Below are 43,140 nucleotides of genomic sequence, written 5' to 3' on the forward strand. Positions count from 1 at the left end.
GGCAAAGGCGGGTCTGGCGGCGGCGGACGTCGTTACAGTAACGAACGCAAAGGTTCTGGCGGCGGAAACAAAGGCGGCAGCGCTAAATAATAAGTAAACCAAAAGCTCCGAATTAGTTGTATAGACTGATTCGGAGCTTTTTTATTGTTTCAAACTCATGCATTGTCCGGCTGGCCATCCAGCGAATCATTTCTGGGTCAGCGTGAGAGAAGAATTGGCTTTCTCCCTCGTTTAACATTGTGATTTCCTTCTTATCCTCATCCGTTAATTCAAAATCAAACACATCAAGGTTTTCCTGCATTCGTCCAAGTTGCACGGACTTCGCCAATACGATGACCTCTTGCTCCACCAACCAGCGAGTAATCACTTGTGCGACAGATTTGTTGTATTTCCCTCCGATTTTGACGAGGGTTGGGTTGTGGAAGATATCATTTTTACCTTCCGCGAATGGTGCCCAAGCTTCTGGCATAATGCCTTCTGCTTTTAGCGCGGCGATGTTTGCTGTTTGTTGTTGGAATGGATTGATTTCAATTTGATTGACTTGCGGTGTAACTGTGTTGAATACAGCTAAGTCCACAGCCCTATCCACTGCGAAATTGGATATACCGATCGCTCGGATTTTTCCTTGCTCTTGCAACGCTTCCATAGCACGCCAAGCACCGTAAATATCGCCGTACGGTTGGTGAATCAATAGTAAATCAACATAGTCTAGGTCAAGGCGTTTCAGTGAACGTTCAAATGACGCTAACACACCATCGTAGCTAGCATTTTCGACCCAAATTTTCGTCGTGATAAATAACTCTTTGCGTGCGACACCAGATTTGGCTAGGCCACGGCCGACCGCTTCTTCGTTCATGTAGCTCTGTGCGGTGTCAATATGGCGATAACCAGCTTTGATCGCCTCCTGCACAGCTGTTTCTGCTTGCTCTGGATCCGTGATTTGAAACGTCCCAAATCCTAAAATCGGTATTTCGACGCCATTGTTTAATGTGACAGTTTTCATGTATATATCCTCCTAGATTTTATTGATATTCTCAATTCTAACTATAAACCTTGAAGTTGGCTCCATAGCAAGTCATTCAATCATGTTTTCGTTCCCAGAGTTTTTCGACGTTTTCCGCGTTCATTTTACCCGTCTTAAATTTTGCGATGTGTTCGTCGTATGTTTCGATTTTATAGACTAGTAAATTACGTACTTGGTTCATTTCTGCTAGTTTATCGTCGAGTTCTTTCAGCTGATCTCGCAAAACTTGTTTTTGTGCCTCCTCGAAATTTTGTGTTTCTCGCAGTTGAGCGAGCGTCGCAAACTCGATGAGAGATTCCACGGAAAGGCCAGCTTTGCGTAAATTTTTCACAAGGTAAATCCAGTTTAAATCGCCTGTTGCATAATCCCGGTAGCCACTCGAATTGCGATGAACGGGTGGAATAACACCAACTCTTTCGTAATAACGCAACGTATCAACGGTTAGCTCAAACATGTCCGCCGCTTGTTTGATATTCATCTTTGTTCACCTCCATATTGTGTTGTCACTTCATTATAAACATTGGAGTTAGCACTAAGGCAAGAAAAAACACCATATGCAAAAAAATACCGCGAAATCTAGAGCTTTGGATAGCCAGATTTTCGCGGTATTTCGAGTTATACGGTTTGTTCTTGTAATGTGGTCACTGGAAATCGTTTGTTTTTTCTAATGGAGAGTGTCAGGATGAGTAGGGCGTTGAAGAGAATGATCAAGCCTACTAGAATCCATGCGCTGACAACGAAAAGGTGATTTCCCAGTCCTGATGAAATCGCTTGACGGAAGCCGTAAACGGTGTGTGTCATCGGTAGATATGGATTAATCGCATTGAAGAATCCGTCTGTAAGCGGCATTGGGAAGGTACCACCGCTTGCGCCGAGTTGTAATACGAGAATAACCATGGCGACGAAACGGCCGGGATTTCCGAATGCTGTGGCAAGGAGCATCACGAGGAACATAAAGGTGAGTGATGTCAAAATGGAGATTAGGAAAAAGTCTCCCATATGCGCGACATCAAGACCTAATGCCAGCATGACGAAATCAAGGATTAAGGCTTGCAAGACTGCTGCAACGAAGCCAATCGAGAATTTACTTAACCACCATGAGACGCCAGATGTTGGTGTCATCGATGGACGGCGGATTGGGAAGATAAAGTTGAATACCAATGCGCCGACATAAAGACCAAGGGATAGGACATATGGTGCTAAACCGTGACCGTAGTTTGGTACGTTGCTTAGTTTTTTCTCGGTTAAATCGGTTGGTTGCGCGATCATGTCGTAGGTTTTAGATGTTGGGTCAATTTTGCCAACTTCTGTAGCGCCATCTTTTAGTTTCGTTGCGAGTTCGCCTGTGCCATCACTTAGAGTGGCAAGACCTGTTCCGAGTTTGGTTGATCCTGCTGCGAGTTTGCCAGTGCCATCTATGAGTCCTGGAACTTGTGCTGCCAGCTGATTTGTACCATTTGCGAGTGCGCTAGAACCGTCTAGTAGAGCTGGGCTGTTTTGTGCTAATTTGCTTGCACCAGCAGATGCTTGGCTAATACCGTTATGCACGTCGCCAACGCCATTTGTGTATGTTGTGATACCGTTATTTAAGTCTGTGGAACCATCTGCGAGTTGGGAAACGCCACCAACGAGTGCTGGAATACTATTCGTTAGCTGCGAAGTACCTGCGGCAAGTTGATTGCTACCAGTTGTTAATTGTGTGATACCCGCCGTTAATTGATTGGAACCAGCTAACAGGCGATCTGTACCCGTTTGGATAGCTGAAAAACCATTGACCGCTGTCTTCGTTGCTGGTAAAAGTTTCGCCGCGTTCGTGTGGAGGGTATTGATCGCTGTTTTTAAGTCGCCCATCTGAGCGGCAATGGGTTTTAAATCTTCTTGTAAAGTCGTTGCGGTGCTTGTCAAACTAGCGCCCAGCTGCGTTGCGATTTGTGCTTGTTTGGTCGCTTGTTGTGTTAATTCTGTGTTCAGTGCGTCTGCCATTTCTTTTTGTTCGGCGGATGTTAGGTTTTTAAAGGCGTTCGTATTTGTGATTGCGGTTGTTGTGCCTTTGCCATTTGTTTGAATTGTTGCGCCTAGGTCTTTTAGCGCGGTGGACATGGTTGTCATTTGTTTGGTGATATTTGTAAGCATTGCGTTCGTGTCTGCACTGTTATTTAGTTGGCTGTTGATTTGTGCGATTCCGGATTGCATCGCCGTTAATCCGCTGGAAAGTTGCTTCACTTGGTCGTCGGATGGAAGCCCATTATTTAATGTTTTTAAGCCAGCGTTTAGTTTGTTGCTACCGACTTGTAGTTGTTTTAAGCCATTGTTTAATTGTTGTTGGCCGTTGTTTAGTTCGGGTACTTTCGCGGCGAGTGTAGCTGTTTTGCCGTTTAGTGTGTTTAATCCGTCTGCGAGTTTATTGCTTCCTGCGACAAGTGCGGGTGAGTTTTGAGCAAGTTGTGATGTACCGCTTTCGATTTTTGTTAGCCCAGATTGCAAGCCAGAAGCGCCTGTTGTATATTGTTCCAAACCGACGTTTAGTTTCACGGCACCATTATCAAGCTTTGTGACACCGTCTGCGAGTTTCGGTGTGCTTGATGCTAGTTCGTTAAGCTTTGATGTCAATGTTTTGCTACCATCTTTTAATTGAATCGTGCCGTCGTCGAGTTTCTTAGAACCGTCTGCAGCTGTTTGGAAACCATCACCAACTTTAGAAATCTGTGAAAAAATGGCTTTCGCATAGCTTTCCGTTACTTTTTTGGAGATTTTGGCGTTGACTGCGGAAGCGCCTTGGCCAGTCACGACTTCTCCGATATAATTTTGTGCGGGATTGATTTCATAAGAAAGGTTCATTTTTTTTGGTGTCGTATCAAGAACGGTTGAAGCATTTTTGGAAAAGTCTTTGGGAATCGTGATGACCATGTAGTACTTGCCGTCTTTTAGTCCTTGTTCAGCCGCCTTTGAATCTGTGAAATTCCAACCAAGGTCATTGTTTTTCTTCAGTTCACCGACGAGTTCGTTACCGACATCAAGCGTTTGGCCTTCATAGTCGGCCGCCTGATCTTGATTGACAACAGCGACGGGGAGCTGGCTGGTTTTACCGTACGGATCCCACACGGATTTAAGGAAAACACCGCCGTATAAAATAGGGATAAATAAAATCACGATGGACGCGATCAGCAGTATTTTGTTGTTTAAAAGTCGTTTCCATTCTTGTTTTAACATATTCATAAAACTCACTCTTTCTCATTTTGATTGCTTAGATTTGTGATATTCCAATTAAGTACCGGTATTTCGGACTGCTCCATGGTACGTTTCAGTAAGTCTGCGGCTGTTTGCTTCGATAAGTAGTCTCGGATAAGCTCGTTTGCGCCATTAAAAACGTCATGTAACACTGCTTCCCCTTTAGAAGTGTGTGCGCCATCGCGGAAAACTTTGTTGATTAAGCCTGTATCTGGATAGATCGATATTTCGCCTTCCATCGATTCTACGACTTCTAGCAAGGTGATTTTTTCAGGACTTTTCGCAAGTGAAAAACCACCGTTATTGCCAGGCACAGAGCGAATGATGTTCTGGACGACAAGTTTGCGCATAATCTTCTTTAAATAAGAAGGGGATACTTGCAAATGCTCACTGATCGTATCCGATGCTAGCGGATTGTGGGTGTCTTGTGTGGAGAGTAGCACGATAATGCAGATCGCCTGCTCCACGCCTTTTGTCAGTTGCATCAAATTTCACCTCGATTTCATTGTAGATATTTATTATCCCTGATAAAATTAAAAAAAGAACCTTTATCATCGTGGATAAATAAAGTCTATAATTGAATTTACACCCATTTGCGAAAAAAAGCAAGTATTTTTTATAAGAAACCGTTTACTTTGCAAAAAAGAGGATTTAAATGAAATAGTACTTGATGTAGCAAGGCTTTTGGGGTAACATGAAGAAGAAAACGTAGTTCGAAACCATCCTACGTAAAAAAACTAAGGGAGTAAATTAAGAAATGAAAATAAAAACGTTAACGATAAATGCGATCGTTGCGGCGCTTTATGTTGTCGTGACTATGGTTGTGGCACCTTTCGGATTCACGAATATTCAATTTCGGCTGTCCGAGATGTTCAACCATTTAATCGTATTTGATAAAAAGTACTTTTTTGGAATTGTGATCGGTGTCTTCATTGCTAACTTCTTCTCACCGCTCGGGTGGTATGATTTGGTATTTGGCGTGGGGCAGTCGGTGATTTCGCTTGGGATACTTATTTTTTTGAATCGCTTTGTGACTAATGTGAAAATCAGAATGGTACTCACTACCATTGTTTTCTCAATTACATCATTTTTGGTGGCATGGGAATTAATGCTAGTATTAGATTTTCCGTTTCTGTACACATGGCTAACAGTTGCCATCAGCGAATTCATCGTGTTGGCAGTTGGTGCGCCGATTATGTACTACATCAATAAGCGAGTGGATTTCAAGAAAATGATTAATTAAGCCACAAAAAAGCATGATGACAAGTCGATTTTACGCGACTGTTATCATGCTTTTTTTATGATCCGCCTAGTTTTTCGACAAACCAATCTTTTTGTCCGTCGAGTAGGCTCGTCAACGGATCCGTTACATCTTCTACAGTGGTTGCTTCTATATAATTGGTTTTTAGTTTACTGGCCGCATCTTTTACTTCTGGTTGTGTGAGCAAAATGCTAATTCCAAGTGCGACTAGGAAGCATACGGCGCCGAATGCAATTTTCTTTTTCAAGGTGAGAATCCCTCCAGTAGTTGTTACTAACCATACTACAGGGGAAATGTGAAGTGAAAATGAAAATAGCGGGAGATTTCTCTAAGAATCGATTCTTCTTGAGGAACTGAGCGATGTTTCCGCGATTTTCGGTAAAACTTGATGCTTTGGTTTTGGCTCTGTTTTCACCGTTATGGGATAGGAAGTGCTGACGCCAGCTTCGGTTGTGACGGTTAAAATCAGCTGGTTCGATTCTTTTAGTCGGTTTAGCGTCAACTCTTGATCCATAGTGTAATCGGTCGTTTTCACGTAAATGGCGCTACCACGGATGCTTACTTTGGCATTTTCGTCAGTGGAAAACATCACGGTTGCGGTATTTCCGGAAACTAAAATATATGGGTTTGCTGCTGTATAATTGGCTATTTCGAACATTTCCACGAAGTCATCGGCTGTTTCAGTTGAAGTAGTAGGACTCGTTGTTGCCGCGCTGGCAGGGATATGTAGGCTTGTTGAAAAGAGAAGTGTCATTAATAAAAATCCATAAAATCGTTTTTTCATGTTTACTACCACCTTCCTGACTTCATTATAAAAGCTAAAAATGAACAAACTATGAACGAAAAACGACAAGAGTAAGAAGTTTTATGAAGGACTAAAGTATACACGAAACAACGAAGTAAGGGTATAATTTTGCTTGATCACTGTGTAAAAAAGCAGGGGATAAAGCTTTATTTTTCAGGCTGTTTCAAGTATCATTAAAAGAAAAGGGAGGGCGTTTCATGGAGCTTGAGAATTTAGCGCAGAAATTACCAGAGGAAATCAAAACGGTGTGGAGGCAGGAGAATTTAATTGCTGCGATTTTATTCTTATTGGTATCAATTGGATTAACTATCTTATTTTACGCAATGGATGTTTCTTTGTGGTGGAGTGCGATTGGTTTTGGTGTTACGCTTTTATATTTTATTATCATGCTATTCGTCGTTGTCCCATTCCGTTGGGCTAGGTGGAGTTATCAGATTAGACATGACGAAATTGAGATTCAGCACGGCATCATTTTCAAAAGTCGTGTATTGATTCCGATGATTCGTGTACAACATGTGGAGACGGATCAAGGACCGCTTCTTAGACGAAAGAAACTGGTGAGTGTGTCGATTTCCACTGCGGCAACTGTGCACAAAATTGAGGCCGTTCGTGCAGCGGAATCCGATGCGTTGAGGCACCACATCTTAGAACTTGTAAAGGTGGCGAAGGAAGATGTATGAGGATAGACGCCTGCATCCGATTGCGCTGATTAAAGAATTGATTGTTAGCATTAGACAGAGTATTATCCCAATTGCCGTCGTTATTTTCACACTCTTTCGGAATTTAAGTGGGAAAGGGATGTTGTCTTGGTGGATGTATCCGCTTCTCGTGATTGCTTTAATTGTACTGCTTTTAGCGCCGGCTTTGATTAAGTATTTTACATATCGCTACCGCATGGATGATAAAGGCATTCGCGTGAAATACGGCTTGTTCTTCAAGAAGAATATTTTTATTCCGTATGAGCGGATTCAGACGGTGCAACAGAAGCAATGGTTTTTCTACATGCCATTTCATGTGGTTCAAATTTTGATTGAGACAGCGGGCGGTGGGAAGGCGGAGGCTGATTTAAGCGCTGTGCCTGCAAGCGTTGCGCAAGAATTAAAAAGATCTGCGCGCGGGCAAAATCGCTGAACTCGTGGAAGATCCTGTCGAACCGTTGGATACGGAGCAGATTCCCATAGAGGTTGAGAAAAACGAAAAGCCCTTATTAACATTTCAGTTAGAGGTGAAGGAATTATTGCTGATGGCTGTGACGTCGGGTGGCGTATTCGGGATTTTCTTAATTATATTGGCGTTTGGACAGCAATTTCGTGATGTGATTCCAACAGACTTCGTGGAGGAGCAATTCAATACGATTGTGCATTACGGAGTTTTGATTATCGTGATCGTGATTTTGATTGTGCTACTGATTTTGTGGGGAATTGCGATTGTAACGACGCTATTCCAGTATTTCCAATTCAAGTTGATGAAGTTTGATGATCACATTGAAATCGAGAAGGGACTGCTACAACGTGAGCATACATCGATATCTTTCGAACGTATCCAATCGGTTAAACTGATTGAATCCCCACTGCGTCAGATGCTGAAATTGGCTTCCGTTCGGGTTGTGACGGCGGGAAATTCTGGGGATAAAGAACATTCTGGAGATATTTTGATCTTACCAATCGTGAAGAAAGCGAAGGCATTGGAAATTTTACCGCAGTTTTTAGCAGATTACGATTTCTCAGTGGAGCAGCTAGAACGAGCACCGAAAACGAGTTTGAGACGATTTTTCTTTATTCATTTGATTTGGACGTTGCCGATCATACTTATTGTGAGCATTCTTTTCTTCCCATGGGGGCTTTTTAGTTTAGTGCTCGTGCCGATTTTTGCGGGGATTGCTTATGGGGCTTATCGTGCGACCGGTTTTTATACGACGGAAACGGAACTTGTGATGCAGGGGCGTGCGTTTATTTCGAAGCAGACCAATTTTATGTTGAAGCGCCGTATTCAATCTGTGGCGCATTCCCAGAGTATCTGGATGGAGAAGGGGAATGTTGTGCATTTCTCGGTACTGCTAAAATCAGGACAAACTCATTTGAACGCGAATGTCCGCTATATTGCTAGGCAAGATGCGACCAAATTATATCGTTGGTATCAACCATCCAATAAGTAACATTAAAACAGAGAGAAGGATTCTAATGAAAAAGATCGTAATTATCGGTGGCGGATTGACTGGATTGACTGCTGCCTATCACGTTAATAAGCAGGTAAAAGAAGAGGCCGTGGATTGGCAGCTTTTTGAAGCGGATGATCATTTCGGTGGTAAATTCAATACGGTTCATCGTGACGGTTTTATTATTGAGAAAGGTCCGGATTCTTTTTTGGCGCGTAAACCGGCGGGGATGGCGCTTGTTGAGGAGTTAGGACTCAGTGATCAGCTCATTACGAATGCGACGGGAAAATCTTATATTTATCACGAAGGAGCGCTTCATCCAATTCCAGAAGGTTCTGTGATGGGCATTCCGACAGATATTCGAGCGCTCCTAGAAAGTGACTTACTAACCTCAGATGGGAAAATTCGAGCGCTAGAAGAGCTGATGCTAGAAGCTAGCGTGACGGAGGAAGATCAGTCGATTGGCGACTTCTTTGAATTCAGGTTCGGAAAAGAGATGGTTGTGCGCTTGATTGAGCCATTACTTGCAGGAATCTATGCGGGAAATATTTATGAGATGAGTTTGCGCGCGACTTTTCCGCAGTTTGAGAAGACGGCGAAAGAGCATCGGAGCTTAATGTACGGCCTGAAGCGTCACCGACCAGAAACGATAAGTACGACAGGAACAGCGAAGACAATGGGAGCTTTTCGTACGCTTGCGGGAGGTTTGTCAACATTAACAGATGCGCTGGTTGCCACCTTGCCAAAAGAGCGACTGCACGCGAGTACAAAAGTGAAGGCGATCGAGAATACAACGGTTGTCCTAGATAATGGAGAAAGAATTGTGGCAGACGCGATTGTGATTGCCGCAACGCATGATGTTGTATTGTCGTTATTAGATGCCCCTGCGATCAAGCCACTGTTGGCGCAACCGATGACGAGCCTAGCTACAATCTCACTTGCGTTTGATAAGGAAGCTGTGCCGGAAATCCCAGAAGGCACGGGATTTTTAGTGGCGAGAACAGGGGAATACAATATAACGGCTTGTACGTGGGTACACGAGAAATGGCCACATATGGTACCTGCAGGTAAAATTTTGCTTCGTGGATTCCTTGGAAAAGCCGGACAAGTTGGGCTACTTGAGCAATCGGACGAAGAAATGGCGAAGAAGGTTCAGGCGGATTTGAAGGAAATGATCGGATTGCAAGGTGATCCGCTATTTTATGAAGTAAGCCGGATGAAAGAGGCGATGCCACAATATACGGTTGGGCATCAAGAACGTTTGGAGCTAGTTGAGAAGGATCTGGAGCAAAGCCATCCGACTATTTTTCTTGCGGGAATGTCTTATCGTGGTGTGGGGATTCCTGATTGTATTCAAGCTGGGAAGGACGCAGCGCTTGGGGCGTGTAAACTTTTGGAGCAGGTGAGGTAATGATAAAAGGTGTTGGGTTAGATATGATTGATCTGGACCGGGTGCAGAAGGTGTTGGAGCAGAATCCGCGTTTCGTCGAGCGTATTTTGACGGAAGAGGAGCAGGCGTTACTTGCCAAATACAGCGGTTCGCGCAAAGTCGAATTTTTGGCGGGGCGGTTTTCTGCAAAAGAAGCGTATGCTAAAGCGAATGGTACGGGATTCGGCAAGGAACTCAGCTTTACGGATGTAGAGATTTTGACATTGCCGAATGGGCGGCCTATTTTAACGAAACCGAAACGATTGGATGAGCGGGTTTTTGTGAGTATTACGCATACTGGGCGGAGTGCGGCGGCTCAGGTCATTATTGAAGAAGTGGATCGGGGGCGGAAGGAATGGCAGTAACAGGGTGGCATCGCCCGACATGGGTGGAGATTGACAGATCGGCAATTACGTCAAATATTAAGCAAGAACAGAGCCATTTACCAGATCATGTTGCTTTACTTGCTGTAGTGAAGGCTGATGCTTATGGACACGGGATGTTGGAAGTTGCTAAAATTGCGAAAGAGGCTGGTGCCCAAGGTTTTTGTGTGGCGATTCTTGATGAGGCGCTGGCACTTCGAGAGGCAGGGTTCGAGGATTTTATTTTAGTGATGGGCGCCGTCCCGGTGGAATTTGCAGCGCTAGCCGCACAGAATAACATTGCGCTTACGCTGTTTGATGTAGAATGGCTCACGGAGCTTTCCACAATGAAAACCGCAGAACTTCCGTTACACGTGCATTTGAAAGTGGATACGGGTATGGGAAGGCTCGGCTTGCGTTCGATGGAAGCTGTGAAGGAAATAGAAGCGGCCATTGCAAAACGTGATGATGTCGTGATGGAAGGTATTTTTACACATTTTGCGACGGCGGATCAACAAGAAACGTCTTATTTCGAGCAACAATTAGCTTGTTTTCGTGAGGTGGTGGACTCACTCCAGGAACGCCCAGCGATGGTACATTGTGCAAATAGTGCCACCGCATTGCTACATGAGCAGGGAGATTTTGATGCGGTCCGATTTGGCATTTCGATGTATGGATTGACGCCTTCACCAGAAATTTTGCCGATTTTGCCGTTTAAATTGCAGCCAGCGCTTGCTTTTTACACGGAAATGGTGCAGGTGAAGGAGTTGCAGCCTGGTGATCATGTCAGTTATGGCGCGACTTACGAAGCGACGGCGCAGGAATGGGTGGCGACATTGCCGGTTGGTTATGCGGATGGCTTTATTCGAGCGTATTCGGGATTCCATGTATCGGTGGATGGTATTTTAATGCCGGTCATCGGTCGGGTTTGCATGGATCAGTGCATCATTCAGTTACCACAAAAATATCCGGTCGGTACAAAAGTGACACTGATTGGCGGACCAAACTCGGCAGATGAGGCGGCGCAACATGTAGGAACGATAAATTATGAAATTACGTGCCTTCTTTCTGAAAGGGTTCCAAAAAAATACATCCATTGAGGTTTTTTACGTGCATAGTTTCTAATTAGGAATTATAATGAGAAAGTACACAACATATTTCCTAACTATTAGGTATTCAGTCTAGCTCAATAAGTAGGAAATCGGGTCTAATAGCGTATTTTTGTAGGAAATCACTCCGAAAAGCCTTTCAATCCCGCGTCTATAGTGTTACGATATACATGTTATGGAGTAATACACAGCTGGGGGTGTGACGCGTGATAGAAAAACCAGAAACGACCGAAATCTGGATAGAAATGACGCAGCAGGTACTGGAAGATTTAGATAAGGCTCGGGCAAAAGAAAAAATGGGGCGGAGTGAAATGATTATGGAGGCAACTCAACAGTTTTTACGTCAAAGAAAAGCGCGCGATTTGCGTGACGAAATGGAACGTGGTTACACGGAAATGGCTTCTATTAATTTCTCGATTGCGTGTGAATGTACGCATGTAGAATCGGAAGCTGAGGATAAAAATTTACAAGTTTTAGGAGGATGAATGAGCCAATGGTGAAGCGTGGGGATGTTTACTACGCGGACTTGTCTCCTGTTGTTGGAAGTGAACAAGGGGGAATACGGCCTGTTCTCATCATTCAAAACGATATTGGCAATCGATTTAGTCCTACTGTCATCGTGGCGGCAATTACGGCGAAGATTTCTAAAGCTAAATTGCCGACTCACGTTGAGGCAGCTAGAAAACATGGTTTTGACCGCGACTCCGTTATTTTGTTGGAGCAGGTTAGAACGATTGATAAACAACGTCTGACGGACAAGATTACACATTTGGATGACAATTTGATGCATAAAGTGAATCAGGCGCTGGAAATTAGTATGGGCTTAGTAGATTTCTAAAATTGCGAATATTTATTAGTAGAGCTGACGTATCATTTACATAATTGATTATAAGAGGAGCTTTACTTTTCTGATGATGAGTAGCAAGGCTGTGAAAGTTTCGCGGGAAGTGTTAAGACGAACAAAAAGGATTACATATTAATATGATACTTGAGTTTAGAATAGTAATGTCTGGCTTGAAAGTACCCGACATAAGAGAAGCTTCTTAGGCTGTGGCAAACCCCATTTGCTCCCCCCCTTGCTTTTCTTGTGTCTCTTTTTTTTAGAAAGAATGGCTGTGTTTCAATCGACAAGAAAGGTTGGAAAGATAAACATGTATAGAGATTTTGCGAATTTTATCCATATGAACAAAGATATTTTGCTGGGCAAATGGATGGAACAGATGAAAGAGCAGGCAGATCCAGCTATTCTCCAAGTGACGAGCGATATTTTATACGAGGATACAAGTCGCGAATTTGTCGATTTAATTGTCGCGAATGTGTTAGGAACGCCAGACGGTTCATTTAGTGAGAAGCTTGATGATTTTGCGCAAAAAGTGGTACATCTTGGTTGGTCCGTTCATTTTGTGACGAGGGGCTTGCGAACATTTGGGTTGCTCGTGTACAGCGAGATGAAGCGTCAAAACTTATTTATTGCATCGAAGGAAAAAGCGGATGAGGATATTTACTATCATTTTGAAAATTGGTTGTCATCGATGTATGGTGTAGTCGTGAATGCGTATGCTGATTCCTGGGAGAGGACAGTATCGGTTCAAAAAACAGCGCTACAAGAACTATCGGCTCCGTTATTGCCCATTTTTGATGGTATTTCGGTGATGCCGCTAATTGGAACGATTGACACGGAGCGGGCTAAACTGATTATGGAAAATTTGCTGATCGGTGTAGTGAGGAACCGCTCGGACGTTGTGTTAATTGATATTACTGGTGTTCCAATTGTCGACACGATGGTAGCGCATCACATTATTCAAGCATCGGATGCAGTCAGGTTAGTCGGTTGTCAGGCGATGCTCGTTGGAATAAGGCCGGAAATTGCACAGACCATTGTCAACTTAGGAATTGAATTAGATCAAGTCATCACCACAAGCACGATGAAAAAAGGCATGGAGAAAGCACTCGAGATGACGAATAGAGAGATCGTAGAAAAAGAGGAGTGAAAGCATGGGAATTCCGATTCTGAAATTGGGAGAATGTTTATTAATTTCGATCCAGAGTGAACTCGATGACCATACGGCAGTAGAATTTCAGGAAGATCTACTTGCTAAAATTCATGCAACATCGGCAAGAGGTGTCGTGATCGATATTACATCGATTGATTTTATCGACTCCTTCATCGCTAAAATATTGGGTGATGTTGTCAGCATGTCCAGATTGATGGGAGCAAAGGTTGTTGTGACGGGAATCCAACCGGCAGTTGCTATTACATTAATTGAACTTGGTATTACATTTGAGGGTGTCCTTTCCGCGATGGATCTAGAAAGCGGTTTGGACAAATTAAAACAGGAATTGGGGGAATAGAGATGGAATTCCAATCCTGTGTCAAGATTATCAATGAGTGGGACATAGTCGCCGCTCGCCAGTTAGGAAGAAAAGTATCGAAGGAAATCGGCTTTGGAACCGTGGACCAAGCAAGAATCACGACAGCAATAAGTGAGCTTGCACGAAATATTTTTCTCTATGCGGGAACTGGAGAGATATGTATTGAGAAGTTAGTAGAAGCAGGAAGAGATGGACTGAAAATTATCGCAAAAGATAAAGGTCCAGGAATACAAGATGCCAGGCAGGTTATGCAAGATGGATACACGACATCAGGAGGACTTGGAGCAGGTTTACCTGGCGTCAAAAGGTTGATGGATAGCTTTGAGTTAGTATCCAGCGTAGAAGAAGGTGCGCAAGGAACCATTATTACCACACAAAAATGGGTCCGCTAGGGGAGGGACGCGAAGAGTGGAGTCGAGAGAGATCAGGGAGTTTAAGGAACGTTACCGAAATATCATCTTGAAATACTTGGAACAACAGGATGAGGAGATACTTTATTCCTGTGAAAGACTGACGCGTGAAGCGATGGAGAAACAGGTTTCGCCGGAAGAAGTGGTGAATTTACATCGGGCTATTTTAGAAGAATATGATGCGGATTTACCGGAATACGTTTCTTCGTCGTTTGATGTGTTGCTAGAAATGATGGTTGGCTACGGGCTCGCGCACATGGAGCATATTAGTTTGCGAACTGAACAGCAGGCGCTAAGGCGTGAGATTGCCCAAGCGGAAGATATGCAAAAAACGATGATGAAATCAGATATTCCGAATGTTGTAGGGATTGAGGTTGGTGCGGTAAGCGTGCCGATGCGTCAAATGAGCGGTGATTTTTACAGTTTTACAAATGAAGGGGACAATAAAATCAGCGTGACGTTGGCGGATGTGATCGGTAAAGGCATCCCGGCGGCATTTAGTATGTCGATGCTGAAATATGCGTCAGATAACTACGGCCGGGGCGCATTGGCGCCGAGTGAGATGTTGCGCAATTTGAATGAGGTTGCTGAGGCGAACATCGATGATAACATGTTTATCACTATGTTTTACGGCTTGTATGATACGTCCAATCACCTGTTTGAATATGCGTCGGCGGGTCATGAGGTAGGTCTTTATTTTAGCGCGAAGACGCAGCAGTTTTCCGATTTGTATGCACGTGGTTTACCGCTTGGCATCGATCGCAACGCCACATATCGGGCTTTTGAGAAGGAAGTAGAGCCGGATGATATGATTTTTATTATGTCCGATGGTGTGACAGAAACGAGGACAGCGGATGGTTTTATGGAGCGTGAGCATTTAATCGCCGTTTTCCAAGAGCGAATCCACCTTCCGCCACAAAAGTTGGTGAAGGATGTGTATGATCATTTGTGTAAAGTGCAGGATTATGAATTGCGCGACGATTTCACGTTAATTTGTTTAAAACGAGTTTAAGGAAATGATACTCAGGGAATACACTCTGGGTATACAAAAATGGGCGAGGTGAAATGATGAATATCAAAGTAGAGACCAGAGAAACTGATAGTAATCATGCGAAAGTAGTTGTGGGTGGCGAAATAGATGCCTATACGGCGCCGAAATTAAAAGAGAGCTTGAGCCAGTTTATGGATCAAGAAAATGTTAAGTTACAGATCGATTTGACGGATGTGAGTTATATGGATAGCACTGGCTTGGGCGTTTTTGTAGGTCTTTTTAAGAACTTGCGCGTTCGGAACAGCGAATTAGAATTAGTTGGTTTATCAGACCGTATTTTCCGTCTATTCGAAATTACCGGTTTGACAGATATTATTGAAATCAAAAATGTAGAGGGTGAAATGAATGGCAACAATGTATGACAAAATTGAGCTTAAAATTCCGGCGAAACCTGAATTTGTAAGCTTAGGGCGTTTAACGGTTTCAGGCATTGCGAGCCGAAGTGGTTTTTCTTTTGAAGCAATTGAGGATTTAAAAATTGCGATCAGTGAAGCGATTACGAACTCGGTGAAACACGCATTTAGTGAAGATGATAGTGGTGAAATTCAGATCACTTTCTGCGTTTATGAAGATAAGTTAGAAGTACGTGTAGCAGACGAAGGCAAGAGTTTTGATGCGGAGAAGCGCAAGGCAGAAATCGGACCTTACGAAGAAGATACGGATGCAGACATGTTACGCGTTGGAGGGTTAGGTTTATTTTTAATAGAGGCATTGATGGATGATGTAGAACTGCAGTATGACGACGGAGTTTCGGTAGTCATGACTAAATATATAGAGGAAAAGCAGGTGGAGGGGAATGCCAAAATTATCTCGACCTGAGGAACTAGCGGCAAGAGAAGAAGCCCGTGAAAAAGCCAAAGAAAAAGTCTATAAATGGATTAGTGATTACCAAGAAACCGGCGATGAGGAAGCGCAATATGAGCTTGTTGTTCACTATAAAAATCTGGTGGAATCCATTGCCCGCAAGTATTCTCAAGGAAAATCATTTCATGAAGATTTAGTGCAAGTCGGAAATATTGGCTTATTAGGAGCGATTCGCAGATATGATGCGACGTTCGGCAAGAGTTTTGAAGCATTTGCGGTACCGACAATTGTCGGCGAAATCAAGCGTTTTTTGCGTGATAAAACGTGGAGTGTTCACGTGCCACGCCGGATTAAAGAGCTCGGACCGAAGATTAAGAATGCTGTAGAGGAATTGACGCGAGAACTGCAACGCTCTCCGCAGATCAGTGATATCGCTGAATTTATCGGTGCCACTGAAGAAGAAATTTTAGAAGCGATGGAGATGGGAAAAAGTTACCAAGCTTTATCGGTGGATCACTCGATCGAGGCCGATTCGGATGGAAGTACCATTACGTTGCTGGATGTGGTTGGCGGTGATGATGGCGGTTTTGAACGCGTGAATCAACGGATGCTACTAGAAAAAGTCTTGCCGGTGCTTGACGAGCGGGAGCAGAAAATTTTGCAATATACCTTCATTGAAAACCGTAGCCAAAAGGAGACGGGCGATTTGTTGGATATTTCGCAGATGCATGTTTCGCGAATTCAGCGACAAGCGATTAAAAAATTGCGCGCGGCACTCCAAGATGAGGATATGGAATAGATGGATGTAATGGGGCAATCGGATGTCAGTATTGAATTATATCTTTTCCAGCGTGCAAAGCATTTGCAGTACCATTGTGGCGATCAAGTTTTTTTGAAGGAAGATGAGACTGGTTTTTTATGTGCCATCGTGGATGGTTTAGGCAGTGGCAAAGAGGCAGAAAAAGCGGCCAAGGCAGTTGTCGAGGCTATTGCGGCTAACAGTGCGCTTCCAAATATAGGCGATATCGTAGCACGCGCGAACGAGGCTTTGATCGGTTTGCGCGGGGCTGCGATTGCCATATGGCGGGGCGATTGGAATGAGCAAAGCATCACCTATTGCGGGATTGGAAATATCCGATTTTATTTACTCGGTACGGACGATGCGCTTGTTTTTCCGATCTCTTCTACAGGATTTCTTTCTGGAAGAAGACAAAAAATTCGGACACAAAAATTTCAGTACAAGCCAGGTTCCAAGTTTTTGATGCATTCAGACGGATTAACACTCGCTGGCGTGAAACGCTATTTATTCACGACCAATTCTGTAGAATCGACAGGTCATTGTATTGAAGGCAACGTTATGGATATTCCTGAGGACGATGTAACCTTCCTTGTGGGAGAATTTAAATGAAAAGCAAGAGTAGTCGCTAAAAAAGCCGCTCTTGCTTTTTTTATGGGCACAAAACGTCATTTTTTATACTTTATCTTACAGAAAGTCCATCGGTAACGCTTGTCTTACAAAAAATCAGATCATTTCTTTAAACTTTACTTAAACTTTCTTAGCCTAGCATTTAATATCCTCCTCTATACTTAAGCTATATCAAAGGAGGAGTCTAAAAATGAAAATTACTAAACTATGTGTTATCGTGCTGTTTACATTGACAGCGGGCACGTCCCTTTCGGCATGTACAGATAACGAAACGGTAACCCCGATGAAAGAGAACGCTACACTACCAGCCCCAGAAAAAACGGTGAAAGAAAAGCCAGCTCCTGTCCCTTCACCTGATCTCGGTATTTCAGCGGAATCAGCAGCCCTGTACGACATTACCAAAAAAACACCATTATACGAAAAAAGCTCACAAATCGTAACACCAATCGCAAGTGTCACCAAGCTGATGACGACGTATTTAGTTTTACAGGCCATACATAATAAAACGTTGTCTTGGGATGAAAAACTATCATTAGAGCCACTGGACGATAAAGCTGCAATATCGCTTTACATGACTACGAGCAAAAAGGAATGGACCGTCAAAGATCTCTACGCAGCGATGATTGTTATGTCTGCCAATGACGCCGCAGAAGCTCTTGGAAAGCGCCTAGACGGCAGTGATTTTCCCGCAAAAATGAACAAGACAGCAAAAAAATTAGGGCTCTCCGATCAGAGTAATTTTGTCAGTGCCAGTGGTTTAGACAAGGATGGAAAGGAAAATGTATCGACGAGTAAAGACTTATTTCTGCTTGCATCTGGGCTTATCAATAAATTTCCCGAAGTGCTCGATATGACCTCAAAAGCCAAGCATGTGACGAGTAATGACTACACACTGAAATCCACGGATGCGCTTTTAGCAAATCAAGAAATCGACGGTTTAGATGGTTTGAAAACTGGATTCACAGATGGTGCAGGTTACTGTTTTGTTGGGACTGCGAAGCAAAATGGGAAGCGTCTCATCTCGATTGTACTAAAAGCGCACACAACGGATATTCGTTTCCAAGATACGAAAAAATTGATGCAATACGGGTTCGCGAAATAAACAGAATGAAGGAGGAGAAACGATGAAAAGACAAATTGCTGTTTTCTTCGGTGGGGAATCACCAGAGTATGAGGTATCCATGCAATCAGCGACGGCTGTTATTCAAGCGATCGATGTAAACAAAAATGACATTATTTTAATCGGCATCACGAAACAAGGCAAATGGTGCCTGTATGAAGGTTCGATTGAAGGCATTATCAAAAATAACTGGGAGCAACACCCCTCATGCACCGTTGTTTCTCCCATTATGGATAAATCTGAGAGTGGTGTTTATATTCATCGAGCGCTTTCTGTAGAAACATGCAAAATCGATGTCGCAATTCCTGTATTGCACGGCAAAAATGGAGAAGATGGTACGATTCAAGGTGTTTTCGAGTTAGCAGGCATCAACTATGTTGGGTGCGGTGTTTTTACTTCTGCCTTATGCACGGATAAAGTACAGGTTCAAAAACTTGTTCACAACTTAGATATCCCAATTACGCCATCCATTCACTTTGAAAGGGATCAAATTCCGCATCAACTTATCCGAGAATTTATAGCTACTAACGGTTTTCCACTGTTTATTAAGCCAGTTCGAGCAGGTTCATCGATCGGTATCTCTATGGTGTCGAGTAAAGAGGCTCTTATACCAGCGATTAAATATGCCGCGCAATTTGATACCGAAATCACGATGGAAAAAGCTATCCAAGGTGTGGAAGTGGGGTGCGGGATTATTGGAAATGAGGCTCCGATTATCGGTGGTGTAGATGAAATAGAGCTTGACAGCGGTTTTTTCAGCTTCATTGAAAAATACGAACTGATTTCCTCTCAAATCCATATGCCAGCGCGTATTTCTAAAAAAGCGAAGTTACAGATTCAACAAGCAGCGAGGAAAATTTACAAAGCTGTTCATTGTGAAGGCTTATCACGTATTGATTTTTTCTTGCAGGAGGATGGGCAACTCGTATTTAATGAGGTGAACACGATGCCAGGATTCACAGAACATTCCCGTTTTCCAGCGCTGATGCGGGAGGCTGGCTATTCGTATGAGAAGTTGATTCAAATGCTGATCGAACTTGCGGAAGAAAAACGAGGAGCGGCGGACTATGAGACAACTAAAAAATAACTTATTGTTGATCAATAGTAGTCATCCCATCAGCAAAAAATACGTGCCGAGTTCGCTTGTAGCCATTAATAAGGAAGTGTATTTAGCAAAGTCTGCTACAGAGAATATCAGAAAACTTTTGCGAACTATCCAAGTAAAGGATGAAATTATCCCAGTGAGCGGTTACCGAAGTTACGAGGAGCAGGAGCAGATCTATCAAGAAAGCCTTCTGACCAATGGCGAAGAATATACGCAAAAATACGTGGCGAAGCCTGGTTGTAGTGAGCATCAGGCAGGCCTCGCGATAGACGTTGCCTTAAAGAAGGAGAATATCGACTTTATTTGCCCGGATTTTGCGGGCAGTCCTATTTGCGAATCTTTTCGAGAAAACATGGCCGCGTATGGTTTTATATTGCGCTACCCAACGGATAAAACACAGCTAACAGGTATCGCGTATGAACCTTGGCATTTTCGATATGTTGGCTTCCCTCATAGTGAAATAATGAAAGAAAGAGAATATGTTTTAGAAGAATACATTGACTATCTGAAAAATTTCACTTCATTTCATGAGCCATTTCATTGGCAAGATGGGAATCGTTGTTACTATATCGTCACTGTCAAGATGGATGAGTGGTTTTTAGGCATTGTGGAGATGCCGTGTAAGGTTGTTATTTGTGAAATGAGTTTTAGTAATTGCGAGGAATTAATCATCACCTATCGAACAGATTAACAAAAATGGAGGTGTGTTCCATACATGATGAAAACACGACCATATCAGGCTTTAGGTAGCCTTTCTAAGTTTTATCGTTGCTGCTCCCAGCCACTAAAATGGTATAAAAAGCCACGGCGTGCTTGGAAGGAATGTTCCAAAGAGGCGTTGCTTCATAATGTCACAACAATTCAGTCACAACTTTCTAGTAAAACAGCAATGATGGCAGTTGTAAAAGCAGATGCATACGGTCATGGAGCGACGTATTGCAGTAGATTATTGGAGAAAAATGGCGTAACGATCTTTGCTGTGGCGACGTTGGACGAAGGGATAGAATTACGAAAAGCAGGAATTCGCGGTGATATCTTGATTTTTGGGTACACGGCACCGGAGGACGTAGACAAGATTCAGCATTTTGATCTCATCCAAACAATAATTAGTGAACAATATGGCTTGGCTTTAGAACAAACGGGAATAAGGATTCGCTGCCATTTAAAAATAGATACAGGGATGCACCGAGTCGGTATTCCCCAAAAAAAGCTTGGCACGATGATTCATTTTTATAGGTCCGCCATTTTGGTAGTGGAAGGAATTTATAGTCATCTTGGTTCAGCGGACAGCCTAGATGAGTTTGCGATTGAAAGAACGGAAGCGCAAATCACAGCTTATAATGAGGTACTGGCGCAACTAAGAAAGGCCGGCATCGATCCTTTGAGAACGCATTTACAGAGTAGCTATGGTTTGCAGAATTATAAAGAGTTGCAATATGATTACGTTCGGATTGGCATCTCGCTTTACGGTTGTCAAAGTGAGGTTTCGGATATGCCATTACCATTACGACCTGTTTTGTCATTAAAAAGTCGAATTGCTTTGATAGAATACGTGGCCGAAGATGATTTTATTGGATATGGCAATGATGTGATGGCGCCACATAAAATGAAAATCGCGATGATTCCAATCGGTTATGCGGATGGGATTCCCCGAGACCTATCTTCTGCGGATCTACAGGTGAGCATATCTGGTGTGGCGGTTCCTGCGGTTGGCCGAATTTGCATGGATATGATGATGCTTGACGTGACCAACTTACCGAACACAAAAGTAGGGACAGAGGTTACGCTTATCGATCGGATGGATGCTTCTTTCTCAGCTGAAATTTTGGCGAGTAAGGCGGGCACGATTACTAACGAAGTGCTCAGTAGATTAGGAAAAAGGTTGCCAGTCATCTATAAGTAAGCTACTTTATTCAGGGCGGGACTCATGAGTAGAGTAGCTTATTCATTTTGGTTTTACGCCTTATTCTATGGTACACTAGTCCAAGAGATGAATTATTTGGAGGCAGAAAACATGGAAGAAATTTTGAAGTTAGTACATAAATCATTACCTTATCGACCGAATCAAATTAATGCGGTGATTGAATTGCTGAATGGAGGCAATACAGTGCCGTTTATCGCGCGTTACCGGAAGGAAATGACGGGTAGTCTGGATGAAGTCGAAATCCGCCATATCGAAGAACGCTATGCTTACGTGGAAAAATTAGAACAGCGAAAAGAAGAGATTTTGCGGTTGATTGAGGAACAAGGAAAATTGACGGAGGAGCTCCGGATTGCGATTACGAAATCAGAGAAGCATCAGGCGCTGGAGGATTTATACCGTCCTTATAAACAAAAGAAACGCACGAAAGCAACGATTGCCAAGGAAAAAGGATTGGAGCCGTTCGCGACATGGTTACTTGGCCTCCCGGAAAATGGTGATGTGCATGCAGAAGCTACCAACTACGTTTCAGCAGAGCTAGAGGTAGCGACAATCGAGGAAGTACTCCTAGGTGCGCATGAAATTATCGCGGAAGTTATTTCAGATGAACCTGCTTATCGTAAGTGGATTCGCGAATTTACTCGAAAGTTCGGCATGATGCAGTCCGTCGGTAAAAAGATTGAGCTAGACGAGAAATCGGTGTATGAAATGTACTACGATTACCAAGAACTCATTGGAAAAGTAGCGAGTCACCGTGTATTAGCCTTTAATCGTGGCGAGAAAGAGGATATTTTGCGTGTGGCAGTGGTTGTCGACGCTACGAAGATTAGGGAGTATTTACGCAAACAGGTGATTAAAAAGTCTGGATCGATCGCAGAAAGCTATGTTGTTGCGGCCATTGACGACGCCTATAAACGCTTCATTGGACCGGCGATTGAACGGGAAATCCGCGCAGAATTAACGGAAGCTGCCGAAGAACAAGCGATTCATATTTTTGCGGAAAACTTGCGGAAGTTACTCTTGCAACCACCATTAAAGGGCAAGATCATTCTCGGCCTCGATCCAGCTTACCGAACAGGCTGCAAACTAGCGCTACTCGATAAAACTGGAAAAGTGCTAACGATTGATGTGATCTATCCACATCCACCGCAAAATAAGAAAGCGGATGCTAAGCAAAAGGTTTTAAAATTAATGCAGGAATATGGTGTAGAAGTGGTAGCGATTGGAAATGGAACAGCATCACGTGAGTCCGAACAATTCATCGCGGAACTGATTAAAGAAGAGAATCTGAATGCCTATTATTGTATCGTTAATGAGGCTGGCGCTAGTGTTTATTCGGCCAGTGACATCGCTCGTGAAGAGTTTCCAGATTATCAAGTCGAGCAACGAAGTGCCGTTTCGATTGGACGCCGCCTGCAAGATCCACTTGCCGAACTGGTGAAAATTGATCCGAAATCCGTCGGTGTTGGGCAATACCAACATGATGTTGCACAAAAACAGCTCAATGACACGCTAACATTTGTCGTTGAAACTGCCGTAAACCAAGTCGGTGTGAATGTAAACACAGCTTCTGCGTCCCTTCTGCAATATGTCGCTGGTTTAAACAAAACCGTTGCCGGCAACATTCGCAAATATCGCGAGGAAAACGGACCATTCGCATCGCGCAAAGAATTGAAAAAAGTACCGCGTCTCGGCGCTAAATCATACGAACAAAGCATCGGCTTCTTGCGTATTTTGGAAGGAAAGCACCCACTCGATCAGACCGCGATCCACCCAGAAAGCTATGCAACAGCAGAGAAAATCGTGGTTTCTGCAGGGTTCCAATTAACCGATCTCGGGACGCCCGAGCTAAAACAAGCCTTGCAACAGTTCAATTTGACCGATATGGCAGGGGAACTTGAAGTCGGAAAAGAAACATTGCAAGATATAGTGGATTCACTCGTGGCACCAGGACGCGACTTGCGTGACGAGCTAGATGCGCCGCTTCTAAAACAAGACGTCATCTCCATGGAAGACTTAAAAAGTGGAATGGAGCTACAAGGAACGGTCCGTAACGTCGTTGATTTCGGAGCATTTGTAGATATTGGCGTGAAGCAGGATGGCCTCGTGCATATTTCGAAGCTGAGCAATTCCTTCGTCAAGAAACCAATGGACGTTGTGTCTGTAGGTGATATCGTTACCGTTTGGGTAGATGACGTCGATCAGAAAAAAGGGCGAATTTCGCTAACGATGCGCAGCCCAGCACAAGGGAAGTAAGACAATGATGACTGAACAGGAACTGCAACGGCATATGGAAAGCGTGTCGTTGCAATTTTTTCATAAGCCGTTTTTACATCGGGCTACGTTCAACACGCGTTTACGGACGACAGGAGGGCGCTATTTGCTACGAAGCCATGATATTGAGATGAATCCACGCTACCTCGATAACTTCGGTCTCGCGTACTTCATCGGCATTATGAAGCATGAACTGTGCCACTATCATCTACACTTGGAAGGAAAAGGATATCAACACCGTGACGCTGATTTTCGCGCATTGCTCACCAAAGTAGGTGCCCCGCGATTTTGCCAAGCCATTCCGGCCACCCAAAAAATGCATCGTTATACATGTATCACATGCGACACAACCTTCCTTCGCAAACGCCGTTTTGACGTAAAAAAATACCGTTGCGGGCGATGTAACGGACAGATAAAATATATACAAGAAGAAGTTCTAGAAACCTAAGTAGCTATTTTCAGAAAATAACCAGATAAAGCTTGATTTTTTCTAGATACCTGCTTATAATGTAAAGAGTCAGCAGAAATAAATGATGCTATTCCACAGTAGCTCAGTTGGTAGAGCAATCGGCTGTTAACCGATCGGTCGCAAGTTCGAGTCTTGCCTGTGGAGTTCTTTTACGCTCATTTCTGGCAGGTTTAAACAAATATGGGGAAGTACTCAAGTGGCTGAAGAGGTGCCCCTGCTAAGGGTATAGGTCGTTAACGCGGCGCGAGGGTTCAAATCCCTCCTTCTCCGCCATATTTTAAATCCAAAACGATGATTGAGGTTGTCGTTTTTTCGTGCTTTGAAACAAGGAAGCACAACATATCGATAGTAAATAAACTGTACTCAAGGGTTTCGTATCCATGAGTACAGTTTATTTTTTAGATTACTCCACAAGAAACTCAAACTTTGTCCAAGGCTCCATGAAATCTAGTAAGAAAATTTCTTCCTCTAGAATTCGACCGACGACATTCGTTTTTCCGCGGTTCTCCATATCTTTCAAAGCGATTTGTAGTTCACCTTTATACTGACCGTACAGTTCATTTTCAATCAAAATATCGCCGCGTTTAATATTTGGGGTGAATGTTGGTTTGAACGATTCTTCGCGATACTTAACCCGGGACTGGGTTGAACGAATAAAATAATCGGAAACGTCGCCACGGTAAAAATGAGGTTCTTCCGTGACAATTTTGCGTTCAAGTGGTGTGATTGTGTCATGTAGCTTGATTTTGAAGCCAAATTTTTCTGCTTGAAGTACAGCACTAAGTTGTGCGAGTTCCTCTTCGGAAGCATAGACATTCGCTACGATAATATCATCGATGAGTTTCGTCGCCAGGAGATGCTTTGCTTGTGTGTCAATCGATAGGCCGCGATGCATCTCAAGTGTGCATAAACCTTCTGTCACTGGCCATGGTCCGTATGTTGCTGCGTTAGAATGGACAAAAGCTGCGGTGCGAATTTGAAAACGGCGAAAGCGTTCGCTACATGTCACGAAATAATCATAAGAAAGACCAGCGTAACGATGTGGGTAAAAATTATGTGAACCAATTAAATTCTCGCGATTCGGCTGGAAATCAATGATGTTATTCAAATAATTCGTGTCATTACTCATATTAATCTCGATTTTTAGCCCGTACGGATTAAAGGTCATTGCGGCTTCTTCACTACCTGTAAAGCCCATATCTAAGCGAATTCCATATGCACCAAGCTCGTGGAAAAAGGACAAATCATCATAAGAAATATCAAGTGATTTGAAAATACGTGGGGAAATATCAACGAGCACTTCCATACCGAGCGCGTTCGCATGGCTAATGGTCTCTTTAAATTCGCGTAAAATCAATTCTTTGTCACCACTCACGGATAATAAACAGGTGAAAACGCGTGTAAAACCGTATTTGTGAGCCAAACTAATGTATGTTTTGTCTTTTTCAGGCGTTGCGTGTTCGGGGTAAATCGAAATGCCAAGTTTATGCATGCGTCGTACCTTCTTCCTTATATTTTAATGGTGGATACGTAACGTTTCCGAGAATGACATGATCGCGTGCTCCAGTTGCTGCAGGGACATTTGATGGTCTACCATGTAATGTTTCATACGCAAGTAGCCCAAATGCGACTGCTTCTTTGGCATCTGAGGAGTAGCCGATATCTTCTTGTGTTAAGACCTCACAGTGGCCTTTCAAAAGCTCGGCCAAATAGCGCAATAGCGTTTTATTGTAGCTACCGCCACCACTGATGATAATTTCGTCGATAGCTAATTTTGGAAATACGAATTGTTCATAGTTAGAAACGATGGTTTTAGCCGTGAACATCGTCAACGTCGCCACTAAATCTGCTGGCGCCAAATGCCCGTATGTAGTAAGTAATTTATCTGTATACTCTGTTCCAAAAAGCTCGCGTCCCGTCGACTTTGGAATCGGAGCGGTTATAAAAGAATTGTCCATGCAGTAAGCTAACAAATCTTCGTTAACGTGACCATGTGCTGCTATGTCGCCACCATCATCATAATCACGACTAAACAAACGCTGCATCAAATCATCAATAATCATATTTCCTGGACCTGTATCAAATGCAAAAACATGATCAAGTGTCGCATTTTTGGGTAGTACAGTCACGTTCCCAATACCGCCAATGTTTTGCAATAAACGGTTTTTATGCGAGTCACGGTAGAGCAGTAACTCTGTGAATGGTACGAGCGGTGCGCCTTGACCACCAGCAGCCATGTCCATCGTTCGAAAATTTGAGACAACTGTTGCACCAGTTTCATACGCAATCACCGCGGGCTCCCCGATTTGCAATGTCGAAGCAGCAAAACTATCCACTTGTTCTGGCTGATGAAAGATCGTCTGCCCATGTGAGCCTATGACACCAAGCTCTGACGCGGCAATCCCGTTTTTACTACAAATCATTTTTACGCTTTCTGCAAAAAGCACACCCAATTTGAAATTTAAACTACAAATCAGCTGTGAATCTGATTGGTCGATACGCAAACTTTTGCGAATCTCGTTTATGATTCCTGTTTGGAACGGTACGGTTTTGAAATCGATCAATTTTGTAGACAAGTGTCCCTCGATTTCTTGGACATCAAGCAAGGCTACGTCGATACCATCAAGCGATGTACCAGACATTAATCCAACAATATGCATGTTATTTACCTCCTCATCTTAGCTAAGATACATTAAAAAGTAAGAACTTGCCGTACAGACAAGCGTCACGACCATTGTAAAAATGGATGCCTGCTTTTTAGACTTATAAAAGCCGTGTTTTGCAAGCAGAATATAGGAGAGCCCCGCGCTACTTCCAAGGCTCGTAAGTACAAACAAACCAAATGGCCGAGACATGCCTAAGTTCGTGAGTACAGGAAGGAAAATAAGATTGACTAAAATCGTGATTGCAAAAAAAAGAATGGCACTTTTATAATTAAATTTGATCCATTTACTATTCGTTTCCATGCAGATAAAACCTCCTTTTTAATAGAGAGGGGCAAAAGGATACCCCTCCATGTGTTCTGTTAAGCTAAATTAGGCTCGTTATTATGCGTTTCTTTATTTTCTTCTGCTTGTGCTTGTTCCTCATTCAATAACTTTTGATCATACATTTTAAAGAACGGAATGTAGATTAAGAACGATATCGTGATGTTTACGAAGACGAGAACGACGGCTCGCCAATCACCACCTGTGGCTAAATATGCGCCAATCGGAGCGGGTAAAGTCCACGGGGCCATAATATAGGTTGGTGTGATAAAGCCGAGTGTTGTCGCAAAATAAGCAATGGTCGTTGTAATAAGTGGAATCGTGATGAAGGGAATGATCAACATTGGATTCAGGACAATTGGAACACCGAAAATAACGGGTTCATTGATGTTGAAAATACTCGGAATCAGCGTGGTTTTGCCGAGCGCTTTTGTATAGCTTGATTTTGCAAAGAATAACATCGCTAACACAAGTCCGAGTGTCGCGCCAGACCCACCAATCCAGACAAACCATTGGAAGAAGGTCTCTGGTGCGATGTGCGGCATAGGAGCGCCAGATGCCACAGCTTCAGCATTCGATGTTAGATAAACTTCCCAAACAGGGCGAGCCACGGCACCAATGACGGAAATACCATGTATACCAAATGACCAGAAGAATGTAACCAAAAATACTGGTAATAGGACGCCAAATAAACTATCTCCTGCTTTTATAATTGGTGCAACGGCCTTATCCACAAGGGAATGAACATCGATTCCTAAAATAACGGTGATGAGTGTCATGAACAGAATGACAAAAGCAACTGGGATAAGTGCCTCAAACGATCGTGCAACGCTAGGAGGAACTTGTTCCGGCATCTTGATAGTAATATTGCGCTTTTTACAAAACCGCATGACTTCCACAGAAAAGATCGAGACAATCATGGCCATGAATAATCCATGACCGCCAAGATTAGCCATTGGTAACACAAAGCCGACTTTATCAAGCGCTATCGGTGTCAAGGTTAGTAAGAATGAAGCAACTGCGATTTGAGCACCAGAAAGCGGGTCTAACTTATAACTTTTTGCTAAATTGTAACCGATTCCAAAAGTAATGTATAAAGACATAATAAACATGGTCATGCGATAAGGAATCAAAATTTCAAATAAATGTTCTTGGGACCATTTGTAAAGGGCGGTACTCTCAGGAACAGGCGGAAAAGCGACAATCAAAAACATACTACCAACAATAATAAACGGTAACGAAGAAACAACACCATCACGAATTGCGCGCAAATGCCGTTGCTCGGATAATTTTGCCATCGGAATAGACAAATATTTCTCTAGAAAATTCATAAATCTTTGCATCATTATTCTCCCTTATTTTTAAGATGATATGTATTGTCTAGCTGTGACAAAATACGTCTGAAAAACAAACCTCCTTTATTAAAATAGTTTACAATTTGATTCTAGTTCATTTGAAATAAAATGTCAACGCTTTCAGTTTTTCGTTAAAAATTTATTTCATTTTTTCTAAAAAAAGGAAAACGGTTGGGAGAGAATGGATTTGATGGGAATAAAAGCATGTAAAATTATCTATTATAATTAATTTTTCAAAAATATTAGTTGAAAACGTTATCTAATGATGATATATTGAACCCGTAATCGCCAAATGGAAAAAATTATACAATATGGCGATATAAAAAGGGGGATAAAGATGAAAAAATGGGCAGCAATGTTATGTATACTTGTACTAAGTTTATCAGCTTTTGCGATAGTAGGACAGGCAGAAGAGGCAACGGAGGGGTTAAATAAGTTCATTAAAAAGGCAGATGGCACATATGGTTACGAGGCTAACACACCAGTTTATTATTATAATGGCTCCACCGAACAAGTCCAAATTCCAGCGAGTTATACCCAGCCAAAAGAGCAATTCAAAAGCTCATGGGTAGCAACCATTGCGAATTTGAACTTTGCTAAAGTCGCTTCTGAAGCAGCATTCAAAGCGCAGTATAAAACCGTATTGGACGACTTTGAATCATGGAATATGAACGCGGTTATTTTCCAAGTTCGGCCACTTCTGGATGCCTATTATCCGTCCAAAATAAACCCGTGGTCCGAGTTTATTGCAAGCGGCGTACAGGGCGTGAATCCGGGCTACGACCCATTAGCAATCATGGTGGAGGAAACACACAAACGTGGCATGGAGTATCACGCTTGGTTCAATCCATATCGAGTGACTAATACCAAACTGACAACAGCAAGCATCCTTACCAAAATAGGTGCGACAAAAGAGGAAGCGCTAGCAATGACGGTTCCCGAACAAATCGAAGCATGGAATAAAGCCGGGATTTTGGCAGACGATAATTACGCTGTGAAGCATCCAGAAACCGTCTTACGATTCGACGAAAAACTATTTCTAAATCCAGGTATTCCAGCCGTGCAAGAATACGTAGCGGCGACGATTCAGGAAGTCGTGACAAATTACGATATAGACGCGATTCATTTTGATGATTATTTTTATCCGTATCGCATCACGGTGGACGGTAAAAATGTTTTATTTGGCGACCAACAAGAAGATGCCGCGACATTTGCACAATATGGCATTCCAGCCGGTTATCCCAATACAAAAGCAGGCATTGATGAGTGGCGCCGTGACAACATAACAACGCTGATTGACAAAGTGAAGCAAACCATCGATACACATAATCAAGCCAAGAAAACGGCCGTTCAATTCGGTATCAGCCCTTTCGGAATCTGGGAACATAAAGCAAACAATCCCCTTGGCTCGAACACGCCGACAGGATCATCCCAGTCGTATTCCCAAAGCATTTTTGCCGATACGTATCAATGGATCAAAGACGAGAAAATCGATTATATGACACCGCAAATTTATTGGAGCTTTGACCAAAATGCGGCACCGTATGGCGATTTAGCTAGGTGGTGGAACAAGGCGGCAGAAGGAACACACGTGCAGATTTACGTCGGGCATGCCAACTACAAGCATCTAGGAAACGGTGGCTGGGAAGCAGCGTGGATGAACTCCGAAGAAATACCGAATCAGATGCGTTTTAACCAACTACTAGAAAACGTATCCGGCAGCGTCCTTTTTAGCTACAATGACATCCGCAAAAGCGACATGGCAACAATTCCAGACGCACAAAAGCCAGTCAACCAAGCCAAGAATGAGTCTATAGACCTACTGCAAAAAACATACTTCAAAATTCCATCCTTGACGCCGAGCAAACCGTGGCTAGCGCATCAAGCGATCACAGCGCCAATGCAAGTTAAGCAAACTGGAGGAACCCTCACTTGGTCAGATACCGCAGCGAATGATGCTCGGTACTATGTCGTGTATAAAGGAACCGGAACAGCTACAGAAAATTGCGGCAAATCCAGCAAACATGATCACAAAAATTTGGCGCGGTGATGCTTTGACATTTAACTATCCAATCGCTGAGGGCGGAACTTATGTTGTGACAGCGCTTGATGCCGCAAGCAATGAATCTGCACCAATCATTGCCACAATTCCAGCTGGCGACGTAACCGTACTGTATCAAGATGAAAATGGCGAGGAGGTTGCACCAAGCACAACAATCCAAGGCAACGTCGGTGAAACTTTTACAATTACAACGAAAAAAATTGCAGGGTATACACTAGTAGAACCCCCCACTCTGGGCACCTTCACAGATCAAGCGCAAACGATCACCGTCTCCTATACAAAAAAACCTGAAGAAATAGACCCAGTACAACCAACAGACCCGACCAAGCCAGAAGAAACAACTGCGAACCCATCAGAAAAACAGCCTAACCCACCAGCAGAAAAAGCATCAGGAAGCCAGTCACCTACGCCTAAAATAACGACCGATCCAAATCAAGTGAATACAGTATCCGCATTACCAGCTACAGAACAAGGCAAGCTACCAACTACTGGTGACAAAACAATGGATGTAGCGATTGTACTTGGCTTAGCGCTCAGTATGACAGGTATATTTATTCTGATTCGTCGGAACAAAAGGCAAGCCTAAAAGCAGTAATAGAAACGATTAGAGTCCTTGTGCAATCATTGCATGAGGGCTTTCATAAACATAAAAATAAGCATTGCATCTGGAGCAGAATATGCTATAATGAGAAAGTTGGCTTTCAAGAGGCGACATAAAGGCCCGTTGGTCAAGCGGTTAAGACACCGCCCTTTCACGGCGGTATCACGGGTTCGATTCCCGTACGGGTCATAGTGATAATAGGATAACGGACGGCAAGTGTCCGCATTGTTGGTGCTGTTCGAATGAAAAGAGTTACATCCTCAATATATATGAGAACAAAGCAGAGTTTTCATCCTACTCAGAATGGTGCTTGTATTGGGCATTTTTTGGTGTTCTGAGTTACGACCAGTTATGAATAAATATTCATGTTTTTTAAGATAATGATTGACATGGTGGGTATCCAATAATATAATATAATATAAATTAGTGTTAATAGAGCGGTCGTGGCGGAATCGGCAGACGCGCTAGGTTGAGGGCCTAGTGGGGTAAAACCCGTGGAGGTTCAAGTCCTCTCGGCCGCATCAATTAGGGTTACACAATCTTGAATTGTAGCAAAACCCTTTATTTATGAAAATAAAGAATCAAATAAAATGGTATCATTGATGCTTATGAACGTGTATATTAAATCCACACATTCATAAGCTTTTTTCATGTCGTTTTTCAACGTAAATAGGACAAAAGAACTGAGTTTAAAGTCTGGTAGTAACAGCTTAATCATACATCAAACTGCATTATATGTTACTATTAACTTAACAAGGAACATAAACAAGTCATAAGAACTAGCTGATTTTTCACATACTACAAGTAATTTATTAATAAAAACAGACGGCCCGAAACACTGCTGCCAATTCCAAATCAATAAACGTGTGATGAACGCGATTTTAATGGAGGTTAGGAAATGTCAGAAATGAAAAAGAAAACAATGGGTTTCGTGATTAGTCATAAGGAAAATGAAAAACGGATCGCTTTGTTGCCAGAGCATATGTTAGCGATTCAAAACGCTCAGCAGCTACTATTTGAAGAGGGATATGGTGCGGCACTTGGTATTTCTGATACGGAATATACCGCGCTCGGTTGTAAAATTGGGACTAGAGCCGAGGTGCTACATCAAGATATTATTTGTGAGCCGAAAATTGGTGATTCTGAATTTTTAGGTGATTTAACGAAAGGGCAGACTATTTTTGGTTGGGTTCATGCGGAGCAAAATAAAGCGATTGCGGAGAAATTGATACAGTCAGAAGTGCTGGTTTACGCTTGGGAAAATATGAACTACATGAATCGGCACTGTTTTTGGGTGAATAATATGCTAGCTGGAGAAGCGGCTATCATGCATGCCTATCAACTGCTTGGAGAAATGCCATACAACACGAAAGTTGCGATTTTAGGGAGAGGAAATACTGCTCAAGGTGCTCAGAAGGTGCTACTAGATCTGGGCGCGGATATATGTATTTACAATCGTCATCAGGAAGCGCTGTTTAAGCAAGAAATTGGCAATTATGATGTGATCGTGAATGCTGTTTTATGGGACACGGATCGGACGGATCATGTTTTGAATCGCGCGGATTTGAAGCGTATGAAGAAAACAGCGATGATCGTTGATGTCAGCTGTGATCATGGTGGTGCAATCGAAACTTGTATCCCAACTACATTTGAAAATCCGACTTATTTTGTCGATGGTATTTTGCATTATGCGGTGGATCATACGCCGAGTATATTGTACAGACCAGCCTCGCGATCCATCTCTGCGGTGGTTGCGACGTACATTGATGATCTTATTGAAAGTCGGCCAAATATGACGCTGAAATTGACGACGTGGGATTTTATCCAACCACCTATACCGACCAAATAATCGAAAAGAACCAGAAGCTAACCTCCGCAAAAGGGGGACTTCTGGTTCTTCATTTATTGTTTCGCTATGATATTTCCGTTCGGCTCAATGGTTGCATTGGGTGAAATGGACTGTAAATAGTTCAGTTGCTCTGTTTTGGCGTCACCATCCAACATATGAACTTGGTTCCCAGAAATAATTCCAGGTGCGAAGTTTCCTGTCACTTTTCCATTATCAAAGTTTAATCGATATATTCCAGTTTCGGCAGCGTGCCCCTTCACATAATCAGGGAAAAGAAAGTTGCCGAGGGAATAAGCGATTGGGACTCCTTTATAAACCTCAAAACCTTGCAACCAATGAGGATGGCTTGCGATGATAGCATCGACTAGACCTTCATCTACTAGTTTTTTTGCGTATTCTTTTTGGTATTCTACAGGAGTGTTTGTTTTTTCAACGCCCCAATGGAAATAAACCACCATATAATCGATATCTTTATTTTTCGCGCGCTCTTCTTTGATTTTGCTTGTCACAAGGTTCAAGTCATAACCATTCGTTACGCCGGGTTTATCTTTACCAGCAATCCAGCCAGTATTCGGGAAAAAATGGGAAAAGGACATAAAACCAACCTTATTACCTTTAATATTAGCTACTTTGAGTTCATAGGCCTCTTCTTCGTCTTTACCTGCGCCGACATACGCTATATTATTGGCACGTAAAGCAGCGGTCGTATCCAAAAGTCCATCTTCATAATAATCAAGAATATGGTTATTCGAGATATTCACCATATCTACGCCGGCATTTGTTAAACCCTTTAATGTGCTAGGATCACTCTTTATCCAGAATAACTGATAAGGTACTTTCTTCGTGCGCGTTGTAATAGCAGTCTCTAGGTCTACAAATGTATAATCGCGGATTTTAATTGTTCGCGAACATTGTTAAAAGGATAATCAACCCCATTTTGTGCAATGATAGGTTTTAATCCCCAGTCAAACATAATGTCTCCCGTACTGGCAATTTGAAATTTGTCAGCTTTTATCGGTGTTTCTGTCTTTTTTTCAGGTTCTTTTTTTTGGTGTTGCTTTTGCTGTAGTTTTTGTTTTAATTTTCGGAGAAGCGGTTTCTGTTTTATGTTGCATTAAAATATTGACTGTAAATCCAATGGCGCAGACGACTAGAAGCAGTGATAGGATAAATATTAGCTTTTTTCTTGACATATTTTTTGAACCTCCTAATGTTTTTATTAATATAACACACTAATTGTGAATTTATACGTGTAATACAAAAAATACATAAAAAATACATATTTGTTCAATTAAATTGGCTTTTTTTGCTGTTTTATATAGAAATATTTGTTGCGTATCAACAGATTTAATATATTTTTAATTATTTTCACTAATTTATATAAAAAATAGATATAGTGTTTTTTTGTTACATTATATATTTACGCTAACTTTACTTAAGAGCGTTCACTTGCCAAACAACTCGGAATATAATATACTTACTTTATTCAAAATCAGTACGCCCGATAAGGGGAGTAGCAGTATAGCAATGTCGTCAGTACGGGATAAAACCCCGGCATTGTTAGCAATTTTCGATTGTTTGCGAGACCTTACGTTTATTCGTGAGGTCTTTTTGCGCGGCTAAGCGGCTCTGTGCTCGCGCGGATTGGTTAGAAAAAGCTAATCAAACAGGAGGAAAACAATTGAAGAAATTAATCATTTTCGCTATGTCACTCATGTTGGTCTTTTCACCGATGGGAACCGTGACATACAACACGATCATGCCGGCAAAATATGAACAGGTTAGTGAGGCGCACGCCAAGGGGTATCGTTCGCCAAGCCGCTCGTATCGACCAAATAACAATCAAGTTAATCGAAGCAACAATACGAATAAGGCTACAAACAATCAAGCCACAAAATCGAAAAACTCCAATCGTGGCTTCTGGGGTGGATTGCTGTTTGGTGGAATCGCAGGTTTACTATTCGGCAGCATGCTTGGGAATATGGGCGCGTTCGGTGATATTTTTGCTTTGATTATCAATGTCATCGCGATTATTTTAATCATTCGCCTGCTCATCTATTTCTTCCAAAAATGGCGCAATCGCAATAATCCGAAGCCGCAATCGAATGTATTTGATCACCAGGCTCCGGCAGCAACAGAGACGCCAAATGGTGTTACGATTTTAAATGAAGGCAATATTTCCAATGCTGTCATCCACTTCTTTACACACGAGAAAGGCTTGCAGTTAGAGGATGTGGAAGTGGTGCTGACCTATGATGAAAATAAGGGCTTTGGTGCAGATGTCATGAAGAACGAGCGCTTGGTTCAAGCTTTGGATCATTTCTCGCTTATTCAAGCAATCCGCTACTGGGCCACACGAGAAGGGAATTTCGATCCAAACTGCGGACTGGAACTACGTTTTTCCGAACAAGAAGGTATTACGGCGATAGTAACCGAATAATGAAAATGGCGCTCAGTATTAGAACTGGGCGTCTTTCGGTCTAATTTATGCCAATTTTCACACATCTTATGGTAAATGTAATTTTGAAAATAAAGGCGTGAAGATAGCGCTATCATTAAGTTTTACATATTTTTCATGTGGCGATCCGAATAGGCCTAAGGGATTGATATTGGATATAAAGTATGAAATATGATATAAAGAGTCTAAAAACTTTCATCCAATTATCGCATTTCGTATAATAAAAGTAGGATAGGTTCGCCTATTCAGTGATGGGACAGGGGGGCAATGTTATGTTGTTCGAACGAATGGAAAAATATGATTATGAACAAGTTGTTTTTTGTCACGATAAGGTTTCGGGGTTAAAGGCGATTATCGCAATCCACGATACGACACTTGGGCCAGCGCTTGGTGGTTGCAGGATGTGGCCATATGAGACGGAAGAAGAGGCGCTAGAGGATGTTCTACGCTTAGCTCGTGGGATGACGCATAAAAATGCAGCGGCGGGATTAAATCTTGGCGGTGGGAAAACAGTCATTATTGGTGATCCGAGAAAAGATAAGTCAGAAGCGATGTTTCGGGCATTAGGACGCTATGTTGAGAGTTTAAATGGGCGCTATATTATTGCGGAGGATGTGGGCACCACAGTTTCTGATATGGATATGATTCATGAAGAAACCGACTATGTTACAGGAATTTCAGAAAGTTATGGTTCTTCTGGGAATCCAAGTCCAATGACGGCGCTCGGTGTTTATAGCGCGATGAAACGCACAGCGCTAGAGGTATTTGGTACCGATTCGCTTGATGGAAAGACAATCAGTGTTCAGGGTGTAGGTAATGTGGCCTATGCTTTATGCGAACTATTGCATAATGAAGGTAGTAAACTAGTGGTGACGGATATTAATCCGGAGGCAGTAAATCGTGCGGTAGAAGCATTCGGGGCGAAGGCAGTAGCGCCAGATGAGATTTATGATGTAGAAGCTGATATTTTTGCCCCGTGTGCACTTGGTGGGATTTTGAATGATACAACAATTCCTAGGCTTCGAGTTGCGGCGATTTGTGGTAGCGCTAACAATCAACTGCTCCAAACAGAGCGTCACGGCGAAATGGTGGCAGATCGAGGGATTCTTTATGCGCCGGATTATATTGTGAATGCTGGCGGAGTCATCAACGTTGCGGATGAGCTGAGCAGTTATAACGAAGATCGAGCCCAGCATAAAATAAAAGAGATTTACGGCCAAATTGGTAAGGTATTCGAAATTGCGAAGGCTGAAGGGATGACGCCGGCTCACGCTGCAAATCGGATGGCGGAAAATAGAATTCAGTCGATGCGCCATGTGAAGAGTAGATTTTTGCGGACGGAGAACTCGCTTTTAAGTAGACGTTAGCAGGCTTCTCATTTCGACCTCCTCTAAAAATATGCTATAGTAAAGTTACTACATATTCATTTGGAGGGAAAAGAAATGAACAAACCATTATCGCTGTATTTTGTACGTCATGGACAAACCTATTTAAATAAATATGAAAAAATGCAAGGTTGGGCGGATTCACCGCTAACTCCTGAAGGTGCGGAAGTCGTGAAACAAAGCGGTAGGGGACTTGCAGATATCGAGTTTGTAGCGGCATATTCGAGCGATTTGCACCGAACTATTGCGACGGCAGAATACATTTTAAAGGAAAATAAACATGGATTTGGCTTGACACTTGAACCTCGACCGGAGTTTCGGGAAACCTTTTTCGGTTCGTTTGAAGGGGATGCTAGTGAGATGACGTGGACGAGAGTCGCGAAATCGATGGGCTACGGTTCAAAAGACGAACTTTTCGAAAAGGCAAATGTTCGCGAAACGATGAACGGGACGAAAGTTGCAGATCCTAAACATGAGGCCGAAGATTTTATGACATTTTGGAATCGGGTAGAGGAAGGCTTCTTACATGTTGTGAACGCGCATCGGGAAACTGGTGGGAACATTTTGATCGTAGCGCATGGCAATACGATTCGCAATATTGTGCATGAATTAGAACCATCTGTGAAGGCCAATTTTGTGTTAGATAATGCGAGTGTAACGGTGCTCACATACGAAAATGGCCTGTTCAAGATTGAACGCTTGAATGACACGGCTCATTTTACCGCGGAATAAAAGTAAAAAGAGGCAGTTCCCAAGGTTTCACGGAGAACTGCTTCTTTTTTAGTTTACATATAGAGTGTTAGCGCGATCGAACCGATGACCGCGAGTCCAATGCCGCTGACGATAATGATATGCCACCATTTATACATGACGATAATCGCGATGAACTCACGCAAAAGTGCGTTTGGCAAGTAGTAAAGCGCCGTTTTCGAACTGATTCCTTGGCTTTTTAGACCGGCTTTCCGAGCATACAAGCTGGCTCGGAATAAATGGAAGTTATTTGTCACAAAAATACTGCGCGACTTTGGTTTTAAATCGGCCATAATCGTTTTGGAAAACATCATATTTTGCAAGGTGTTGACAGACAGGTCCTCCATCAAAATATGTTCTTCAGGGATACCTTTTTCGACGAGGTAGTCCTTCATCGCGGAGGCTTCGGAAACCCATTCATTCGGCCCTTGTCCGCCAGAAACGATAATTTGAGGTGCAAAATTTTTCGCGGCTTGTTTATAGTAAAAACGAATCGCGCGATCGAGGCGGCTAGCAAGAAGTGGTGGCACCTTATCTCCAATTAAACCGCTGCCTAAAACAATCACGAAATCTTGCTTCAATCGTGGTCGATTATACTGATACAGATAGGAAGATAACAAAAAACTGATGAGATGAAACGCGAAATGACCGATAATGAATAATAATCCGGTGAAAAAGATGCTCAAGAAAATATTATTCAAAATGGTGATTTGGAAAATGAATAGAATAATAAGACCAAGAATAGCTAAACCGACAAATAAAGTAAGGAGATTTGGAATACGGCGTCCTTCTCGCTTGACCATTAAGCGACCGTTAAGAACTAACCCCACACCGAGACCAACAATAAGAAAGGGAACTAGGAGCACAATTAAAAAGAAGACGCCAATAACAATCAGGGCTAAAATACTGTTTCGCGTGGCAATTAACCCGTAAGCCACCGCCAAAATTGTAAAGAAGATCCCAAGGGTTAGAAAAATCCCATTACTAATCCGTCTTTTGTCGATAATATACAAGACGACGAATAGCAGGATAAAAAAAGCAGCAATATAAGTTAGTAGCATATAAAATCCTCGTTTCTGTTCCATTCTTTAGAACTAGTATACTGCATAATAAACCAAAAGCAAAGAGTGGAATTATCCATGCTAACTAAAACGTGATGGCGAATATATGGACAGTTAACATTTTATATTGAGTTACTTGTTCTAGTATGGTAGATTTAGACTATAACTAAAAGTGGAGGGAAATTTGATAATGAAATTAAAAAGAATATCCTTGTTAGTCTTGATGTTAGTGATGAGCCTTGTTTTAGCAGCGTGTGGGAGTTCACCGCAAGAAACATTCACGAAAAGTGTGGAGAAAACGGCAGAACCAGCAGATCAATCCACAACTACAATCGGCATAAAAGTAGATGAATTACCTGCAACATTGAAAGCGGATCAATCGGCAGCTATGCTAGAAGGCTTATCTGTTAAATTAACGGTATCAGACGATCAGAAGCAACAAAAATCAGCAGCAACGATCGCTGTGAAGACAGCAGGTCTTGTGAGTTTAAATGTAAACTTAGATTTATTAGTAGATTCTAAGGCGGAAAAAGTATACTTCCCGTTGAGCGATTTGTACGATGAGAAAGGGAACTTAACAACGCTACTAGACCAATTAACAAGTGGCATGTTCTCTAAAATCAAAGAAGAAAACCCCGATTTAGTTACTAAATATGTAGATTTATCCACGCTTTCTGAGGAACTGTCTGGCAAAGAAGCAAAGAAATCTGAAACAGATACGAAAGAAGTAGAGAAAGCGACCAAAGATTTGAGCAAAAAAGTAACTAAAACAGTGAGCGATTACTTCAATAGTTTACCAGAAGACCGCTTTAAAGAAGGAGATAATGGCGAAATCACATTGAACCTGACGAAAGCTGATTTTACAACGCTAGCAACGAAAATTTCCGAACTTCTGGATGATAAAGCTATAAAAGCGGATCTCAAAGTTATTGCGGAGTCGCAAGGCGTATCAGGCGAAGCGTTCGACAAGCAATATAAATCGATGGCAAAATCGTTTGATGATGCGATTCAATCCGTCAAAGATGAAACGAATGCAAAAATCGATGTGACCGTGACGATCCAACCCGATAAGAACGATAATATTGAAAGCATGAAGATGGAAGTAAAAATCACAGATTCAAAAGATAAAGACAAACCAGAGACGCTAGGCATGACGATTACGATGAAAACAACAGATTCCGCGAAATTACCTAAGTTTCCATCTTCATCGGACATCATTTCTACAGAAGCCTTGCAAAAGATTATCTCTGAATCAACAGCTAGTTACTACAAATCACTATATGGCGACACAAATACAGATACAACAGAAATTCAATAACTCATAAAAAACTCGGGTCGTGGTACGCTTTACTTAGCGAATCATATCCCGAGTTTTTATGTGACTATTTTTTCTTAAAAGTACTGATGTGCGCCGTCTTACTCAATTTTTCATAGAACAATTGCCGGTCTTTGGCGAAAAAATTAATGCAGATATGGATGAAAAAAACAAAGCTGCTGACGACAGCGAGTCCAATCACGGTGAGAAACAAAACTGGTGCTAGTCGGTCGATAAAAAACGGATTCTGCGGGAGCAAAATGATGCCCAATGTAACGTAGTACAGCAATCCGTTTCGAACGAGAAGTTGTCGGAATCGAATTTTCTCAGAAATGGTGGAAGTCATGCGAATCCGAACGAGCATTTTTCCTAATGTTCGGCCATTGGTGAGCGCAGGCAGAAGCATGAAGTAAAGAAATACGAGCAAAACGAGCCACCAGAGTTGTTCAAAGTTGGCACCACCTCGAATATCTAGTTCTTTGAAAGGAAGAACATGCAAGATGCCCAGTAGCCCGGTGAGCGTGCTGAGAATAAACCAATCGAGTGTAAAGGCAAGTAAGCGACGGACATAACTCACACGTTTCCCATTAACATAGGTCATTTCGTCCATCTTTGTTCGCGATGGAAGTAGACTTGTAAATAGTGGCGCAATCGCAAAACCAACAATACCCCCGAGCGTGTTCAGCATGAGATCATCGACGTCAAAAAGCCTATAAGCATGTGGGTAAATCCCATAAATCCCAGTAAGTTGTGTAATTTCAAAGAATAGCGAGAGTGAAAAGGCGAACAATGTGGTCTTCCAAAATGAGAAGCGGAAGTAATAGCGCAAATAAACACCGAATGGAATGACGAGCAAAATATTAAAAATCGGTTGCAGCACAACGGCTTGCGTCAAGGCAGGCACATAAGTACTCGGATCATCCCAGATAAAGACCGTATGTAAAAGGAAGTCATGCACAAATTTAAATGGAGTCAACTGTACAGGCGAACCAGTCATCTTGGCGACTTCGTCTGGGGCAGGAAGTGGTAGTAAAACGAGAAGTAATGCACACAGCAAGTAGAAAATGAAGGTATACAAAATCACATTACGTAAAAAATTGAAGCCGCCAAATTTATGATATTGGTAAATGGCGAATGGTAATGTGAGAAAAAAGGCGAGGAATGGGAAAGCTAAAAGTGCCATTTCAATTGGGAATAAATAAGAATGCATCGGGGACCTCCTTAGGTTATTTGAACTTACGTTACTAGCCTACAACAAAAAGCAAAAAAAAAACTAGTAGCAAGATGCAAAAAAAACGCATCGTACTCCTAGTTTTGATATTATTTTACCGACATGCCTAATATTTTGGTGATGGCACGCGGAAAATGCCCATCAAACCAGCGAGAATCAATAAGATTCCAGATACGATCCAAATTTGACCGACTACAAAGAACATTAGAATACCAATAAGCACGAGTAAGACACCCCAACCGCGCGGGCTCTTTTTAATGAGAAGTGAGGCGAACAAGGCTAAGGCTGACGCAATAACGGTTACCCAACCAAGTGTCGCGACTTTATCTCCGAATGTACCACTTAAATACGTGAACGTTTGGATATAGTCTGTTAAATCGTTCCCGTATCCAACAATCCAGAATCCAGCTACTAAACCAACGATAGATCCAATCAATCCAAGAATTAATTCGACAGTTCTTGACATATGTTTTTCCCCCTAACTATGGTCTTTTTCGAGTTTGTGATAGCTCGTTTGGAGACCTTCTTATGTCTCGTATACACAATGATTTCCATTTTGACATCCGCAATTCAATTACCAATTGTCAAATAGTCGTAACAAAAGAACGCGACAGCAAAATCGTGAGCGCAAATGATACAGCTGTTAACAATGGGATTGTCTGCGGATGGAGTAGACAATCATCAGCGGCCTCTTCCCAAAAAAGCGGAATGAAGAAGCGATGCAGTAAATATACGTACAAAGTATTTTTACCCCATTTTATAAAGAATAACCGTCTTTTCGGGATTAAGCAGAAAAAACTAGCGATCGTAACAAAATGAAAAGGTGTATATATGACTGCATGATGGATAACTGGAGTAAATGATTGTCAACTTCGTAAAGTCATGCTATTTTGGAAAGAGTAGTGAGGAGGTTGGATTAGATGACATTATATGTAAGCGAAATGGAGTCGCCACTAGGAACGTTGTATCTTGGCGTTTCTCGGCGTGCTGTGAGATATATTGCGTACGATGAAGCTACATTTTTAGAGAATGAAGTGGATATTTGTTTGGAAGAAAATGATGTGATGTGCCAGTTGAAGCAGGAGTTGCAAGCTTTTTTTGATGGGGAGCGGCGTGATTTTTCGGTTCCGATTGAGGTACAGGGTACGGATTTTCAGATGAGCGTGTGGGAGGCTTTGCGGGATATTCCATACGGTGAGCTTGTTTCTTACAAGGATATCGCTGAGCGTGCAGGGAGTCCAAGGGCGGTGCGAGCAGTGGGGCAGGCGAACCGGGCGAACCGCATTCCGATTATTATCCCATGTCACCGGGTGATTCAAGCTGGCGGGAAACTGGGTGGCTATAATGGCAGTGATGTCGATCGCAAAATTTGGTTATTAAACCGTGAAAGCCCTTTTTAAACGTTATCATAAATTTCATGACTCGTTCATAATTTTTTCTTATTTGTTAGGTAAGATAAGGGTAAGTGAAAGGAGCTGGAATTGCATGGAAAATGAGTTTGAAGCACCGAAAAAGAAAGTGAATGGATGGAAATGGAGTACTATTATTGTGAGTATCGTTTCAGTTATTACGATATCATTTATGGGTTTTGCACTTTTTAATCAAAATCAAGCGGGAATGAATGGTCAAGGAAATATGCCAACGAATGGACAGTCGCAAATGGGTGGCTCTGATGAAACATATGGAACGCCGCCAAGTGGTGCTCCTGGACAACAACAAGGAGGAGGTTCGTCCGGTTCATCTGGTGATACAGATGCGGA

General features: G+C 42.5%; 43 protein-coding genes, 4 tRNA genes, 3 pseudogenes and 1 riboswitch. Of the genes and pseudogenes, 36 read left to right on the plus strand and 14 right to left on the minus strand.

Going from position 1 to position 43,140, the window contains the following annotated elements; translation table 11 throughout:
* Positions 1–112: 112 nt before the first annotated feature.
* The 4 genes from PGRAN_RS10910 to PGRAN_RS10925 all read right to left on the minus strand — a co-directional run bounded on the left by PGRAN_RS10910 (position 113) and on the right by PGRAN_RS10925 (position 4,737).
* Positions 113–1,003 carry an aldo/keto reductase gene (locus PGRAN_RS10910; RefSeq protein ID WP_051998594.1) on the minus strand — a complete coding sequence of 297 codons (891 nt, stop codon included), beginning with the start codon at positions 1,001–1,003 and terminating at the stop codon, positions 113–115.
* A 76-nt stretch (positions 1,004–1,079) separates the two neighbouring features.
* On the minus strand, positions 1,080–1,502 hold the full coding sequence (locus PGRAN_RS10915) for a MerR family transcriptional regulator (RefSeq protein WP_036067115.1): 423 nt from the start codon (positions 1,500–1,502) through the stop codon (positions 1,080–1,082).
* A 137-nt stretch (positions 1,503–1,639) separates the two neighbouring features.
* A complete protein-coding gene (locus tag PGRAN_RS10920) occupies positions 1,640–4,240 on the minus strand; it encodes a YhgE/Pip domain-containing protein (RefSeq protein ID WP_036067116.1) in 2,601 nt (866 codons plus the stop codon).
* 5 nt (positions 4,241–4,245) lie between these two features.
* Entirely contained in the window at positions 4,246–4,737 is a 492-nt protein-coding gene (locus tag PGRAN_RS10925; RefSeq protein ID WP_036067118.1) for an RrF2 family transcriptional regulator, read from the minus strand.
* Positions 4,738–4,954: 217 nt separating this feature from the next.
* A riboswitch (PreQ1 riboswitch) is annotated at positions 4,955–4,999 on the plus strand.
* A 10-nt stretch (positions 5,000–5,009) separates the two neighbouring features.
* On the opposite strand from PGRAN_RS10925, the gene PGRAN_RS10930 reads away from it, so the two are divergent.
* Positions 5,010–5,495 carry a QueT transporter family protein gene (locus tag PGRAN_RS10930; RefSeq protein WP_036067119.1) on the plus strand — a complete coding sequence of 162 codons (486 nt, stop codon included), beginning with the start codon at positions 5,010–5,012 and terminating at the stop codon, positions 5,493–5,495.
* A 55-nt stretch (positions 5,496–5,550) separates the two neighbouring features.
* Here PGRAN_RS10930 and PGRAN_RS10935 read toward each other — a convergent pair whose 3' ends face one another.
* Positions 5,551–5,760, minus strand: a complete 210-nt coding sequence (locus PGRAN_RS10935; protein ID WP_036067120.1) for a hypothetical protein — start codon at positions 5,758–5,760, stop codon at positions 5,551–5,553.
* 81 nt (positions 5,761–5,841) lie between these two features.
* On the minus strand, positions 5,842–6,297 hold the full coding sequence (locus PGRAN_RS10940; RefSeq protein WP_036067122.1) for a hypothetical protein: 456 nt from the start codon (positions 6,295–6,297) through the stop codon (positions 5,842–5,844).
* 218 nt (positions 6,298–6,515) lie between these two features.
* Here PGRAN_RS10940 and PGRAN_RS10945 point away from each other — a divergent pair, with 218 nt between their 5' ends.
* The 23 genes and pseudogenes from PGRAN_RS10945 to PGRAN_RS11055 all read left to right on the plus strand — a co-directional run bounded on the left by PGRAN_RS10945 (position 6,516) and on the right by PGRAN_RS11055 (position 24,599).
* On the plus strand, positions 6,516–6,998 hold the full coding sequence (locus PGRAN_RS10945; RefSeq protein ID WP_036067123.1) for a PH domain-containing protein: 483 nt from the start codon (positions 6,516–6,518) through the stop codon (positions 6,996–6,998).
* Positions 6,991–8,473 (plus strand): annotated as a pseudogene (locus tag PGRAN_RS10950) (PH domain-containing protein). Before PGRAN_RS10945 ends, PGRAN_RS10950 begins: the two are co-directional and overlap by 8 nt.
* A 25-nt stretch (positions 8,474–8,498) precedes the next feature.
* The gene (gene hemG / locus PGRAN_RS10955) at positions 8,499–9,884 is read left to right on the plus strand and encodes a protoporphyrinogen oxidase (protein WP_036067125.1); all 1,386 of its coding nucleotides are present in this window, start codon (positions 8,499–8,501) and stop codon (positions 9,882–9,884) included.
* Positions 9,884–10,267, plus strand: a complete 384-nt coding sequence (acpS, locus tag PGRAN_RS10960; RefSeq protein ID WP_036067126.1) for a holo-ACP synthase — start codon at positions 9,884–9,886, stop codon at positions 10,265–10,267. Before hemG ends, acpS begins: the two co-directional genes overlap by 1 nt.
* Positions 10,258–11,364: an alanine racemase gene (alr, locus tag PGRAN_RS10965; RefSeq protein WP_036067127.1), complete on the plus strand. Its 1,107-nt coding sequence runs from the start codon at positions 10,258–10,260 to the stop codon at positions 11,362–11,364. The genes acpS and alr (PGRAN_RS10965) overlap by 10 nt, the downstream gene beginning before the upstream one ends.
* A gap of 215 nt (positions 11,365–11,579) precedes the next feature.
* Positions 11,580–11,858: a hypothetical protein gene (locus PGRAN_RS10970; protein WP_051998595.1), complete on the plus strand. Its 279-nt coding sequence runs from the start codon at positions 11,580–11,582 to the stop codon at positions 11,856–11,858.
* 8 nt (positions 11,859–11,866) lie between these two features.
* Positions 11,867–12,211, plus strand: coding sequence for a type II toxin-antitoxin system PemK/MazF family toxin (locus tag PGRAN_RS10975; RefSeq protein WP_036067156.1), 345 nt, complete (start codon positions 11,867–11,869; stop codon positions 12,209–12,211).
* Between the two features lie 313 nt (positions 12,212–12,524).
* Positions 12,525–13,364, plus strand: a complete 840-nt coding sequence (locus PGRAN_RS10980) for an RsbT co-antagonist protein RsbRA (protein ID WP_036067129.1) — start codon at positions 12,525–12,527, stop codon at positions 13,362–13,364.
* A gap of 4 nt (positions 13,365–13,368) precedes the next feature.
* Positions 13,369–13,725 carry an STAS domain-containing protein gene (locus tag PGRAN_RS10985; protein ID WP_036067130.1) on the plus strand — a complete coding sequence of 119 codons (357 nt, stop codon included), beginning with the start codon at positions 13,369–13,371 and terminating at the stop codon, positions 13,723–13,725.
* A gap of 2 nt (positions 13,726–13,727) precedes the next feature.
* Positions 13,728–14,138: an anti-sigma regulatory factor gene (locus PGRAN_RS10990; RefSeq protein WP_036067131.1), complete on the plus strand. Its 411-nt coding sequence runs from the start codon at positions 13,728–13,730 to the stop codon at positions 14,136–14,138.
* Between the two features lie 16 nt (positions 14,139–14,154).
* Complete coding sequence (locus PGRAN_RS10995) at positions 14,155–15,168, plus strand: PP2C family protein-serine/threonine phosphatase (protein WP_077914667.1); 1,014 nt, start codon at positions 14,155–14,157, stop codon at positions 15,166–15,168.
* Positions 15,169–15,224: 56 nt separating this feature from the next.
* Positions 15,225–15,569, plus strand: a complete 345-nt coding sequence (locus PGRAN_RS11000) for an STAS domain-containing protein (protein WP_036067133.1) — start codon at positions 15,225–15,227, stop codon at positions 15,567–15,569.
* Positions 15,553–16,026: an anti-sigma B factor RsbW gene (rsbW, locus tag PGRAN_RS11005; protein ID WP_036067135.1), complete on the plus strand. Its 474-nt coding sequence runs from the start codon at positions 15,553–15,555 to the stop codon at positions 16,024–16,026. The genes PGRAN_RS11000 and rsbW overlap by 17 nt, the downstream gene beginning before the upstream one ends.
* On the plus strand, positions 16,004–16,810 hold the full coding sequence (gene sigB / locus PGRAN_RS11010) for an RNA polymerase sigma factor SigB (RefSeq protein WP_036067136.1): 807 nt from the start codon (positions 16,004–16,006) through the stop codon (positions 16,808–16,810). Before rsbW ends, sigB begins: the two co-directional genes overlap by 23 nt.
* 9 nt (positions 16,811–16,819) lie before the next feature.
* A complete protein-coding gene (locus tag PGRAN_RS11015) occupies positions 16,820–17,419 on the plus strand; it encodes a PP2C family serine/threonine-protein phosphatase (RefSeq protein WP_036067158.1) in 600 nt (199 codons plus the stop codon).
* 208 nt (positions 17,420–17,627) lie between these two features.
* A complete protein-coding gene (locus PGRAN_RS11020; RefSeq protein ID WP_065427918.1) occupies positions 17,628–18,539 on the plus strand; it encodes a D-alanyl-D-alanine carboxypeptidase family protein in 912 nt (303 codons plus the stop codon).
* A gap of 22 nt (positions 18,540–18,561) precedes the next feature.
* On the plus strand, positions 18,562–19,644 hold the full coding sequence (locus tag PGRAN_RS11025) for a D-alanine--D-alanine ligase family protein (protein ID WP_051998596.1): 1,083 nt from the start codon (positions 18,562–18,564) through the stop codon (positions 19,642–19,644).
* Positions 19,625–20,170: pseudogene (locus PGRAN_RS11030) on the plus strand (D-alanyl-D-alanine carboxypeptidase family protein); the annotation flags it as partial. The gene PGRAN_RS11025 and the pseudogene PGRAN_RS11030, both read left to right, overlap by 20 nt.
* A gap of 207 nt (positions 20,171–20,377) precedes the next feature.
* On the plus strand, positions 20,378–21,565 hold the full coding sequence (gene alr, locus PGRAN_RS11035) for an alanine racemase (RefSeq protein WP_051998597.1): 1,188 nt from the start codon (positions 20,378–20,380) through the stop codon (positions 21,563–21,565).
* A 111-nt stretch (positions 21,566–21,676) separates the two neighbouring features.
* A complete protein-coding gene (locus tag PGRAN_RS11040; RefSeq protein ID WP_193786260.1) occupies positions 21,677–23,839 on the plus strand; it encodes a Tex family protein in 2,163 nt (720 codons plus the stop codon).
* A gap of 7 nt (positions 23,840–23,846) precedes the next feature.
* Complete coding sequence (locus PGRAN_RS11045) at positions 23,847–24,305, plus strand: SprT family protein (RefSeq protein ID WP_036067165.1); 459 nt, start codon at positions 23,847–23,849, stop codon at positions 24,303–24,305.
* Between the two features lie 92 nt (positions 24,306–24,397).
* A tRNA-Asn gene (locus PGRAN_RS11050) sits at positions 24,398–24,470 on the plus strand.
* Positions 24,471–24,508: 38 nt separating this feature from the next.
* Positions 24,509–24,599: transfer RNA gene (locus PGRAN_RS11055), tRNA-Ser, on the plus strand.
* Positions 24,600–24,729: 130 nt separating this feature from the next.
* Here the strand turns inward: PGRAN_RS11055 and PGRAN_RS11060 are convergent.
* From PGRAN_RS11060 to PGRAN_RS11075, 4 genes are read right to left on the minus strand one after another with little or no spacing between them, the layout of a single operon-like run.
* Complete coding sequence (locus tag PGRAN_RS11060) at positions 24,730–25,818, minus strand: DUF871 domain-containing protein (protein ID WP_036067139.1); 1,089 nt, start codon at positions 25,816–25,818, stop codon at positions 24,730–24,732.
* Entirely contained in the window at positions 25,811–26,986 is a 1,176-nt protein-coding gene (gene anmK / locus PGRAN_RS11065) for an anhydro-N-acetylmuramic acid kinase AnmK (protein WP_036067140.1), read from the minus strand. Before anmK ends, PGRAN_RS11060 begins: the two co-directional genes overlap by 8 nt.
* 18 nt (positions 26,987–27,004) lie before the next feature.
* Positions 27,005–27,292 (minus strand): hypothetical protein, encoded by a 288-nt coding sequence (locus PGRAN_RS11070; RefSeq protein ID WP_036067141.1) that lies wholly within the window; start codon positions 27,290–27,292, stop codon positions 27,005–27,007.
* A gap of 59 nt (positions 27,293–27,351) precedes the next feature.
* Positions 27,352–28,656, minus strand: coding sequence for a PTS sugar transporter subunit IIC (locus PGRAN_RS11075; protein WP_036067142.1), 1,305 nt, complete (start codon positions 28,654–28,656; stop codon positions 27,352–27,354).
* A 349-nt stretch (positions 28,657–29,005) separates the two neighbouring features.
* On the opposite strand from PGRAN_RS11075, the gene PGRAN_RS11080 reads away from it, so the two are divergent.
* From PGRAN_RS11080 to PGRAN_RS11095, 5 genes are all read left to right on the plus strand, one after another.
* Positions 29,006–30,718 carry a glycoside hydrolase family 10-like protein gene (locus tag PGRAN_RS11080; RefSeq protein ID WP_051998598.1) on the plus strand — a complete coding sequence of 571 codons (1,713 nt, stop codon included), beginning with the start codon at positions 29,006–29,008 and terminating at the stop codon, positions 30,716–30,718.
* The gene (locus PGRAN_RS17030) at positions 30,693–31,316 is read left to right on the plus strand and encodes a MucBP domain-containing protein (protein WP_051998599.1); all 624 of its coding nucleotides are present in this window, start codon (positions 30,693–30,695) and stop codon (positions 31,314–31,316) included. The genes PGRAN_RS11080 and PGRAN_RS17030 overlap by 26 nt, the downstream gene beginning before the upstream one ends.
* Positions 31,317–31,448: 132 nt before the next feature.
* A tRNA-Glu gene (locus PGRAN_RS11085) sits at positions 31,449–31,520 on the plus strand.
* 248 nt (positions 31,521–31,768) lie between these two features.
* Positions 31,769–31,852, plus strand: a tRNA-Leu gene (locus tag PGRAN_RS11090).
* A 377-nt stretch (positions 31,853–32,229) separates the two neighbouring features.
* On the plus strand, positions 32,230–33,180 hold the full coding sequence (locus tag PGRAN_RS11095) for a N(5)-(carboxyethyl)ornithine synthase (RefSeq protein ID WP_077914670.1): 951 nt from the start codon (positions 32,230–32,232) through the stop codon (positions 33,178–33,180).
* Between the two features lie 53 nt (positions 33,181–33,233).
* On the opposite strand, the pseudogene PGRAN_RS11100 reads toward PGRAN_RS11095, so the two are convergent.
* Positions 33,234–34,373 (minus strand): annotated as a pseudogene (locus tag PGRAN_RS11100) (CapA family protein).
* 488 nt (positions 34,374–34,861) lie between these two features.
* Between PGRAN_RS11100 and PGRAN_RS11105 the strand changes: the two are divergent.
* From PGRAN_RS11105 to PGRAN_RS11115, 3 genes are all read left to right on the plus strand, one after another.
* Complete coding sequence (locus PGRAN_RS11105; protein ID WP_036067144.1) at positions 34,862–35,620, plus strand: DUF2653 family protein; 759 nt, start codon at positions 34,862–34,864, stop codon at positions 35,618–35,620.
* A gap of 290 nt (positions 35,621–35,910) precedes the next feature.
* Positions 35,911–37,005, plus strand: coding sequence for a Glu/Leu/Phe/Val dehydrogenase dimerization domain-containing protein (locus tag PGRAN_RS11110; RefSeq protein ID WP_036067145.1), 1,095 nt, complete (start codon positions 35,911–35,913; stop codon positions 37,003–37,005).
* A gap of 75 nt (positions 37,006–37,080) precedes the next feature.
* Entirely contained in the window at positions 37,081–37,755 is a 675-nt protein-coding gene (locus PGRAN_RS11115; RefSeq protein ID WP_036067147.1) for a histidine phosphatase family protein, read from the plus strand.
* A 53-nt stretch (positions 37,756–37,808) separates the two neighbouring features.
* On the opposite strand, the gene PGRAN_RS11120 is transcribed toward PGRAN_RS11115, so the two are convergent.
* Complete coding sequence (locus tag PGRAN_RS11120) at positions 37,809–38,834, minus strand: YdcF family protein (RefSeq protein ID WP_036067149.1); 1,026 nt, start codon at positions 38,832–38,834, stop codon at positions 37,809–37,811.
* Positions 38,835–39,024: 190 nt separating this feature from the next.
* Between PGRAN_RS11120 and PGRAN_RS11125 the strand changes: the two genes are divergently transcribed.
* A complete protein-coding gene (locus PGRAN_RS11125; protein WP_036067150.1) occupies positions 39,025–40,152 on the plus strand; it encodes an Lmo2079 family surface lipoprotein in 1,128 nt (375 codons plus the stop codon).
* A 64-nt stretch (positions 40,153–40,216) separates the two neighbouring features.
* On the opposite strand, the gene PGRAN_RS11130 is transcribed toward PGRAN_RS11125, so the two are convergent.
* Entirely contained in the window at positions 40,217–41,359 is a 1,143-nt protein-coding gene (locus PGRAN_RS11130) for a VanZ family protein (protein ID WP_036067151.1), read from the minus strand.
* Positions 41,360–41,486: 127 nt separating this feature from the next.
* On the minus strand, positions 41,487–41,846 hold the full coding sequence (locus tag PGRAN_RS11135; protein WP_036067152.1) for a DUF4064 domain-containing protein: 360 nt from the start codon (positions 41,844–41,846) through the stop codon (positions 41,487–41,489).
* Positions 41,847–41,908: 62 nt separating this feature from the next.
* Between PGRAN_RS11135 and PGRAN_RS11140 the strand changes: the two genes are divergently transcribed.
* The 3 genes from PGRAN_RS11140 to PGRAN_RS11150 all read left to right on the plus strand — a co-directional run.
* Positions 41,909–42,199 (plus strand): hypothetical protein, encoded by a 291-nt coding sequence (locus PGRAN_RS11140; RefSeq protein WP_036067153.1) that lies wholly within the window; start codon positions 41,909–41,911, stop codon positions 42,197–42,199.
* A gap of 101 nt (positions 42,200–42,300) precedes the next feature.
* Positions 42,301–42,780, plus strand: a complete 480-nt coding sequence (locus PGRAN_RS11145) for a methylated-DNA--[protein]-cysteine S-methyltransferase (protein ID WP_065427919.1) — start codon at positions 42,301–42,303, stop codon at positions 42,778–42,780.
* Between the two features lie 85 nt (positions 42,781–42,865).
* On the plus strand, positions 42,866–43,140 hold a 275-nt coding region (locus tag PGRAN_RS11150), incomplete at its 3' end, for a hypothetical protein (protein WP_051998600.1).

Origin of the sequence: Listeria grandensis FSL F6-0971, from assembly GCF_000525835.1 — a bacterium.
Taxonomy (GTDB): domain Bacteria; phylum Bacillota; class Bacilli; order Lactobacillales; family Listeriaceae; genus Listeria_A; species Listeria_A grandensis.

Coding starts and splice junctions, on each gene's coding strand:
- PGRAN_RS10910 (WP_051998594.1), bottom strand. CDS start 1,003: ATGAAAACTGTCACATTAAACAATGGCGTCGAAATACCGATTTTAGGA.
- PGRAN_RS10915 (WP_036067115.1), bottom strand. CDS start 1,502: ATGAATATCAAACAAGCGGCGGACATGTTTGAGCTAACCGTTGATACG.
- PGRAN_RS10920 (WP_036067116.1), bottom strand. CDS start 4,240: ATGAATATGTTAAAACAAGAATGGAAACGACTTTTAAACAACAAAATA.
- PGRAN_RS10925 (WP_036067118.1), bottom strand. CDS start 4,737: ATGCAACTGACAAAAGGCGTGGAGCAGGCGATCTGCATTATCGTGCTA.
- PGRAN_RS10930 (WP_036067119.1), top strand. CDS start 5,010: ATGAAAATAAAAACGTTAACGATAAATGCGATCGTTGCGGCGCTTTAT.
- PGRAN_RS10940 (WP_036067122.1), bottom strand. CDS start 6,297: ATGAAAAAACGATTTTATGGATTTTTATTAATGACACTTCTCTTTTCA.
- PGRAN_RS10945 (WP_036067123.1), top strand. CDS start 6,516: ATGGAGCTTGAGAATTTAGCGCAGAAATTACCAGAGGAAATCAAAACG.
- hemG (WP_036067125.1), top strand. CDS start 8,499: ATGAAAAAGATCGTAATTATCGGTGGCGGATTGACTGGATTGACTGCT.
- acpS (WP_036067126.1), top strand. CDS start 9,884: ATGATAAAAGGTGTTGGGTTAGATATGATTGATCTGGACCGGGTGCAG.
- alr (WP_036067127.1), top strand. CDS start 10,258: ATGGCAGTAACAGGGTGGCATCGCCCGACATGGGTGGAGATTGACAGA.
- PGRAN_RS10975 (WP_036067156.1), top strand. CDS start 11,867: ATGGTGAAGCGTGGGGATGTTTACTACGCGGACTTGTCTCCTGTTGTT.
- PGRAN_RS10980 (WP_036067129.1), top strand. CDS start 12,525: ATGTATAGAGATTTTGCGAATTTTATCCATATGAACAAAGATATTTTG.
- PGRAN_RS10985 (WP_036067130.1), top strand. CDS start 13,369: ATGGGAATTCCGATTCTGAAATTGGGAGAATGTTTATTAATTTCGATC.
- PGRAN_RS10990 (WP_036067131.1), top strand. CDS start 13,728: ATGGAATTCCAATCCTGTGTCAAGATTATCAATGAGTGGGACATAGTC.
- PGRAN_RS11000 (WP_036067133.1), top strand. CDS start 15,225: ATGAATATCAAAGTAGAGACCAGAGAAACTGATAGTAATCATGCGAAA.
- rsbW (WP_036067135.1), top strand. CDS start 15,553: ATGGCAACAATGTATGACAAAATTGAGCTTAAAATTCCGGCGAAACCT.
- sigB (WP_036067136.1), top strand. CDS start 16,004: ATGCCAAAATTATCTCGACCTGAGGAACTAGCGGCAAGAGAAGAAGCC.
- PGRAN_RS11015 (WP_036067158.1), top strand. CDS start 16,820: ATGGGGCAATCGGATGTCAGTATTGAATTATATCTTTTCCAGCGTGCA.
- PGRAN_RS11020 (WP_065427918.1), top strand. CDS start 17,628: ATGAAAATTACTAAACTATGTGTTATCGTGCTGTTTACATTGACAGCG.
- PGRAN_RS11025 (WP_051998596.1), top strand. CDS start 18,562: ATGAAAAGACAAATTGCTGTTTTCTTCGGTGGGGAATCACCAGAGTAT.
- alr (WP_051998597.1), top strand. CDS start 20,378: ATGATGAAAACACGACCATATCAGGCTTTAGGTAGCCTTTCTAAGTTT.
- PGRAN_RS11040 (WP_193786260.1), top strand. CDS start 21,677: ATGGAAGAAATTTTGAAGTTAGTACATAAATCATTACCTTATCGACCG.
- PGRAN_RS11045 (WP_036067165.1), top strand. CDS start 23,847: ATGACTGAACAGGAACTGCAACGGCATATGGAAAGCGTGTCGTTGCAA.
- PGRAN_RS11060 (WP_036067139.1), bottom strand. CDS start 25,818: ATGCATAAACTTGGCATTTCGATTTACCCCGAACACGCAACGCCTGAA.
- anmK (WP_036067140.1), bottom strand. CDS start 26,986: ATGCATATTGTTGGATTAATGTCTGGTACATCGCTTGATGGTATCGAC.
- PGRAN_RS11070 (WP_036067141.1), bottom strand. CDS start 27,292: ATGGAAACGAATAGTAAATGGATCAAATTTAATTATAAAAGTGCCATT.
- PGRAN_RS11075 (WP_036067142.1), bottom strand. CDS start 28,656: ATGCAAAGATTTATGAATTTTCTAGAGAAATATTTGTCTATTCCGATG.
- PGRAN_RS11080 (WP_051998598.1), top strand. CDS start 29,006: ATGAAAAAATGGGCAGCAATGTTATGTATACTTGTACTAAGTTTATCA.
- PGRAN_RS17030 (WP_051998599.1), top strand. CDS start 30,693: ATGATCACAAAAATTTGGCGCGGTGATGCTTTGACATTTAACTATCCA.
- PGRAN_RS11095 (WP_077914670.1), top strand. CDS start 32,230: ATGTCAGAAATGAAAAAGAAAACAATGGGTTTCGTGATTAGTCATAAG.
- PGRAN_RS11110 (WP_036067145.1), top strand. CDS start 35,911: ATGTTGTTCGAACGAATGGAAAAATATGATTATGAACAAGTTGTTTTT.
- PGRAN_RS11115 (WP_036067147.1), top strand. CDS start 37,081: ATGAACAAACCATTATCGCTGTATTTTGTACGTCATGGACAAACCTAT.
- PGRAN_RS11120 (WP_036067149.1), bottom strand. CDS start 38,834: ATGCTACTAACTTATATTGCTGCTTTTTTTATCCTGCTATTCGTCGTC.
- PGRAN_RS11125 (WP_036067150.1), top strand. CDS start 39,025: ATGAAATTAAAAAGAATATCCTTGTTAGTCTTGATGTTAGTGATGAGC.
- PGRAN_RS11130 (WP_036067151.1), bottom strand. CDS start 41,359: ATGCATTCTTATTTATTCCCAATTGAAATGGCACTTTTAGCTTTCCCA.
- PGRAN_RS11135 (WP_036067152.1), bottom strand. CDS start 41,846: ATGTCAAGAACTGTCGAATTAATTCTTGGATTGATTGGATCTATCGTT.
- PGRAN_RS11140 (WP_036067153.1), top strand. CDS start 41,909: ATGTCTCGTATACACAATGATTTCCATTTTGACATCCGCAATTCAATT.
- PGRAN_RS11145 (WP_065427919.1), top strand. CDS start 42,301: ATGACATTATATGTAAGCGAAATGGAGTCGCCACTAGGAACGTTGTAT.